At 71.0% G+C, this 56,742-nt stretch carries 49 protein-coding genes and 1 pseudogene (1 of these 50 only partly in view); 30 read left to right on the top strand and 20 right to left on the bottom strand.

Translation table 11 applies throughout. The features are described 5' to 3' along the window. Positions 1-47: the start of a mannose-6-phosphate isomerase, class I gene (gene manA / locus ACFQ9V_RS00250; protein WP_382457181.1), read on the bottom strand. 1,111 nt of this gene lie to the left of the window's left edge; the window shows 47 of its 1,158 coding nt (coding positions 1-47); the start codon lies at positions 45-47; the stop codon falls past the left edge of the window. A gap of 109 nt (positions 48-156) precedes the next feature. Between manA and ACFQ9V_RS00245 the strand changes: the two genes are divergently transcribed. The 5 genes from ACFQ9V_RS00245 (at position 157) to ACFQ9V_RS00225 (ending at position 7,641) form a co-directional block, all read left to right on the top strand. Beyond that, complete coding sequence (locus ACFQ9V_RS00245) at positions 157-1,335, top strand: acyl-CoA dehydrogenase family protein (RefSeq protein ID WP_382457180.1); 1,179 nt, start codon at positions 157-159, stop codon at positions 1,333-1,335. Between the two features lie 81 nt (positions 1,336-1,416). After that, entirely contained in the window at positions 1,417-2,379 is a 963-nt protein-coding gene (gene galE / locus ACFQ9V_RS00240) for a UDP-glucose 4-epimerase GalE (protein ID WP_382457179.1), read from the top strand. A gap of 183 nt (positions 2,380-2,562) precedes the next feature. Beyond that, the gene (locus tag ACFQ9V_RS00235; protein ID WP_382457178.1) at positions 2,563-2,883 is read left to right on the top strand and encodes a WhiB family transcriptional regulator; all 321 of its coding nucleotides are present in this window, start codon (positions 2,563-2,565) and stop codon (positions 2,881-2,883) included. Between the two features lie 71 nt (positions 2,884-2,954). Continuing rightward, a complete protein-coding gene (locus ACFQ9V_RS00230) occupies positions 2,955-6,218 on the top strand; it encodes a glycosyltransferase (protein WP_382457177.1) in 3,264 nt (1,087 codons plus the stop codon). Next, the gene (locus ACFQ9V_RS00225) at positions 6,211-7,641 is read left to right on the top strand and encodes a DUF5719 family protein (RefSeq protein ID WP_382457176.1); all 1,431 of its coding nucleotides are present in this window, start codon (positions 6,211-6,213) and stop codon (positions 7,639-7,641) included. Before ACFQ9V_RS00230 ends, ACFQ9V_RS00225 begins: the two co-directional genes overlap by 8 nt. 25 nt (positions 7,642-7,666) lie before the next feature. Here ACFQ9V_RS00225 and ACFQ9V_RS00220 read toward each other — a convergent pair whose 3' ends face one another. Next, the gene (locus tag ACFQ9V_RS00220) at positions 7,667-8,110 is read right to left on the bottom strand and encodes a metallopeptidase family protein (RefSeq protein WP_382457175.1); all 444 of its coding nucleotides are present in this window, start codon (positions 8,108-8,110) and stop codon (positions 7,667-7,669) included. A 42-nt stretch (positions 8,111-8,152) separates the two neighbouring features. Here ACFQ9V_RS00220 and ACFQ9V_RS00215 point away from each other — a divergent pair. The 4 genes and pseudogenes from ACFQ9V_RS00215 to ACFQ9V_RS00200 form a co-directional block, all read left to right on the top strand. Further along, positions 8,153-8,338 (top strand): annotated as a pseudogene (locus ACFQ9V_RS00215) (DUF3499 family protein); the annotation flags it as partial. Between the two features lie 83 nt (positions 8,339-8,421). Further along, entirely contained in the window at positions 8,422-9,864 is a 1,443-nt protein-coding gene (locus ACFQ9V_RS00210; RefSeq protein ID WP_382457174.1) for a phosphomannomutase/phosphoglucomutase, read from the top strand. A 43-nt stretch (positions 9,865-9,907) separates the two neighbouring features. After that, positions 9,908-11,389 carry an adenosylhomocysteinase gene (gene ahcY / locus ACFQ9V_RS00205; RefSeq protein WP_382457173.1) on the top strand — a complete coding sequence of 494 codons (1,482 nt, stop codon included), beginning with the start codon at positions 9,908-9,910 and terminating at the stop codon, positions 11,387-11,389. Next, positions 11,389-11,940 (top strand): GNAT family N-acetyltransferase, encoded by a 552-nt coding sequence (locus ACFQ9V_RS00200; RefSeq protein ID WP_382457172.1) that lies wholly within the window; start codon positions 11,389-11,391, stop codon positions 11,938-11,940. The genes ahcY and ACFQ9V_RS00200 overlap by 1 nt, the downstream gene beginning before the upstream one ends. 21 nt (positions 11,941-11,961) lie before the next feature. Here ACFQ9V_RS00200 and ACFQ9V_RS00195 read toward each other — a convergent pair whose 3' ends face one another. Further along, positions 11,962-12,864: a cyclase family protein gene (locus ACFQ9V_RS00195; protein WP_382457171.1), complete on the bottom strand. Its 903-nt coding sequence runs from the start codon at positions 12,862-12,864 to the stop codon at positions 11,962-11,964. A 49-nt stretch (positions 12,865-12,913) separates the two neighbouring features. Then, positions 12,914-13,792, bottom strand: coding sequence for an RDD family protein (locus ACFQ9V_RS00190; RefSeq protein ID WP_382457170.1), 879 nt, complete (start codon positions 13,790-13,792; stop codon positions 12,914-12,916). 17 nt (positions 13,793-13,809) lie between these two features. Between ACFQ9V_RS00190 and ACFQ9V_RS00185 the strand changes: the two genes are divergently transcribed. After that, positions 13,810-14,805 (top strand): stage II sporulation protein M, encoded by a 996-nt coding sequence (locus ACFQ9V_RS00185; RefSeq protein ID WP_382457169.1) that lies wholly within the window; start codon positions 13,810-13,812, stop codon positions 14,803-14,805. A gap of 84 nt (positions 14,806-14,889) precedes the next feature. Here ACFQ9V_RS00185 and ACFQ9V_RS00180 read toward each other — a convergent pair whose 3' ends face one another. Genes ACFQ9V_RS00180 through ACFQ9V_RS00160 form a run of 5 tightly spaced genes read right to left on the bottom strand, consistent with a single transcriptional unit; the run spans position 14,890 to position 20,647 of the window. Further along, a complete protein-coding gene (locus ACFQ9V_RS00180) occupies positions 14,890-16,221 on the bottom strand; it encodes a DUF58 domain-containing protein (protein ID WP_382457168.1) in 1,332 nt (443 codons plus the stop codon). A gap of 8 nt (positions 16,222-16,229) precedes the next feature. Then, the gene (locus ACFQ9V_RS00175) at positions 16,230-17,261 is read right to left on the bottom strand and encodes an AAA family ATPase (protein ID WP_382457167.1); all 1,032 of its coding nucleotides are present in this window, start codon (positions 17,259-17,261) and stop codon (positions 16,230-16,232) included. Beyond that, a complete protein-coding gene (locus ACFQ9V_RS00170; protein ID WP_382457166.1) occupies positions 17,258-18,553 on the bottom strand; it encodes a DUF4350 domain-containing protein in 1,296 nt (431 codons plus the stop codon). The genes ACFQ9V_RS00175 and ACFQ9V_RS00170 overlap by 4 nt, the downstream gene beginning before the upstream one ends. Positions 18,554-18,566: 13 nt before the next feature. Continuing rightward, positions 18,567-19,223 carry a DUF4129 domain-containing protein gene (locus tag ACFQ9V_RS00165; RefSeq protein WP_382457165.1) on the bottom strand — a complete coding sequence of 219 codons (657 nt, stop codon included), beginning with the start codon at positions 19,221-19,223 and terminating at the stop codon, positions 18,567-18,569. Between the two features lie 2 nt (positions 19,224-19,225). Beyond that, positions 19,226-20,647: a hypothetical protein gene (locus tag ACFQ9V_RS00160; RefSeq protein WP_382457164.1), complete on the bottom strand. Its 1,422-nt coding sequence runs from the start codon at positions 20,645-20,647 to the stop codon at positions 19,226-19,228. Positions 20,648-20,873: 226 nt separating this feature from the next. Here ACFQ9V_RS00160 and mtrA point away from each other — a divergent pair, with 226 nt between their 5' ends. The 6 genes from mtrA (at position 20,874) to secA (ending at position 29,672) form a co-directional block, all read left to right on the top strand. Beyond that, the gene (mtrA, locus tag ACFQ9V_RS00155; protein WP_179607562.1) at positions 20,874-21,557 is read left to right on the top strand and encodes an MtrAB system response regulator MtrA; all 684 of its coding nucleotides are present in this window, start codon (positions 20,874-20,876) and stop codon (positions 21,555-21,557) included. A 13-nt stretch (positions 21,558-21,570) separates the two neighbouring features. After that, positions 21,571-23,265, top strand: a complete 1,695-nt coding sequence (gene mtrB / locus ACFQ9V_RS00150; protein WP_382457163.1) for an MtrAB system histidine kinase MtrB — start codon at positions 21,571-21,573, stop codon at positions 23,263-23,265. Next, positions 23,262-24,956 carry an LpqB family beta-propeller domain-containing protein gene (locus ACFQ9V_RS00145; protein ID WP_382457162.1) on the top strand — a complete coding sequence of 565 codons (1,695 nt, stop codon included), beginning with the start codon at positions 23,262-23,264 and terminating at the stop codon, positions 24,954-24,956. Before mtrB ends, ACFQ9V_RS00145 begins: the two co-directional genes overlap by 4 nt. A gap of 105 nt (positions 24,957-25,061) precedes the next feature. After that, positions 25,062-25,769 (top strand): ComF family protein, encoded by a 708-nt coding sequence (locus ACFQ9V_RS00140; protein WP_382457161.1) that lies wholly within the window; start codon positions 25,062-25,064, stop codon positions 25,767-25,769. Between the two features lie 165 nt (positions 25,770-25,934). Then, positions 25,935-26,636 (top strand): ribosome hibernation-promoting factor, HPF/YfiA family, encoded by a 702-nt coding sequence (hpf, locus tag ACFQ9V_RS00135; RefSeq protein WP_370056591.1) that lies wholly within the window; start codon positions 25,935-25,937, stop codon positions 26,634-26,636. Positions 26,637-26,867: 231 nt separating this feature from the next. Then, the gene (gene secA, locus ACFQ9V_RS00130) at positions 26,868-29,672 is read left to right on the top strand and encodes a preprotein translocase subunit SecA (protein ID WP_382457160.1); all 2,805 of its coding nucleotides are present in this window, start codon (positions 26,868-26,870) and stop codon (positions 29,670-29,672) included. An 80-nt stretch (positions 29,673-29,752) separates the two neighbouring features. On the opposite strand, the gene ACFQ9V_RS00125 is transcribed toward secA, so the two are convergent. Beyond that, positions 29,753-30,313 (bottom strand): Rv3235 family protein, encoded by a 561-nt coding sequence (locus ACFQ9V_RS00125; protein ID WP_382457159.1) that lies wholly within the window; start codon positions 30,311-30,313, stop codon positions 29,753-29,755. Between the two features lie 154 nt (positions 30,314-30,467). On the opposite strand from ACFQ9V_RS00125, the gene ACFQ9V_RS00120 reads away from it, so the two are divergent. After that, the gene (locus ACFQ9V_RS00120; RefSeq protein WP_382457158.1) at positions 30,468-31,961 is read left to right on the top strand and encodes a sensor histidine kinase; all 1,494 of its coding nucleotides are present in this window, start codon (positions 30,468-30,470) and stop codon (positions 31,959-31,961) included. Between the two features lie 122 nt (positions 31,962-32,083). Here ACFQ9V_RS00120 and ACFQ9V_RS00115 read toward each other — a convergent pair whose 3' ends face one another. Beyond that, entirely contained in the window at positions 32,084-32,332 is a 249-nt protein-coding gene (locus tag ACFQ9V_RS00115; RefSeq protein WP_018190103.1) for a WhiB family transcriptional regulator, read from the bottom strand. Positions 32,333-32,558: 226 nt separating this feature from the next. On the opposite strand from ACFQ9V_RS00115, the gene ACFQ9V_RS00110 reads away from it, so the two are divergent. The 7 genes from ACFQ9V_RS00110 (at position 32,559) to ACFQ9V_RS00080 (ending at position 38,871) form a co-directional block, all read left to right on the top strand. Further along, complete coding sequence (locus tag ACFQ9V_RS00110) at positions 32,559-33,029, top strand: hypothetical protein (RefSeq protein ID WP_382457157.1); 471 nt, start codon at positions 32,559-32,561, stop codon at positions 33,027-33,029. A gap of 36 nt (positions 33,030-33,065) precedes the next feature. Continuing rightward, a complete protein-coding gene (locus ACFQ9V_RS00105; protein WP_382457156.1) occupies positions 33,066-33,821 on the top strand; it encodes a DUF1684 domain-containing protein in 756 nt (251 codons plus the stop codon). Positions 33,822-33,888: 67 nt separating this feature from the next. Continuing rightward, positions 33,889-35,388: an ABC transporter substrate-binding protein gene (locus ACFQ9V_RS00100; RefSeq protein WP_382457155.1), complete on the top strand. Its 1,500-nt coding sequence runs from the start codon at positions 33,889-33,891 to the stop codon at positions 35,386-35,388. 99 nt (positions 35,389-35,487) lie between these two features. After that, positions 35,488-36,450 (top strand): ABC transporter permease, encoded by a 963-nt coding sequence (locus ACFQ9V_RS00095; protein WP_382457154.1) that lies wholly within the window; start codon positions 35,488-35,490, stop codon positions 36,448-36,450. Further along, a complete protein-coding gene (locus ACFQ9V_RS00090) occupies positions 36,447-37,325 on the top strand; it encodes an ABC transporter permease (protein WP_382457153.1) in 879 nt (292 codons plus the stop codon). Before ACFQ9V_RS00095 ends, ACFQ9V_RS00090 begins: the two co-directional genes overlap by 4 nt. Beyond that, complete coding sequence (locus ACFQ9V_RS00085) at positions 37,322-38,110, top strand: ATP-binding cassette domain-containing protein (protein ID WP_382457152.1); 789 nt, start codon at positions 37,322-37,324, stop codon at positions 38,108-38,110. Before ACFQ9V_RS00090 ends, ACFQ9V_RS00085 begins: the two co-directional genes overlap by 4 nt. Beyond that, entirely contained in the window at positions 38,107-38,871 is a 765-nt protein-coding gene (locus ACFQ9V_RS00080) for an ABC transporter ATP-binding protein (protein WP_382457151.1), read from the top strand. Before ACFQ9V_RS00085 ends, ACFQ9V_RS00080 begins: the two co-directional genes overlap by 4 nt. A 63-nt stretch (positions 38,872-38,934) precedes the next feature. Here the strand turns inward: ACFQ9V_RS00080 and ACFQ9V_RS00075 are convergent, their stop codons facing one another. The 4 genes from ACFQ9V_RS00075 to aroA form a co-directional block, all read right to left on the bottom strand. Beyond that, a complete protein-coding gene (locus ACFQ9V_RS00075) occupies positions 38,935-39,564 on the bottom strand; it encodes an acetate uptake transporter (RefSeq protein WP_382457150.1) in 630 nt (209 codons plus the stop codon). Positions 39,565-39,668: 104 nt separating this feature from the next. After that, positions 39,669-40,142, bottom strand: a complete 474-nt coding sequence (bcp, locus tag ACFQ9V_RS00070; protein ID WP_382457149.1) for a thioredoxin-dependent thiol peroxidase — start codon at positions 40,140-40,142, stop codon at positions 39,669-39,671. 68 nt (positions 40,143-40,210) lie between these two features. Further along, the gene (gene rsgA / locus ACFQ9V_RS00065) at positions 40,211-41,281 is read right to left on the bottom strand and encodes a ribosome small subunit-dependent GTPase A (RefSeq protein ID WP_382457148.1); all 1,071 of its coding nucleotides are present in this window, start codon (positions 41,279-41,281) and stop codon (positions 40,211-40,213) included. Next, positions 41,282-42,646: a 3-phosphoshikimate 1-carboxyvinyltransferase gene (gene aroA, locus ACFQ9V_RS00060; RefSeq protein WP_382457147.1), complete on the bottom strand. Its 1,365-nt coding sequence runs from the start codon at positions 42,644-42,646 to the stop codon at positions 41,282-41,284. Between the two features lie 160 nt (positions 42,647-42,806). Between aroA and ACFQ9V_RS00055 the strand changes: the two genes are divergently transcribed. Both ACFQ9V_RS00055 and ACFQ9V_RS00050 read left to right on the top strand, forming a co-directional pair. Then, a complete protein-coding gene (locus tag ACFQ9V_RS00055) occupies positions 42,807-43,415 on the top strand; it encodes a sigma-70 family RNA polymerase sigma factor (protein ID WP_370056606.1) in 609 nt (202 codons plus the stop codon). After that, complete coding sequence (locus tag ACFQ9V_RS00050) at positions 43,412-43,657, top strand: zf-HC2 domain-containing protein (RefSeq protein ID WP_179607524.1); 246 nt, start codon at positions 43,412-43,414, stop codon at positions 43,655-43,657. Before ACFQ9V_RS00055 ends, ACFQ9V_RS00050 begins: the two co-directional genes overlap by 4 nt. A gap of 85 nt (positions 43,658-43,742) precedes the next feature. Here ACFQ9V_RS00050 and ACFQ9V_RS00045 read toward each other — a convergent pair whose 3' ends face one another. Genes ACFQ9V_RS00045 through ACFQ9V_RS00035 form a run of 3 tightly spaced genes read right to left on the bottom strand, consistent with a single transcriptional unit; the run spans position 43,743 to position 46,438 of the window. Further along, positions 43,743-44,522, bottom strand: a complete 780-nt coding sequence (locus tag ACFQ9V_RS00045) for a VOC family protein (RefSeq protein ID WP_382457146.1) — start codon at positions 44,520-44,522, stop codon at positions 43,743-43,745. Positions 44,523-44,565: 43 nt separating this feature from the next. Beyond that, positions 44,566-44,982 carry a hypothetical protein gene (locus tag ACFQ9V_RS00040; protein ID WP_382457145.1) on the bottom strand — a complete coding sequence of 139 codons (417 nt, stop codon included), beginning with the start codon at positions 44,980-44,982 and terminating at the stop codon, positions 44,566-44,568. A 58-nt stretch (positions 44,983-45,040) separates the two neighbouring features. Beyond that, positions 45,041-46,438: an MFS transporter gene (locus ACFQ9V_RS00035; RefSeq protein WP_382457144.1), complete on the bottom strand. Its 1,398-nt coding sequence runs from the start codon at positions 46,436-46,438 to the stop codon at positions 45,041-45,043. A gap of 170 nt (positions 46,439-46,608) precedes the next feature. Here ACFQ9V_RS00035 and ACFQ9V_RS00030 point away from each other — a divergent pair, with 170 nt between their 5' ends. Next, positions 46,609-48,966: a sulfatase-like hydrolase/transferase gene (locus ACFQ9V_RS00030; RefSeq protein WP_382457143.1), complete on the top strand. Its 2,358-nt coding sequence runs from the start codon at positions 46,609-46,611 to the stop codon at positions 48,964-48,966. Positions 48,967-49,003: 37 nt separating this feature from the next. Next, positions 49,004-50,110 carry an epoxide hydrolase family protein gene (locus ACFQ9V_RS00025; RefSeq protein ID WP_382457142.1) on the top strand — a complete coding sequence of 369 codons (1,107 nt, stop codon included), beginning with the start codon at positions 49,004-49,006 and terminating at the stop codon, positions 50,108-50,110. 8 nt (positions 50,111-50,118) lie between these two features. Here the strand turns inward: ACFQ9V_RS00025 and ACFQ9V_RS00020 are convergent, their stop codons facing one another. Continuing rightward, a complete protein-coding gene (locus ACFQ9V_RS00020) occupies positions 50,119-50,469 on the bottom strand; it encodes a metalloregulator ArsR/SmtB family transcription factor (protein ID WP_370056612.1) in 351 nt (116 codons plus the stop codon). A gap of 215 nt (positions 50,470-50,684) precedes the next feature. Between ACFQ9V_RS00020 and ACFQ9V_RS00015 the strand changes: the two genes are divergently transcribed. Continuing rightward, complete coding sequence (locus tag ACFQ9V_RS00015; protein ID WP_382457141.1) at positions 50,685-51,086, top strand: arsenate reductase ArsC; 402 nt, start codon at positions 50,685-50,687, stop codon at positions 51,084-51,086. Positions 51,087-51,150: 64 nt separating this feature from the next. Here the strand turns inward: ACFQ9V_RS00015 and ACFQ9V_RS00010 are convergent, their stop codons facing one another. Then, positions 51,151-55,035 carry a multifunctional oxoglutarate decarboxylase/oxoglutarate dehydrogenase thiamine pyrophosphate-binding subunit/dihydrolipoyllysine-residue succinyltransferase subunit gene (locus tag ACFQ9V_RS00010; protein ID WP_382457140.1) on the bottom strand — a complete coding sequence of 1,295 codons (3,885 nt, stop codon included), beginning with the start codon at positions 55,033-55,035 and terminating at the stop codon, positions 51,151-51,153. Between the two features lie 135 nt (positions 55,036-55,170). Between ACFQ9V_RS00010 and ACFQ9V_RS00005 the strand changes: the two genes are divergently transcribed. Next, complete coding sequence (locus ACFQ9V_RS00005; RefSeq protein ID WP_382457139.1) at positions 55,171-56,610, top strand: GuaB1 family IMP dehydrogenase-related protein; 1,440 nt, start codon at positions 55,171-55,173, stop codon at positions 56,608-56,610. The last annotated feature ends 132 nt before the right edge of the window (positions 56,611-56,742 follow it).

The following is a 56,742-nucleotide window of genomic DNA, read 5'->3' as shown; positions in this document are numbered from 1 at the left end:
GAACCCCACGCGTAATCGCGCGGGGTGTTGCCGATGCGCACAAACATCCGTGGTGTTCCCTTCGATCCGGTTAGACCAAAGTACCAATCGCTTTGCCGGGTCCAGGGCCGGTCCCTAGGCTGGCGGTCTCTGCCGACCGCATGCACTGGAGCACACATGGCCTTCGAATCCCTCGCCAGCGACTTCTACGGCTTCGAGAACCTCCTGACCGAGCGCGAGCGCGACTTCATTGCGAACCTGCGCGCGGCGCTCGAGACCGAACTGAAGCCGATCGTCAACGAGTACTGGGAGCGTGCGGAGTTCCCGCGCCAGATCGTGGACGTGCTGCACGCCGCAGGCGCGATCGGCCTCGGCTTCGAGGAGACCGCGCCGTTCGAGAACTCGGCGGTCTTCCGCGGCTGGGTCGCCCTGGAGCTGGCCCGCGTCGACGCCTCCGTCAGCACCTACGTCGGCGTGCAGAACGGCCTGGCGCTCGGCGCGATCGGCGTCTGCGGCTCCACGGAGCAGCGTGCGGAGTGGCTGCCCAAGCTCGCCAGCGGCGAGGTGCTCGGCGCGTTCGGCCTCACCGAGCCGGACTCCGGCTCCGACTCCGCCCAGGGCCTGCGCACGGTCGCGACCCGCGACGGCGACGACTGGATCCTCAACGGCTCCAAGCGCTGGATCGGCAACGCCACCTTCAGCGACATCACCGTCATCTGGGCCAAGAGCGCGGAGGACGGCCAGGTGAAGGGCTTCATCGTCCCGACCGGCACCCCCGGCTACACCGCGACCAAGATCGAGGGCAAGACGTCGCTGCGCATCGTCCAGAACGCGGACATCACGCTCGAGAACGTGCGCGTGCCCGAGTCACTGCGCCTCCAGAACGCGAACAGCTTCCGCGACACCGCCGCCGTGCTGCGGCTGACCCGCGCCGAGGTCGCCTGGGCCGCCGTCGGCGTCGCGGTCGGCGCGTACGAGGCGGCGCTGCGCTACGCGAAGGAGCGCGTGCAGTTCGGCAAGCCGATCGCCAAGCACCAGCTCATCCAGGACCTCCTGGTCAAGTCCATCGGCGACATCACCGCCTCCATCGCCCTCTGCACCCGGGTCTCGCAGATGCAGGACGACGACGAGCAGCGCGACGAGCACTCGGCCCTGGCCAAGGCGTTCGCGACGGCGCGGATGCGCGAGACCGTCGCACGCTGCCGCGAGCTGATGGGCGGCAACGGCATCGTCCTCGACTACGACGTGGCCCGCTTCTTCGCCGACGCGGAGGCCCTCTACTCCTACGAGGGCACCCGCGAGATGAACACCCTGATCGTCGGCCGCGCGATCACCGGCGAGGCCGCCTTCGTCTGACCGGCATCCGGAGGGCCGTCATCGCTCCGAACGCTAGGGTTGCTGTGAATCCCTCGTTCCGTTCGAAGCAGGAGGACGCCCGTGGCGTGGTTGGTGACTGGAGGGGCCGGCTACATCGGCTCCCACGTGGTGCAGGCGTTCCGGGCGGAGGGCATCGACGTCGTCGTGGTCGACGACCTGTCCAGCGGGCATGAGGAGTTCGTCCCGGCCGACGTGCCCTTCTACCGCGGCACCATCCTCGACGGGGAACTGCTGGAGCGAATCTTCCACGAGCACCCGGTCAGCGGCGTCGTGCACGTCGCCGGCTTCAAGTACGCGGGCGTGTCCGTCCAGCGGCCGCTGCACACCTACGAGCAGAACGTCACCGCCACCGCCGTGCTGCTCGCCGCCATGCAGGAGGCGGGGGTCGACGCGATCGTCTTCTCCTCGTCCGCCGCGGTGTACGGCACCCCGGACGTCGACCTGGTCACCGAGTCCACCCCGAAGAGCCCGGAGTCGCCGTACGGCGAGTCCAAGCTGATCGGGGAGTGGCTGCTGCGCGACCAGGGCGTCGCCGCGAGCCTCCGCCACACCTCGCTGCGCTACTTCAACGTCGTCGGCTCCGGCGACCCCGCACTGCGCGACACCAGCCCGCACAACCTCTTCCCGCTGGTCTTCGACGCCCTCGTCGCCGGCCGGACCCCGCGGGTCAACGGCGACGACTACCCGACGCCGGACGGCACCTGCGTGCGCGACTACATCCACGTGGCCGACCTCGCCGTCTCGCACGTCGCCGCGGCCAAGCGCCTGGACGCGGGGGAGCCGATCCAGGCGGTCTACAACCTGGGCAGCGGCGACGGCGTCAGCGTCGGCGAGATCATGTCGACGGTGGCCCACGTGACCGGTATCGCCTTCACCCCAGAAGTGGGGCCTCGACGTCCGGGGGACCCGGCGAGGATCGTTGCCTCAGGAGAGCTCGCCGCGCGCGACCTCGACTGGAAGATGCGCCACTCCCTCGAGGAAATGGTAGGCAGCGCCTGGGAAGCACGGCAGGCGGCGTCCTGACCTGTCGCTCGATGGGGGTAGACAGGTCGGGCGTGTCGCGATTGTTGTCGAGCCTCGGCGCGTCGTGAAGTCTCGACCAGGCGTTAAGGCTTTACGATTCGCGACTTGACGGAAGCGAATGACAACGGTGTAATTATTGCGACACGACAAACGTGTACGTCAGTTAGAGGGTGGGGAACCGATATGGCAATTCCTGAATATCGTTCTGGGGTACCCGACGACTGGTTCGTGGATCCGGTGCGACTCGGGGTTCCGGGAGTCCGGGCGGGTGTCACAGACGACAACCCGCTCGCCTGGCAGTCCGACGCCCTGTGCGCGCAGACGGATCCGGAGGCGTTCTTCCCCGAGAAGGGCGGCTCCACTCGCGACGCCAAGCGGATCTGCACCTCGTGCGAAGTCCGGTCCCAGTGCCTCGAATACGCGCTCGCCAACGACGAGCGGTTCGGGATCTGGGGCGGGCTCTCGGAGCGCGAGCGTCGCAAGCTCCGCAAGCGCGCGGGCTGAGCCGGGTCGAATACGCGCCGCGCCCGATGCACTACCGGGATCGGCGCAGCCCCAACTTAGGCTGACTCCCGATGTATCCGAGAGTCACCGCCATCGTCGTCGCCCCGAGCGGCGGCAGCAGCCTGCAGCGCACTCTCGACGCCCTCGCGGCACAGACCCGACAGCCGGACGCCGTGATCGCCGTCGACTGCGCGAGCACGGATGACGCCGCCCGCCTCCTCGCCGACGCCAAGCCCACCCAGCTCCTCCGCAGCCCGGAGAAGCTGTCCTTCGGCACGGCGATCGCCACCGCCGTGCGCGTGCTCCCGCCGACCACCTCGTCCGACGAGCTGCTCTGGCTGCTCGCCCACGACACCGCGCCGGAGCCGGACGCCCTGGCTGCGCTGATCGGCGCGCTCGAGGTCTCGCCGTCCGTCGCCGTCGTCGGACCCAAGCTGGTCGACGCCGACGACGCCGCGTTCATCCGCGAGTTCGGCGAGTCGATGACGCCCTTCGGCGCCTCCAGTCCGCTGGTCGAGAACGAGCTCGACCAGGCCCAGCACGACGGCCTGAGCGACGTGCTCGCCGTGTCGTCCGCCGGGATGCTCGTCCGCCAGCCGGTCTGGGACGCCCTCGACGGCTTCGACCCGGCCCTGCCCGCGATCGACACCGGACTCGACTTCTGCACCAGGGCGCGCCTGGCCGGCTACCGCGTGACGCTCGTCGCCCAGGCCAGGGTCGCCGTCGGCGGCGACGGCCTGGCCGGCCCCAACCTGTCGCGCAAGTGGTCGGTGCGCCGCAAGCTCGCAGGGGAGCGCCGCAGGGCGCAGCTCCACCGCCGGATGGTCTACGCGCCGGGCTGGGCGCTCGTGCCGCACTGGCTGACGCTCGTGCCGCTGGCGATCCTGCGCTCCATCCTGCGCCTGCTCCGCAAGGAGCCAGGCTCGGTCGGCGGCGAGCTGGGCGCGGCCTTCCGGGTCGCGTTCTCCGGGATGGCGATCGGCAACGCCCGCCGCCGGCTCTCCCGCGCCCGCACGGTCGGCTGGGCGGCCATCGCTCCGCTGCGGCTGCCGTTCGCCGAGGTGCGCCGCAGCCGCGCGCTCAAGCGCGAGGCGGCGATGGTCCGCCAGCAGGGCGAGCGCCAAGAGCTCGACTTCTGGGGCACGGGAGGCGGCTGGGCTGTGCTCGCCATGCTGGCCGTCGGCGTCGTCCTCTTCTACCCGCTGGCCGGCTCCGGCGCGATCACCGGCGGCGGGATGCTGCCCCTGAACACCTCGGTCGGCGACCTCTGGGCGAACCTCGGCTACGGCTGGCGCGACCTCAACCTCGGCTTCACCGGCGCCGCCGACCCGTTCTCCGCCGTGCTGGCCGTGCTCGGCACCCTCACCTTCTGGCAGCCGAGCGTGTCGCTCGTGGCGCTCTGGCTGCTGGCCCTGCCGCTCGCGGCCCTCGGCGCCTGGTACGCCGCCGCGCGGCTGACCGTCCGGCCGACCCTCCGGGCCTTCGCCGCCGTCGTCTACGCCCTGGCGCCGACGCTGCTCGTCGCGCTGCAGGGCGGCCGCCCCGGCGCCGTGCTCGCGCACATCCTGCTGCCGTGGCTGTTCTTCGCGGGCCTCGCCGCCCGACGCTCGTGGACGGCCAGCGCCACGACCGCCCTGATCGCGGCTGCGACCGTCGCCTGCGCCCCTGTGCTGATCCCGGCGCTCGTGATCGCCTGGATCGCCGCCATCGTGTTCGCCGGCCGCCGCGCCGCGCGCATCGTCTTCATCCCGCTGCCGGCCCTCGTGCTGTTCGCGCCGCTGGTCTGGCAGCAGGCCTCCCGCGGGGCCTGGCTGTCGATCTTCGCCGACCCCGGCGTCCCGCTCGACGCCAGGCAGACGCCCGCGTGGCAGCTCGCGCTCGGCTTCCCGGACGGCGCGCTCGGCGGCTGGCACGCCCTCGCGCACGCGTTCGGGCTCGGCGCCCTGCCCGGCACGATCATCGTGCCCATCCTGCTCGCGCCGCTCGGCATCCTCGCGATCCTCGCGCTCTTCCTGCGCGGAACGGTCCGGGCGGTCGTTGCGCTGCTGGTCGCGCTCGCCGGTTTCCTCACCGCCGTGACGGCCCTGCACGTCGAGCTCGCGGTCTCCGGGTCGGCGGTCGTGCCGATCTGGCCGGGGAGCGCCGTGAGCCTCTACTGGCTCGGCTTGATCGGTGCCGCCGTGCTCGCGCTCTCGGCCCTCCGGCGCGGCGCGCTCGCACCGGCCTGGGTCGCGATGGTGACCATCGCGATCGCGGCCGTGCCCTCGGCGCTCGCCACACACGACGGCCAGGCCCTGGTGACGGCGAGCGACGGGCGGACGATGCCGGCGGTGGTGACGGCGAAGGCCTCGACCCAGCCGCGCACCGGCACGCTGCGGATCACTCCCCAGCCGGACGGCGGAATCCGGGCGGAGGTCGTCCGCGGAGCCGGGCAGACCCTCGACGGCCAGACCACGCTGGGCTCGACCGCGCGGTCGCTGACCTCAGGACAGCAGGAGCTCGCGACGCTCGCCGGGAACCTCGCATCGCGCAGCGGCTTCGACGCCTCGGGCGAGCTGAAGCGGCTCGGCATCGACTTCGTGCTGCTCACCCCGTCGGCGACGGCGCTGGACGAGCACGTCGGGACCACGCCGGACACCACGGCGGCCGACGCCACCCGGCTGCGCGCGAGCGTCGCGATGGACTCGAACTCGCTGCTCGCTCCCGTGGGGCAGACCGCGACCGGCTCGCTGTGGGCCTTCGACCGCGGCACGACCGTCGAGCCGCCTGCGGCGCTGATCCCGCCGGACGCGGGCGGGATGTGGCGCGTGATCGTGCTCCTCGTCCAGGGGCTGATCGTCGGCTTCACGCTGCTGCTGGCCATCCCGACCACGCGGTCCGCCGACCGCGTCTCCGAGCTGAACTCCCGTCGTCCTGCGCGCAAGCACGGCGGGGAGCCTCCCGCCATCGAACCGGACGACGAGCCTGACCCGCCGTCGGACGGCGACCTCCCCGTCTCGGGCGAGAGCCTGGACGAATGGGACGCAGAGCCGGAGGACGAGGCCGTCGTCGAGTCCGCGGACGAGGACGAGGCGCGCGAGGCGCATCCCGAGCCGGAGGAGACCACGGCCCCGAAGCCCGAGCCGAGCCACGTCACGGCGCCGGAGCCCGCGCTACGGGAACCCGCGCTGCCCGAACCCGCGCTGCCTGAGCCCGCCATCGGCCCCAACGCCACCGCCCACGACTTCGCCCTCCAGGCCGCCGTCTCGTTCGACGCCCCGACCACGTTGGAGGATGGCCTCGACGAGACCATCATCCGGCCCCGTCCCGCCATCGAGAGGAGCGACCGTGGCTGACCGCCGTGCCCTCGCCCAGGGCGGCGTCCGCGCGATCGGAGGCCTCGTCGGCATCGGGATCGCCGCCGCTGTCATCGCCGGCGCGACCCTGCTCCCGCTGTCCGGTTTCGCGATCGACGCCCCGTCGAAGACCGTCCACCCGGTCCCTGCCGACCAGCAGCGCGTGTGCCCCGGCCCCGCGCTCGCCCTCGCCGCCGACGCCGGCCAGGCCTCCCAGCCGAGCGCCATCGGCAGGTTCTCGAGCGTCTACGGCACGGACGGTCCCGACACCCAGACCAGGAACCTCAAGCCGGACGCCTCCACCGACTCGGCCGACCAGGCCCCGCTGGCGCTGACGGCGGCGACCCCGCAGGGCGCGACCCGTCCTCCGCTGTTCGCGGGCGCCCAGATCCAGAACGTCACCAGCCAGGACCTCGCCGGGCTCGCCGCGGCCTCCTGCGCCGAGGCGAGCGCCGACAGCTGGCTCGTGGCCGGCGCGACCACCCTCGGCCAGACCAGCCTCGTGTTGCTGTCCAACCCGACCTCCGTCGACGCGACCGTCAACCTCGACCTCTACACCGAGACCGGCCGGGTCGCGGCGCCGGGCGCGACCGGCATCGTCGTCCCCGCCGGAGCACAGAAGGTCGTTCCGCTCGCGGGCCTCGCGCCCTCCGCCACCGCCCCCGTGGTCCATGTGACCACCACCGGCGGCGCCGTCGTGGCCACCATGCAGCAGAGCTTCGAGCAGGGCATCGACCCGCGCGGCCTGGAGCTCGCCGGCCCCACGGGCGCGCCCTCCCGGGTGCAGACGATTTCCGGGGTGACCATCGCCTCGCTCGCCGCCGTCACCGCCGCGCAGTCCGCGGAGGCCGTCAGCGTCGAGTTCCCGACCGTGCGCGTCTTCGTGGCGGGGACCCAGGACGCGCAGATCACGATCGGCGCCGTGGGGGAGGCCGGCACGGCCGCGGGCAACTCGTACGCGCAGACCGTGAAAGCGGGCAACGTCGCCGAGATCCCGCTCGACCACCTCAAGGACGGGAGTTTCGACGTCACGGTCCGCTCCAGCGTCCCCGTCGTCGCCGCCGTGCGCACGTCGGTCATCGGGAGCAAGACGCGCGACTTCGCGTGGTTCGTGTCCGCTCCGCCGATCACGGACTCCCAGCTCGTCGCCGTGCCGCCGGGACCGGGCGCGCGCCTGCACTTCGCCAACGCCGCGGACAAGGACGCCAAGGTGAAGATCCAGCCGGCCTCCGGCGCCGCGATCTCGCTCACGGTGCCCGCGGAGGGCGGAGCCGGTACGGCGGTCGCCACCGGGCGGTACACGATCACGGGAGGCGACGGCCTCGTGGTCGGCGTCAGCGTCATCGGCGACGGGCAGATCAGCGCGTTCGCCGTCTCGCCCGCGGGTCCGCTCGCGGCCCCGATCGAGGTCTACCCGCACTGACGCCGGGCCGCGCCCGCGGTCCGGCTCAGAAGTGCCGGAAGCGGTCGGGCGCGAGGTCCCAGGGGTCCTTGCCGAGCAACTCGGCGACGGCGCGGAAGACGCAGCCCTCGATGTACATCCGGCGGTGCAGGTCGTCGTCGCGGTGCAGCTTGGTCAGCCGCTGGATGGGCACCCGGTAGAGCACGACTCGCCTGCGAGCGTGGTCGACGTACCAGCGGTCGACGCCGTCGCTCCCGGTGTTGCCCATCGGCGTGGCCGCGACCTCGAAGTGCACGTCCGCCAGCTCCTCCGGCCAGACGCCCTTGAGGTAGTCGGCGGTGGAGGCCACGGTCATGTCGAAGAAGTCGATGCGGTTCTGCAGCATCGGCAGATGCGGCCCGGTGACCGGTCCGCGCGCGCCGCGGCCGTGACGGCTGCGCCACCGGCTGGTCGCCGGGGGGTTGCTGCTGGTGCGGCGGTTGCGGGGCATGTCGCAATCCTACGTCGGTGGGGCTCGGGTAGTCTGAGGCCGATGTTGAGCCGCCCGTGTTCCCGTGTCGCGTGTCCGCGCGACGCCGTGTCGACGCTCACGTACGTCTACGCGGACTCGATGGCGGTGCTGGGCCCGCTCAGCCTCAGCCACGAGCCCCACTCGTACGACCTGTGCGCCATCCACGCGGAACGGCTGTCGGCCCCGCAGGGCTGGCAGATCGTCCGCCACGAGGTCTTCGGCGACATCAGGTAGGGGGCAGGCAGATCGTCCGCCACGAGGTCTTCGGCGAGATCAAGTAGGGTGACCGGGTGCACACATCTGACTCGATCGACGACTACCGCGACGCCCTCTCCGCAGTGATCAAGACCTACGATGTGCGCGGGCTGGTCGGCAGCGGCCTGACCCCCGAGATCGTGACCGCGATCGCCGCCGCGTTCGTCGACGAGATCGGCGCAGCAGGGTCGGAGGTCGTGGTCGGCCACGACATGCGCGACTCCTCCCCGGAGTTCGCCGCCGCGTTCGCTCGCGGCGCGCAGGCCCGCGGCGCGGACGTCGTCTCGATCGGGCTGTGCTCCACCGACGAGTCCTACTACGCCTCCGGCGCGCTGCAGGCGCCCGCCGCGATGTTCACCGCGAGCCACAACCCCGCCACCTACAACGGCATCAAGCTCTCCCGCGCCGGCGCGCAGGGCCTCAGCTGGGACACCGGCCTCGCCGCCGTCCGCGACCGTGCGGCCGTCTACCTGGCCGAGGGGCTGGAGCCCGTCGCCGAGCCGGGTTCGTACCGCGAGCAGGACGTCCTGGCCGACTACGCCGCGTACCTGCGCGGCCTGGTCGACCTCAGCGACATCCGACCGATCACGGTCGTGGTGGACGCGGGCAACGGCATGGGCGGGCTGACCGTCCCCGCGGTGCTCGGCGAGGCCGCCGGGCTGCCCGCGCTGCCCATCGAGATCGTCCCGCTCTACTTCGAGCTTGACGGCAGCTTCCCGAACCACGAGGCGAACCCGCTGGAGCCGGCGAACCTTGTCGACCTCCAGGCGGCGGTCGTGGAGCACGGCGCCGACCTCGGCCTCGCCTTCGACGGCGACGCCGACCGTTGCTTCGTGGTGGACGAGACCGGAGGCGCGGTGTCGCCGTCCGCGGTGGCCGCGATCGTCGCCCTCCGCGAGATCGACCGCGCCCGCGCGGAGGACCCGGACGCCCCGATCACGGTCATCCACAACCTGATCACGTCCAACATCGTCCCGGAGACGATCGAGGCCGCAGGCGCGCTGCCCTACCGCACGCGCGTCGGCCACTCGCTGATCAAGGCGGCCATGCGCGAGACCGGCGCGGTCTTCGGCGGCGAGCACTCGGCGCACTACTACTTCCGCGACTTCTGGAGCGCCGACAACGGCATGCTGGCCGCGATGCACATGCTGGCCGAGTTCGGAGCGCAGGAGCGCCCGCTGTCCGAGCTGGCGGCGGCGTACACGCCGTACTCGCAGTCCGGCGAGATCAACTCGACGGTGGAGGACGTCCCCGCCGCCTATGCGCGCGTCGTGGAGGCGTTCACCGGCCGCGCCGAGTTCGACGAGCTGGACGGCCTCACCATCACCGGCTACACCGATGAGACCGAGCCGTTCTGGTGGTTCTCGGTGCGCCCGTCCAACACCGAGCCGCTGCTGCGCCTCAACGTGGAGGCGGCGGACGCCCCCACGATGACCCGCATCCGCGACGAGGTGCTGGCGCTCATCCGCGCCGAATAGCCATCCGGCTGGCGCGATGAAGAGCGCATGGGACAATATCCCCATGCCTTCCGCCGTCACTGACACGTCCCTGCCGTTCCGCGTCGCCGACCTCTCGCTCGCCGAGGCGGGCCGGCACCAGATCCGGCTCGCCGAGAACGAGATGCCCGGCCTGATGGCCCTCCGCGAGGAGTTCGGCGCCTCCCAGCCGCTCGCCGGCGCCCGCATCGCCGGCTCGCTGCACATGACCGTGCAGACCGCGGTGCTGATCGAGACCCTGGTCGCTCTCGGCGCGCAGGTGCGCTGGGCGAGCTGCAACATCTTCTCCACGCAGGACGAGGCCGCCGCGGCCATCGCGGTCGGCCCGCACGGCACCGCGCAGGCGCCCGCCGGCGTCCCCGTGTTCGCGTGGAAGGGCGAGACCCTCGACGAGTACTGGTGGTGCACCCAGCAGATCTTCGACTGGAGCGCGGAGGCCGCGGTCGCCGGCGCTGACTGGACCGGCCCCAACCTCATCCTGGACGACGGCGGCGACGCCACCCTGCTGGTCCACAAGGGCCGCGAGTTCGAGCTCGCCGGGGCCGTTCCCGCCGACGCCGAGGGCGACAGCCACGAGTACCGCGTCATCCTCGCCGCGCTGCGTGCCTCTCTGGCGACGTCGCCCGACCGCTGGACGCGTGTCGCCGACGGCATCCTCGGCGTCACCGAGGAGACCACGACCGGCGTCCACCGCCTCTACGAGCTGGCCAAGCACGGCGAGCTGCTGTTCCCTGCGATCAACGTCAACGACTCGGTCACCAAGAGCAAGTTCGACAACAAGTACGGCATCCGCCACTCGCTGCCGGACGGCCTCAACCGCGCGACCGACGTGCTCATGGGCGGCAAGGTCGCGTTCGTCGCCGGCTACGGCGACGTGGGCAAGGGCGCGGCTGAGGCCCTGCGCGGCCAGGGCGCCCGCGTCATCGTCAGCGAGGTCGACCCGATCAACGCCCTCCAGGCCGCGATGGACGGCTTCCAGGTGACCACGCTCGACTCCGTCATCGACCAGGTGGACATCGTCATCACCGGCACGGGCAACGTCAACGTCGTGACCCTCGACCACATCCTCGCGATGAAGCACCTCGCCGTCGTCGCGAACGTCGGCCACTTCGACAACGAGATCGACATGGCTTCCCTGGAGTCGCTGCGCGGCGCCGAGAAGGTCGAGATCAAGCCGCAGGTGCACGAGTGGCGGCTGCCGAACGGCCGCAGCGTCCTGGTGCTGTCCGAGGGCCGCCTGATGAACCTCGGCAACGCCACCGGCCACCCGAGCTTCGTGATGAGCAACTCGTTCGCCAACCAGGTGCTCGCCCAGCTCGAGCTCTACGTCTCGACCGAGAACTACCCGATCGGCGTCTACGTGCTGCCGAAGCACCTGGACGAGAAGGTCGCGCGCCTCCACCTGGCCGCCCTCGGCGTCAACCTGACCACCCTCACGGACGAGCAGGCCGCCTACATCGGCGTGCCGGTCGACGGCCCGTACAAAGTCGACCACTACCGCTACTGATGGCGCTCGACTTCGCAGACCGGGAGCTCCCCGGCGGCCTCGTCCTGCGCCTGCGCCGGGAGGAGGACGCCCCGGCGCTCGCCGCCGCCTACCTCCGCAACCGCGGCCACCTGGCCCCCTGGGACCCGACGCGCTCGGAGGAGTTCTTCACGGAGGCCGGGCAGCGCACCCGCACGCTGGAGCTCCTGGCGCTCCGCTCGCTGGAGACCGCTGTGCCGCTCGTGATCGTGGACGGCGACGAGATCGCCGGAGGGATGGACCTCAGCAACATCGTCCGCGGCGCCTTCCAGAGCGCGATGGTCGGCTACTGGCTCGACCGCGGCCACACCGGCCGCGGCCTGGCGTCGGTGGCGCTGACCGCCCTCCTCGACGCCGCGCGCGACGACTACGCCCTGCACCGCGTGCAGGCGGCGACCCTGCTGGCCAACCACGCGTCCCAGTCGGTCCTCACTCGCGCGGGCTTCGAGCGGATCGGTGTCGCGCCGAACTACCTGAAGATCGCCGGGCGCTGGCAGGACCACGTGCTGTTCCAGAAGATCCTGCACGACTGAGCGGGCCTCCGGGACGGCTCGTCACACCTCCGCGAACGCCCGCACCGGGAACGTCCCGAACCCCTCCACCGCCGGCGGCGCCGCCGTGAAGCGTGCGCCGCGGGCCGGGAGGTCGCCCAGCCGGGTCAGGTGCTCCACCACGTGGATGCCGTGGGCCAGCAGGATGCTGTGCGCCGGGCGCGCGCCGCCGCTCTCGGTGTCGTCGATGTTGAGGGAGTCGATGCCGACGAGCGTCACGCCCGTGTCGGCCAGGTGCTGTGCGCCGGCCTCGGTGAGGTACGGCGCGCCGGACGCGTAGGCCGGCGTCCCGAAGCGGGTGTCCCAGCCGGTGTGCAGCAGCACGGCCGTGCCCGCCAGGTCGCGGTCGTAGAACGCCGAGGCGGGGATGCCGCGCTCCGCGGCGTCCGCCAGGTGGAAGACCTCGGCGGGCAGCCCGACCAGGGTCGCGAGGTCGAGCGAGGCGAGGTCGCCGCCGTCCGCGTAGCGGTGGTTCGGACTGTCGAGGTATGTGCCCGTGTTGCCGATCATCGTGATGACATCCATCGCGAACTCGGTCCCGGGGGCGTAGCGCGCGCGGGAGTCCTCCCGGGTGAGGTGCGGTGTGATGACCGGCTCGGGCAGGCCGGGGTAGGTGACCAGCCCGGCGCGGATGCGGTGGCTGAGGTCGACGACGCGGCGCGCTGGGGCGTCCGTCCACGGCGTTTCCATCCCGCGGCTGCCGCGGTGCGGCTCGGCCACGATCCGCAGCTCCCGCAGCTCGACGGCGCCCACGAGCGCGAGGCCGAGGTGGCGGACGAAGAGCTCGGCGACCTCCGCCTCGTCGACCGACGGCGACGGCACGTCCAGGCGGAACCCCTCCGCGGTCAGGCCGCCGCCGTTGACGAACGACACGCTCGCGTCGAAGTGGGCACGGTACTCGGTCATCGGCGCTCCTGGCGTGGGGGGATCGGCCGGATCAGCGGCCGGGGACGGGTCAGCGATCGGGGAAGGAGTGCGGCAGCGCGTCGAGCACCGGCTCCAGCCGCTGCAGCCGCTCGGCCTCCAGCGCCAGCCCGGCGGCGTCCCGCTGCCTGCGGAGCACGGCGACCGCGACGAGGAACGCCTCGGCGTCGACCTGCGGCAGCGGCGACACGTACGGCGCCGCCTCGCGGGCGAGCTCGGTGCTCAGCCCGTACCTGGCCGCGGCGGTGAGCTGCGGTGCCTGCCGCACGAACTGCGCGATCCGGCGCGACAGCCGGTCGGGCAGCCTCCCGACGTCCGCGGTCTGCGCCCAGCCGGCGAGCTGCGGCGGCAGGTACAGCGTGAGCGGCTGCGGGTGCGGGACGCGCTCGAGCTGGCTGTAGGTGCCGGCCAGCAGGTCGCCGAGACGCTTGGAGCGGGAGTTGAGCAGGCCGGTCAGGGCGGCGATGCCGCCGAAAGTCAAGTAGATCTCGAGCACGCCGGCGAGGGCGCGGATGAACGCGTGGCGGAAGCCGATCGCGCCACCGTCGTCGCGCACGATGCGGGCGCCGACCGCCAGTCTGCCGAGCGAGCGGCCGCGGGTCAGCAGCTCCATCCCGGTCGGGAGGATCACCATGCCGAACACCAGGATGAGGATGATCAGCGCGCGCACCAGCGCCTGATCGAGGCCGCCGCCGGTGCCCACCAGGAGCAGGATCAGCCCGAGCATGACGAGCATCGAGAACAGCCAGTCGATGATCGTCCCGGCCGCGCGGAGGATGTAGCTGGCGGGCTTGACGTCGAGGGTGACGGCCTCGCCCGTGACCAGCTCGCGCTCGGGCGCTGGGCCCCCCGTCGAGAGGCTCGCCGTCGAAAGGCCCCCACTCGGGAGGAGGGGCGCGGATGCCGTCATGGCTATCATTCAAGCAGATGGATCTCGACGCATACACTGCCGCGCACAGCGCCGACTGGGAGAGGCTCTCCCGGCTGGCCCGCCGCCGACGCCTGGACGGCCGCGACGCCGACGAGCTGATCGACCTGTACCAGTCCGGGGCGGCCGATCTGTCGGCCATCCAGACCAGCGCGGGCTCGACCGCGGTGGGGGACCGGCTCTCGGTGACGCTCGCCTCGGCGCGACTGCGCTTCACGGGCGCCGGCTCGAACCTGTTCTCGCAGCTCCCGCGGTTCTTCGCCCTCCAGCTCCCCGCTGCGCTCTACCGGATCCGCTGGATCGTGCTCGCCGTCGCGGTCGCGACCGTCATCGTCTCCACCCTGTACGCGCTGTGGATCAGCGGCAACCCGGAGGTGCTGCGCAACCTCGGCGACGACGCGGCTCTGAAGCAGTACGTGAACCACTCGTTCGTCGACTACTACTCGAACAACCCCGCGGCGTCGTTCGCGGGCCAGGTGTGGACCAACAACGCCTGGATCGCCGCGCAGTGCATCGCGTTCGGGATCACCGGGCTGTGGGTGCCGTACGTGCTCATCCAGAACGCGGTTGGGATCGGCACGGCCGCTGGCGTCATGTTCGCCTACGGTCGCGGCGACGTGCTGTTCTCGTACATCCTGCCGCACGGCCTCCTGGAGCTCACCAGCGTGTTCGTCGCCGCCGCGGCGGGACTGCGGATCTTCTGGGCGTGGATCGCGCCGGGCGTCCGCACGCGAGGGCAGGCGCTCGCCGAGGACGGCCGCGCGCTGTTCACGGTCGCGATCGGCTGCGTGATCAGCCTGTTCGTCTCCGGCCTGATCGAGGGCTTCGTGACGCCGTCCGCGCTCCCGGTATGGCTGAAGATCGCCATCGGCGCCCTCGCGCTCGGCCTGTACCTCTTCTACATGCTGTTCGTCGGCGGCCGCGCCGTGCGCGCAGGCGAGACCGGCGACCTCACCGAGTTCGAGGCGGGCGACCGCCGCGTCGTCGCCGGCTGACGCGCGCCGCCCGGCGCCGCGATTCGTGCCGAATGTCGCGTTTCGCGGCGCCAAAGCGCACATTCGGCACGAATGTGCCCGGCGTCAGAGGCGGCCGGCGGCCTTCAGTGCGAGGTAGCGGTCGGCGAGGGCCGGCGGGAGGTCGGAGGGGGAGCCCGTGACCACCTCGCCGCCCAGGCGGCGCACCGCGGCCGAGACGCGCGCCACGTCCAGCAGCGCCCGCTCGGCGGAGGCCGCGCGGTAGACGTCCTCGCGGCGGTCGCGCTGCGTCGTCGCGGCCTCCGTGTCCGGGTCGGTCACGCTCGCCACCAGCACGAGATGCTTGCGGGTGAGCTGCGGCAGCACGGAGAGGAGGCCGCGCGAGCCTCCCGGCGCGTCGAGCGAGGTCAGCAGGACGACGAGCGAGCGCTGGCTGGTGAGCGTTCCGACCTGGGCGGGCACTGCCGACCAGTCCATCTCGATGAGCGCGGGCTCGATGCCCGCCATCGTGTCCACCATCCGGGAGAGCAGCTCGGAGCCGGCCGCTCCCTGCACACGCCCGCGGACGACGCGGTCGTACGCCACCAGGTCGACACGGTCGCCGGCCCGGGAGGCGAGCGCCGCCAGCAGCAGCGACGCCTCGAACGCGGTGTCGATGCGCGGCTCGTCGCCGATGCGCGCCGCCGAGGTGCGGGCGGTGTCGATCACCAGGACCACGCGCCGGTCGCGCTCCGGACGCCAGGTGCGGACCATCACCCGCGCGCCGCGGCCTCCGGTCGGGTCGTGCCGCCGGGCGGTCGCCCGCCAGTCGATCGAGCGCACGTCGTCGCCGCGCACGTACTCGCGCAGCGAGTCGAACTCGGTGCCCTGGCCGCGCAGCATCACGCTCGTGGTGCCGTCCAGCTCGCGGAGCCGCGCCAGCCGCGACGGCAGGTGCTTGCGGGCGTTGAACGGCGGCAGCACGCGGATCCGTCCGGGAGCGGAGAGCGTGGCCTGCCGTGCCCAGAGGCCCAGCGGCCCCCACGCTCGCACCGTGACCTGCTCCACCCGGCGCTCGCCGCGTCGCCACGGCGTCAGCGACACCACGACGCGGCGGCGCTCGCCCGGCGGGACGTTGATGGCGGTGCGCGTCGGCTCCGCCCCGGCCGACGGCTCCCACGCGTCGCGCAGCACGCCGCGCAGCGTCCGCGGGCCGGTGTTCGTCACGAAGAGCTCGCTCGCGGCCTCCGCGCCCAGGCGGACACGCGCCGGCAGCTCCCTGCTCAGCCGCAGCCGGCGCGGGGAGGCCGCCAGCGCGAGGTCGATCGCGCCCAGCACCAGGCACAGCAGTACCCAGCCGCCGAGCGCGGCGTAGGCGGGTCCTGTCGTGCCGCCGAGCAGCACGACAGGGATCGCGCCCAGCGCGAGCAGGGCGACGAAACGTCCGGACACGGTCATCGGCGGGCCTAGATCGGGACCTGGACCTGCTGCACGATCGAGCGCAGCACGGCGTCGGCGCCCACGCCCTCCAGCTCCGCCTCCGGACGGAGCTGGATGCGGTGCCGCCAGACCGGCACGAGCATCGCCTGGACGTGGTCCGGCGTGATCGAGTCGTAACCCGACAGCCACGCCCAGGACTTGGCGGCGGCGAGCAGGGCGGTCGTGCCGCGCGGGCTGACGCCGAGGCGCACCGAGGGGCTGCGGCGGGTGGCGCGGGCCAGGTCGACGATGTAGGCGAGCACGTCCGGGTTCGCGCCGACGGCGGCGGCCGCCGCCCGTGCCGACTCGAGCTGCCGGGCGTCGAGCACCGGTGTCACGCCCGCCCCGGCGAGGTCGCGCGGGTTGAAGCCGGCCGCGTGCCTGCGCAGCACCTCCACCTCGGCCTCGCGCTCCGGCACGTCGAGGGTGAGCTTGAGCAGGAACCGGTCGAGCTGGGCCTCCGGCAGGGTGTAGGTGCCCTCGTACTCGATCGGGTTCTGGGTGGCCGCGACGATGAACGGGTCGGGGAGGCGGCGGCTCACGCCGTCGACGCTGACCTGACGCTCCTCCATCGCCTCCAGCAGGGCCGACTGGGTCTTCGGCGGCGTGCGGTTGATCTCGTCCGCCAGCAGGATGTTCGTGAACACCGGGCCCTCGCGGAACACGAACCCGCCCGTCTGCGCGTCGTAGACGAGCGAGCCGGTGACGTCGCCCGGCATCAGGTCGGGCGTGAACTGGATGCGCGTGGTCGTCAGGCTCAGCGCCTCGCTGAGCGCGCGCACGAGCAGCGTCTTCGCGACGCCGGGCACACCCTCCAGGAGCACGTGGCCGCGGGCGAGCAGCGCGATGATCAGGCCGGTGACCGCGCCCTCCTGGCCGACGACGGCCTTGCCCACCTCGGCGCGCACGCGCGCCAGGGCGTGCCGCAGGTCGGAGGATGCGGGCGACGGCGACGCCGGCGGCCCGGCGCCGTCCGGTGCTGCCGAGGCCGAGTGGGAGCCGGTCGTGAGGTCGGTCATGGTTCCATTCTTCCGGTCGTTCGCCGAGTGTGCGGAGCGTGTGGAGAGTGCGGCGAGGCGGCGTCGGCCGTCGCGCGTTCGAGCTCGGCCAGCCGGTCGGAGAGCTCGACGAGCTCCCGGTCGCTGCCCGGACGCTGTTCCAGGAGCAGGTAGTGGATGCCGGCGTGGTCACGGCCGGTGATCGCGGCGACGGCGTCGGCGACCTCCTCCGTGGTTGCCACGCGCGGGAGGCCGACCTGGGCGGCCAGGCGGCCGATCGCCCCGATGCGCAGGGCGTCGGCGGCGCGGAGCCGTGCGGACGACCGCTGGTAGAGCCGCGCGCGGCCCTCCCGGGTCTCGCCGGCGCGCACGACGACGGGGAGGTGCTCGACCACCAGCGGCCCGAAGCGGCGGCCACGCCAGACGGCGGCGGCGACGAACACCAGCGTCAGCAGCAGGAGGACCGGCGTCACCCAGCCCGGTGTCAGCGTCGCGAGGTCGGCAGGTCCGGTGACCGGCCGGTCGAGCAGGCCGGGCAGGTACCAGACCAGCGTGCGGTGCTCGCCGAGGAGGCCGAGGCCGAGAGCGGCGTTGCCGAGCCGGTCGACGCCGTCGTTCATGAGGGTGGCGGCGGACCCGAGCAGGTAGACGGTGCGGCCGTCGTAGGTCGTGTGCACGAGGGACGCGCGGCCTCCCGACGCCACGAAGCAGGCGGTCGCGTCGCCGGTCGCGCGGAAGCTGCCGGGCGACGCGACGCCCTTGGTGTTGTCGGTGGGCCGGGGGTCGATCCGGACTGCGCGCTGGGCGACGGGCAGGTCGCAGCCGGCGGCGGCCGTGGAGCCGGGGTCGCCCGCCGCGTGCACGCCGGGGGCAAGGGCCTGCAGCGCGGCGAAGTCGGGCTCGACCAGCACGATGGTGCTCGCGATCGAGCTGAGCTGGTCGTAGCCCTGCCGGTCGAGGTTGCCCGCCGGGTCGTAGACGAGCACGGTGGTGTCGTCTTCCGCTGCGCGGCGCACCTCGTCGAGCGTGCCGGCGGTGCGCACAGTCACGCCCTGCTGGCCGAGCACCTGCGCGAGGGCCTTGCCGCCGGCTGGACCCGGGTTGGTGGCGCTCAGCGGGTCGCCGCCGATGCTGCGGTCGCCGTTCAGCAGCACTCCGGACAGCCCGACGATCACGGCGATGACGGCGAGGACGATCCACGGCACGGCGCGGCGCGCGGTGCGACGGACGGTGGGGGAGACCGCGGGCGCGTCAGCCGGGCCTTCCTCCGGCGCGGACGCGAGCTCGGCCTCTGGTGCGAGTGCTCCGGTCATGCCAGGGTTCCGGTCATGCCAGGGTTCCGGTCATGCGCTCGGGGGCCTCCTGGGCCGGCCGCACCCGCTGGAGCCGCCCGTCGAGGTCGAGGAGGTGCCGGTAGCCGGCCTCGGAGCCCGGCCGGTCGAGGTAGCGCACCTCGTCGAAGGTCCGGGCCGCCTGGCGCAGCTCGGCCGCCTCCGCGGGCGCGGCGCGGGAGGCCTGAGACGCGAACTCGGTCGCGGTGGTGCCTGGGCGGACCTCCACCAGGGTGCGCTCGTCGAGTGCGGCCGCGATGGCGCGGAACTGCTCCTCGATCGCGAGCGGCCAGTTCTCTTCGCGCGCGGCGTCGGCCGCCGACCGCCGCAGCTCGTCGGCCGAGCGGGCGTCGCCTGCGCCGAACAGCGCGCGCGGCGCGGGGGCCGCCCGCCGGTTGACCCTGGGCCGGCCGAACACGAGGAACGCGACCACGATGACGGCCGCGACGATCAGCACGACGACGACGAGGAGCACAGGACTGGCAGACCCGGTCGGACCGTTCAACAGCGACGCGAGCCAGTCCTGCACCGCCTTGGAGGCGATGTCGAACCAGGTCGGCTTCGCAGTCTGGTACTCCGGCTTGGCGAGCTCGTTGCGGATCCAGTCCTGCGCCTGCGGCGAGCTCGGATCGACCGGGATGTCGAGGTGCACGCTCAGGCGCCCGGCCGGCCCGCGTTCGGGGCGGTCGCGCTCGGCGCGGGCTGCGTGAACGGGTCGGGCAGCTCCTGACCGGTCTGCCTGGCCTCCACGAACCGCACGAGCTCCAGGTCGAGGCCCTCCTTGCGCATCCGCAGGTCGATGTAGATCAGGCCGAGGGCGGCGGACTGGACGACGCTGCCGATCGCGCCCACGATCGCGCCCACGATCGCCGACAGCGCGTTCACGCCGAGCTGGCTGATGATGGCCTGACTGTACGAGTTCGGGTCGGCGGTGCTGAGCGAGGTCGGCGCGAAGATGCCGCCCAGCATCCCGCCGATGATCGCGAACGGGAACGCGATGACCTGGGTCACGGCGTAGATGATCATCGCCAGCAGCACGATCACCCCGAACGTGCGCCAGAAGTAGCCGGTCGTGAGCCGCCAGGAGCGGGCGATGGCGGAGCGGAACGGGAGGCGCTCGATGACGAGCGCGCTCGGCACGATCGAGAGCTTGGTGTAGAGCCAGATGAAGACGGCCAGCAGGCCCAGGCTGCCGCCGATCCCCACCAGGACCGCTCCGATCACACCGGCCGTGCCGCCGAGCATCGCGAGGGCGATGATGATGGAGACCACGAGTGCGAGGGCGACCAGCCAGAACAGCGACCACAGGAAGGTCCAGCCGACCAGCGCGCCGAACCGGGAGCGGATGAGCTGCCAGAGCGCGCGCAGGTTCAGCTTCTCACCCAGCGTCTCGCGCGACACCTCGGCGACGATGATGCCCTGGAGCAGTGCGCCGAAGATCCCCGAGATGACGATGACGAGGACCCCGAGCACGATGCTGCCGCCGACTGCGCCGGCGGTGATGGTGCTGCGATCGGCGGCGTCCGCCGTCGCGACCCGGGAGAAGAGGAGGTAGAGGCCGCCGTAGAGGATCGCGGTGACGAGGATCGCGGGGACGCCCTGGAGCAGGAGGGCCGCGCCGACGGTGATCTTCGGGTTGCGGCGCAGCGCCTGGAACGGCGCGCCGAGCAGGTTCCCGAACGACAGCGGACGCAGCGGGATGAGCCCCGGCTTCGGCGGCGGAGCCCAGCCGGGCTGAGCGCCGGTGGCGTCGTACGGCTGCTGCCAGCCCTGCTGCTGCCAGGCCTGCTGCTGGTAGTCGTACTGCGGGTTTCCCGGCTGTTGCGGGTATCCCGGCTGCTGCGGGTAGCCCGGCTGCTGCGGGTACTCCTGCTGCGGCGGGTAGCCAGGCTGCGGCGGCTGCTGCGGGTAGCCCGGCTGCTGCGGATACCCCGGTGCGTACTCCCCGTACCGCGGCTGCTCCGGCGCAGGCCCGCCCGCCTGCTGCCCCGCAGGCGCGGAGCCGTCGGCGCCCGTGGCCTGGCCCTCCGGTTCCCCGGACTCCCCAGGTGCCCGCCAGCTCTGGTCGTCGCTCACGCCGTGCCTCTCATCCCCCGTTTGGTTGCTCCCATGCTGGCACATCCGCCGTCCCAGCGATGCCCCGTCCATAGGGCACGTGGACAAGCCGGTTCTCCACAGTCTCGACGTGCCCACAGCCCGCATCGGGCCGGCATACAAGGCTCGCGCAGCCTCCTCGACTACGCTTGACCCGTTACTGCTGCGGCCCACGCCGCCCGAGAGGGGTTCAGGGGAATCTTCGGACATGACTAGTCGCATCCTGGTGGTCGACGACGACACCGCCCTCGCCGAGATGATCGGCATCGTGCTCCGCACCGAGGGATTCGACCCCGTGTTCTGCGAGGACGGCGCGCAGGCGCTCGACATCTTCCGCGCGGCCAAGCCCGACCTCGTCCTCCTCGACCTGATGCTGCCCGGCCTCGACGGCATCGAGGTGTGCGGCCGCATCCGCGCGGAGTCCGGCACGCCGGTCATCATGCTGACCGCCAAGTCCGACACCGCGGACGTCGTCAAGGGCTTGGAGTCCGGCGCCGACGACTACATGGTCAAGCCGTTCAACCCCAAAGAGCTGGTCGCCCGCATCCGCACGCGGCTGCGCCCGGCCCCGACCAGCCCGCCCGCCGAGCAGCTCCGCGTCGGCGACCTCGTCGTCGACGTCGCCGGCCACGAGGTCCGGCGCGGCGACTCCCGCATCGCGCTCACCCCGCTCGAGTTCGACCTCCTGCTCGCCCTGGCCTCCAAGCCGCAGCAGGTGTTCACCCGCGAGATGCTGCTCGAACAGGTCTGGGGCTACCACTACAAGGCCGACACCCGGCTGGTGAACGTGCACGTCCAGCGCCTGCGCGCCAAGGTGGAGCAGGACCCGGACAACCCCAAGATCGTCATGACCGTGCGCGGGGTCGGCTACCGCGCCGGCGCGGCGACCTGACCGGGAGGCCGCGATGCGCTTCCGGTGGCCCGACAGGGAGTGGTGGCGGCAGGTGCCGTCCGAACTGTCGCGCCTCTGGAGACGCTCGCTGCAGCTCCGCACGGTCGCGATCACGCTGCTCCTGACCGGCGTCGCGATCCTCGTCACGGGCGTCTACATGGCGCTCAGCATCAGCAACGACCTCTACCAGTCGCGGCTGGACCAGGCGCTCCGCGACTCCAGCCGGGCCACCACGGCCGCGCAGTCGACGCTCAACGCTTCCGACATCTCGTCCAGCGACAGCGGCAAGAACCTGCTCAACTCCACGCTGCAGTCCGTGCAGGCCTCGACCTCCAGCCGGCTGATCGCGGCGTATCGCGTCCCCGGCCAGGACACCAGCGTGCTCGCCCCGCCCGACCGCGGCAGCCCCGCGCTCAACCCGGTGATCTCCCAGGAGCTTCGCACCGCCGTCGAGAACGGCGGGACCAAGCAGTTCTACCAGTCGGTCGCGCTGCCGGCGACGTCCGACTCCACGGATCCCGGGATCGTCGTCGGCACCCAGCTCACCCTGCCGTCGTACGGCCGCTACGAGCTCTACATCGGCTACAACCTGAGCGACTCGGAGAACACCCTGCTGTTCGTCCAGAACACGCTGCTGCTCGCCGGCCTGGCCCTCATCGTCCTCATCGGCGCGATCACCTGGCTGATCGTGCGCTTCGTCGTCGAGCCCATCCGGGTCGCCGCGCGGACCAGCGAACGGCTCGCCGCCGGCGACCTCGCGGTGCGCATCCCGGAGAAAGGCGAGGACGTCTTCGCCTCGCTGGCCCGCTCGTTCAACGGGATGGCGGACAGCATGCAGAGCCAGATCAACCAGCTCGCGACGCTCTCCCAGCTCCAGCAGCGGTTCGTGTCGGACGTGTCGCACGAGCTCCGCACGCCGCTGACCACCATCCGGCTGGCGGGTGACGTGATCTACGACCAGCGCGGCTCGTTCCCGCCCGCGACCTCCCGCACGGCCGAGCTGCTGCACACCCAGATCGAGCGGTTCGACCGGCTGCTCTCCGACCTCCTGGAGATCAGCAGGTACGACGCCGGCTCCGTCGTGCTCGACCCGGAGCCCACCAACCTGGTGCGGCTGGCGGAGGAGGTCGTCGACGAGCTGCGCACGCTCGCCGAGCAGAACGGCTCGGAACTCCGCCTGGAGGCCCCGGGCGGCTACTTCGACGTGGGCATGGACCCGCGCCGCATCCGCCGCGTCGTGCGCAACCTCATCGGCAACGCGATCGAGCACGGCGAGGGCGCTCCGGTGGTGGTCAGCGTCGACAGCAACGAGACGGCGGTCGCGCTTTCGGTCCGCGACTACGGCATCGGCATGAGCCAGCAGGACGTCAACCACGTCTTCGACCGGTTCTGGCGCGCCGACCCGTCCCGCAAACGCACGCTCGGCGGAACCGGGCTCGGCCTCGCCATCTCGCTCGAGGACGCCACCCTGCACTCGGGCTGGCTGCAGGTCTGGTCGATGCCCGCTCAGGGGTCGTGCTTCCGGCTCACCCTTCCGCGGTTCACTGGCAAGGGCATCATCGCCTCCCCGATCCCGCTGCCTCCCGTCGACGCCGGGACGAAGCCCGCGCGCACCGAGCCGCAGGCGGCCGACGACACCGGAGCGCTCGACCGCGGGGCAGGCAACCTCGATCCGGCGCCGCGGCCGGGAAGCGAGGCGCGCGCATGATCCGGAGGACGTCCCGCGGACTCGGCGCCGCCGTCGCCCTGGTGCTCGCACTGGTGCTCGCGGCGTGCGCGAGCATCCCCGACACCGGTCCTGTGCGCCAGGGCGGTCCCGTCGCGCAGGTCAACGACCAGCTCGACCTCGACTTCAACCCGTCGCCGCCCGAGAACGGCGCGACGCCGCAGCGGATCGTGCAGGGCTTCATCGACGCGGCCTCCAGCCCGAAGAACAACTTCGCGATCGCCCGGGAGTACCTCACCCGGTCGACGGCGGCCTCCTGGAACCCGGACGAGTCGGTCACCGTGGACGACGGCCGCAGCCGCACCTTCGACCACAGCGGCAACCAGTGGTCGGTCGACGTCAGCCCGGTCGCCAACGTGGACAGCGCGGGCACCTACCACCCGGTTGCGAGCAAGGCGCCGGTCGGGCTCAGCTACGAGGTGGCCAAGGAGCATGGCCAGTGGCGCATCTCGGTGGCGCCGGCCGGGGTCGTCATCGACGATCCGACCTTCCGTGCCGTGTACAGCCAGCAGACGCTCTACTTCTACAACGCGGACTCCTCCTATCTTGTGCCGGACGCCCGCTGGTTCCCCGCCCGCGTCGCGACGGCGGCCACGCGCGTGGCGAGCGCTGTCCTCGCCGGGCCGGCCAAGTGGCTGAACGGCGCCGTGACCAGCGCCTTCCCGCAGGGCACTCAGCTCGCGGTCCCCGCCGTCACGACGTCGAACGGCGTCGCGCACGTGGACCTCAGCTCGGAGGCCGGCCAGGCGAACCAGCTCCAACTGCAGAGGATGCAGCTCCAGCTCGAACAGAGCCTCGGGTCGCTGGCGTCGTCCGTCCAGCTCTCGATCGAGGGGAACCAGCAGCAGGTGCCGCCGCTGCCGGACGGGTCGGTGCCGCAGCAGGACCCGCCGGTGGACTCGCACGCCGTGGTCTACCGCGGGGAGTCGTTCGGCCTCCTCAACGGCTCGACCATCACCCCGCTGAGCGGACTCAGCGACAAGGTCGTGGCCCTGGCGCCCAGCGCCGCGACGGTGAACGCCGCGCGCGACGAGGTCGCTGTGCTGTCGCGCGGGGCCGCTGTGCTCGTGCGCAAGTCCGGCGATCCGGTGCACGTGGATATCCGGCCAGGACTCATCGCGCCCGCGCTGGACAACCAGGGCTGGCTGTGGAGCGTGCCCGCCGCGTCCCCCGACGCTCTCCAGGTCGCTGGCGCCACCGGGCAGCCGCACGCCGTGAAGGTGGACTGGCCCGGCGCCGTCGGCATCGTCGCGCTCGCCGTCTCCCGGGACGGGACGCGGGTGGTGGCGATCCTGCGCACGGCGACGGGCTACTCGGTGGTCGCCGCGGGTGTCGTCCGCGGGTCGGACGGCCTGCCGACGTCCATCACGGCGCCGATCGAGCTCACGGTCGGCGACGGCATCCCGACCTCGATCGCCTGGACAGGCGAGCTCACGGTCGTGGTGCTCAGCGCGACGAACGGCGACGCGACCGGGATCGCCGAGCAGACCATCGGCGGGACGACGTCGACCACGACGGGTCCGGCGACCGGGCGGACGATCGTCGGGGCGGGCGGCCTGTCGCGCTACCTGGTGCTCGCGGGGGACGGGACGCTGCAGGCTCCCACCGGGAGCGGATGGCAGACGCAGGCGGACAAGGTCGGCGCGGTCGCGGTGCAGCTCGGGCAGCCCTGACCGGTCCGCGACGGGCTGTCCTCCACAGCTGACGGCGGTCGGCCACTTGTCCACGGATCTCGTGGTCGCTGCCCGGCGACGTGCCGCCGCGGCGAGGCTGGATGCATGACGATCACCAACGCCTCTCTCCGCCCCGACCTCCGCCGCGACCTCCGCCCCGACCTCCGCTCGACAGTCCGCGACGCCGTCCTCGACGCGGCCGCCGTGCTGCTGCCGGTGAACTGCGCGGGATGCGCTGCACCCGACCGCTCGCTCTGCGCCGACTGCGCACGCGCCCTCACCCCCGAGGTGCGGAGCCGCACCGTACGCGGCGTCGCCGTGTGGTCGGCGCTGGACTACGACGAGGTGCCGCGGACCGTGCTCCTCGCCTACAAGGACGGCGGGCGGGTGGACGCGGCGCGCGCTCTGGCCGGTGCGCTGGCTCCGGCGCTCGCCGCAGCGGCCGGGCCGCGCGGCCGCGGCGCCGTCCCCGTCCTGATCCCGTCGACGCGCGCGGCGTGGCGGCGGCGCGGCTATCACCCGACGGGGATGGTGCTCGCGCGCACCAGGGCGCTCGCGCCTCCGCTGTGGCACGCGCTCCGGCTCACCCGGCAGACCGCCGATCAGGCGGCGCTCGGCAACGCCCAGCGCACGGACAACCGTGCGGGCAGCATGGCCGCGTCCCGGCGCCTGCGCGGCCGGAGGTGCGTGATCGTCGACGACATCGTGACCAGCGGGGCTACGATCGCGGAGGCCGCGCGGGCGATCCGTGCCGCAGGCGGCACAGTGGGCGGCGCCGCGACCATCGCCCATACGCCGCGCCGGCGACGATGACCAGTCCTGCGCGGCATCGCCCAGCGGGCGTTCAGCAGAATCGTGGAATTCACCCGCTGATCACGGTTCCGTTACGTGCGGGGGAGCACTACGGTGGTCGAAAAGGCGCGAGCGATCCGCCCTTCGTGATCCGGGCGGACATCACGCCGGATCAGGGAGGTCTTCATGGACATCAACATCGTCGGACGCAACCTGGGAATCACTGATCGCTTCCGTGAGTACGCGACGGAGAAGGCCGATAAAGTCGCGCATCTCGCCGAGCGGGCCATCTCCTTCGAGATCAAGGTCAGCAGGCACAACGAGAAGCTGGGTTCCCAGAACGGCGACGACCGGGTCGAGCTGACCCTGGTCGGACCTCGAGCCGTGGTCCGGTCCGAAGCGACCGGAACGGACAAGTACGCCGCGTTCGACATCGCGCTCGGGAAGCTTCTCGAACGTGTCAGGAGGGCCAAGGACAGGCGCAAGGTGCATCGCGGGCAGCATCGGCCGACCTCGCTGCGCGAGGCGAGCACCGACGGCTTCAGCGCGGTCGGGCTCGCGGCGGCCCCCGTGTCGGTGCTCGACCAGGTGCGCACCGGTAATGTCCCCGTGGTCTCCGACGAGACGGCGGAGGTGGGGGAGACCGAGGAGGAGTACAGCCCGGTCGTGATCCGCCAGAAGGTCTTCGCGAGCATCCCGATGACCGTCGACGACGCCCTCTATTACATGGAGCTCGTCGGCCACGACTTCTACCTGTTCGTGGATCAGGAGACCAAGCGGCCGAGCGTCGTCTACCGCCGCAAGGGCTGGGACTACGGCGTGATTGCCCTCGACGACGATGCCGAGGAGCTGCAGGAGGTCGCGACCGCCAGCCGCAAGCTCGGCTGACCCGAGTCGCAAGCGCGCCGATGGTGTGCGCCCAGGCGGCGCACGCCATCGGCCTCTCGCTTCCCGGCACGTCCCGTTCACCGGTCTCGCAGTGCCCTCCCAGGGACCTTGGGACGTGCTCCGGGGAGGACCAAGTACGATGTTCTCTATCGTCGGCGGAGTATGCCGTGCGGCGTGCGCCCGCCGTGGCGCGGGCATCACCGGCCCGATCGATCAAAATGGAGTGCATCAGTGGCCTCAGTTCTTGAAAAGGTTCTCCGCGTAGGCGAGGGACGCACCCTCCGGCGCCTGGAGGCGTATGCGAAGGCGGTCAACGCTCTCGAGGACGACTTCAGCGAGCTGACCGACGACGAGCTCATGCACGAGACCGTCGAGCTGCGCGAGCGCTACAGCAACGGCGAGTCGCTGGACGACCTCCTCCCCGAGGCGTTCGCAGCCGTGCGCGAGGCGTCCAAGCGGACGCTCGGCATGCGCCACTTCGACGTGCAGATCATGGGCGGCGCCGCGCTCCACCTAGGCAACATCGCCGAGATGAAGACCGGTGAGGGCAAGACGCTGGTGGCGACCACCGCGGCCTACCTCAACGCGATCACGAGCCGGGGCGTGCACGTCATCACGGTCAACGACTACCTGGCGAGCTACCAGTCCGAGCTGATGGGCCGCGTCTTCCGCGCCCTCGGCATGACGACCGGGGTGATCCTCTCCGGCCAGACGCCCGAAGAGCGCCGCGAGATGTACGCCGCGGACATCACCTACGGCACGAACAACGAGTTCGGCTTCGACTACCTGCGCGACAACATGGCGTGGCAGGCGAGCGACATGGTCCAGCGCGGCCACTTCTTCGCGATCGTGGACGAGGTCGACTCGATCCTGATCGACGAGGCGCGCACCCCGCTCATCATCTCGGGCCCGTCCTCCGGCGAGGCCAACCGCTGGTTCAACGAGTTCGCGAGCCTCGCCACCCGCCTGACCGCCGACGTCGACTACGAGGTGGACGAGAAGAAGCGCACGGTCGGCGTGCTGGAGCCGGGCATCGAGAAGGTCGAGGACTACCTCGGCATCGACAACCTGTACGAGTCGGCGAACACCCCGCTCATCTCCTTCCTCAACAACGCGATCAAGGCCAACGCCCTGTTCAAGCGCGACAAGGACTATGTCGTGATGAACGGCGAGGTGCTCATCGTCGACGAGCACACCGGCCGCATCCTGGTCGGCCGCCGCTACAACGAGGGCATCCACCAGGCCATCGAGGCCAAGGAGGGCGTGGAGGTCAAGGCCGAGAACCAGACCCTCGCCACGGTCACGCTGCAGAACTACTTCCGCCTCTACAAGAAGCTGTCCGGCATGACCGGTACGGCCGAGACCGAGGCCGCCGAGTTCATGAGCACCTACAAGCTCGGCGTCGTCCCGATCCCGACGAACAAGCCGATGCAGCGCAAGGACCAGCCCGACCTCGTCTACAAGAACGAGAAGGCGAAGTTCGACCAGGTCGTCGAGGACATCGCCAAGCGGTACGAGAAGGGCCAGCCGGTCCTCGTCGGCACGACGAGCGTCGAGAAGAGCGAGTACCTCTCCCGCCTGCTCGCCAAGAAGGGCGTGCGTCACGAGGTCCTGAACGCCAAGAACCACGCGCGCGAGGCCGCGATCGTCGCCCAGGCCGGACGCCTCGGCTCCGTCACCGTCGCCACGAACATGGCCGGCCGCGGTACCGACATCATGCTCGGCGGCAACGCCGAGTTCATCGCCGTCGCCGAGATGAACTCCCGCGGGCTCTCGCCGGTCGAGACGCCGGACGAATACGAGGAGGCCTGGGAGGGCGTCTTCGGCGACGTGAAGGCGAAGGTCTCCGAGGAGGCCGAGAAGGTCATCGACGCCGGCGGCCTGTATGTGCTCGGCACCGAGCGCCACGAGTCGCGCCGCATCGACAACCAGCTCCGCGGTCGCTCCGGCCGCCAGGGCGACCCGGGCGAGAGCCGCTTCTACCTGTCGCTGACCGACGACCTGATGCGCCTGTTCAACGCGGGCGCCGCCGAGAGCCTGATGGGCCGCACCAGCGTCCCGGACGACATGGCCATCGAATCGAAGGTCGTCAGCCGCGCCATCCGCAGCGCGCAGTCGCAGGTGGAGGCGCGCAACGCCGAGATCCGCAAGAACGTCCTCAAGTACGACGATGTCCTCAACCGTCAGCGCGAGGCGATCTACAGCGACCGCCGCCACATCCTGGAGGGCGACGACCTGCACGAGCGCGTGCAGAAGTTCCTCACCGACGTGGTGGACGACATCCTCGACCAGCACACCGGCGAGGGCAGCGGCGACGACTGGGACTTCGACGCGCTGTGGGCCGAGCTCAAGACGCTCTACCCGGTCGGGGTCTCGATCGACGAGGTCATCGCCGAGGCGGGCAACAAGGGCCGCATCAACCGCGACTTCATGCGCCGCGAGATCATGTCCGACTCCAAGATCGCGTACCAGAAGCGCGAGGAGTCGATCGGCTCCCCGGCGATGCGCGAGCTGGAGCGCCGCGTGGTGCTCTCGGTCATCGACCGCCGCTGGCGCGACCACCTCTACGAGATGGACTACCTCAAGGACGGCATCGGCCTGCGGGCGATGGCGCAGCGCGACCCGCTGGTCGAGTACCAGCGCGAGGGCTACGCCATGTTCCAGCAGATGATGGGCGCGATCCGCGAGGAGACGGTCGGCTTCCTGTTCAACCTCGAGGTGGAGGTCAACCAGGCCCCCGACGAGATCGCGCCTGCTGTGGCCGCGAAGGGCCTGAACCGCGCAGAGTCGGAAGCCCCCCTCAGCTACTCGGCTCCTGGCGAGCAGGGCGACGTCGAGGTGCGCAACCAGCGCGGCCAGCTCGAGAAGGCGGCGACGGACCGTGCTCAGCGCCAGCAGCGCCAGGCGGCTCCCGCCCAGGCGGCGCCGCCGGCCCAGGCCGCGTCGCAGCGCGGCGCGTTCGGCCAGCGCGTGGAGGACGGGGACGAGGCTCCCGTCAACCGCGCGGAGCGCCGGGCCCAGGCCAAGAAGCGCTGACCTTCACGCGCTGAGCAGGCTCCCGGACGGCGGAGCGGTCGATGACCGCTCCGCCGTTCGTCGTCCGCGGCGCCGGCCGGTTACAGCACCGTGATCGCGGTGGCGCGCCAGCGCATCCGGTGCCGCTCCAGCCGCAGCGCCACCGCCCTGGACCGCGACGGCTGGTGGATCATCACGACCGCCTCCACGACCGAGTCGCCGAGCCGGTTGAGCAGCGGCTCGCCGACGCGCACGCGGGGCCGCTTGACCTCGTCGCCCGTGACCGCCCTGGAGCGGGCGGCGATGACGGTGCGGCGCAGGAGCTGGATGAAGACGGAGTCGCTGACCCAGCGGCCGAGCTGATCGAGCGGACGCGCGCCTGCCAGGATCTCGATGACGCAGAGTGCGAGCTTCGCGCAGAGGAGGCGGGCATCCTCGCCGATGCCCGAGTCCGTCCGCAGGCCGTCGCCGGAGGCCTGGAGCTCGGCGTCGAGCGTCCGCGGCTCGAAGGGCGCCACGTCCGGTGGTGGACCCGGCACGGGCGGCGCCACGACCCGCGACGGCGGCACGAGCCGGAGCGGTGGCCGGGCCGCGTTCGGCCGCTCGACCGCGGGCCTTTCGAGGACGGGCCTTTCGAGGACGGGGGAGAGAAGTGCGTTCATGCTGGTGGTGCTCGATTCTTTCTCGTCGACGGTGTTCGTCGGGGCGTGGTGAACACTCAATCAGCGCGCCTCGCGGGTGGTCCAGGGCCTGAACGCGGGTGTGGACAACCGGGGCCGCGCGGGCTGTCTCGCGCAGGCTGTCTATAGTGGGGGAGTGTCGACGCTCAGTGATCTCGTCAATGCCCAAGGTCGTTCCTCCGAGGCGGACGTGGAGTGGCTCCACAGCCTGGTCGGCGACTGGCAGCTCCTCGCCGACCTGGCCTTCGCCGACATCGTGCTGTGGGTGCCGACGTCGGACGACGACTTCGTCGCCGTGGCGCACGCACGGCCGTCGAGCGCCGCGACGCTGTTCTACCGCGACTTCGTCGGCCAGCGGATCAAGCCCGAGTGGCGTCAGCAGGTCACCGACGCGTACCGGACCAAGCAGATCATCGACACCTCCGCCCCGGACTGGTACGAGGAGACCCCGACGCGCGTACGCGCGGTCCCGGTGATCCGCCGGCTCAGCGTCCACTCGCCGCAGACGGCGGACGAGCCCGTCGCCGTCATCACCCGGCACACCAACCTCAGCGAGGCGCGCACCCCCAGCCGCCAGGAGCTGACCTTCAACGACTGCGCGAACGACCTGTTCGCCATGATCGCGACGGGCGACTTCCCCGACCTGGGCGCTCCCGCCGCTCCGCGCCGTGGCGCCCCGCGCGCGGCCGACGGACTGATCCGGCTCGACGAGACCGGCATCACGACCTTCGCCAGCCCGAACGCGCTGAGCGCCTTCAACCGGATGGGCTTCACGGGTGAGCTGGAAGGCGAGTCGCTGGCGACGGTCACGACGAAGCTGCTCGCCGGCAGCCTCACGTCGGACGAGTCGCTCCCGCTGGTCGTCACCGGCCGGGCGCCGTGGCGCACCGACATCGAGGCGCGCGGCGTGACCGTGTCGCTGCGCACCATCCCGATCCGCAACCGCGGGGAGCGCGTCGGCGCGATCGTGCTGTGCCGCGACGTGTCCGAGCAGCGGCACCAGGAGCGCGAGCTCATCACCAAGGACGCGACGATCCGTGAGATCCACCACCGGGTGAAGAACAACCTCCAGACGGTCGCCTCGCTGCTGCGCATCCAGGCGCGGCGCACCCACTCGGAGGAGGCCAGGGAGGCGCTCAGCCAGGCCATGCGCCGCGTCGCCGCGATCGCGGTCGTGCACGACACGCTCTCGACGGGCCTCGCCCAGATCGTGGACTTCGACGACGTGTTCGACCGGGTGCTGCTGCTGGTGGCGGAGGTCGCCGCCAGCCACACGACGACGGTGCACCCGAAGAAGTCGGGCACGTTCGGATCGCTGCCGAGCGAGTACGCGACTCCGCTGGCGCTGGCGCTGACGGAGCTGGTCACCAACGCCGTCGAGCACGGCCTCGCGGGCCGTGAGGGCCAGGTGGAGATCGTGGCCGACCGCACAGAGGAGTCGCTGAGCGTGAAGGTCGTCGACAACGGCTCCGGGCTCCCGGAGGGCAAGGTCGGCTCAGGGCTGGGCACGCAGATCGTTCGCACGCTCATCCAGGGCGAGCTCGGCGGCGCCATCGACTGGCACACCATGATGGGCCAGGGCACCGAGGTCACCATCGAGGTCCCCCTCCGCTACCTCACCACCGTCTGACCACCCAGCCCTGCGCCGAGGGGCGCTTCCGGACGGTGACGTCTGCTAGGTGTTCGGAAGCGCCGCCTCGGCGGCGGAGGTGCTGTGATTCGGGATGTATCGCTGTGTTCGTGGGCCCGGTGTCAGGACGCGCGACGGGCGCGGGCGGCGCGGCGCTTGAGGGCGCGGCGCTCGTCTTCGGAGAGTCCGCCCCAGACTCCGGAGTCCTGGCCGGTCTCGAGGGCGTACTGCAGGCAGATCTCGGTAACGGTGCAGCGCGCGCAGACCGCCTTCGCCTTGTCGATCTGGTCGACCGCGGGTCCCGTGTTGCCGACGGGGAAGAACAGCTCGGGGTCTGCGGTCAGGCAGGCGGCTTTGTCGCGCCAATCCATGAAGATATGCTCCTTGTTAGCTGGATGTTTCCTGGCCCGAGGGGGCCTAGAATGCAGGTAAGCAGCCGCGTTACAGGGTTCTTCAGATCCATGGGGAATGAGACCTGCCCACCACCCTGTGAGCACTAACTCGGCCTTGAATATGCTCCCATAGCAGTTGATTCGGATCAATAGTTCTGCATGGGATAACGCTGTGAACACGAGCACGAAACGTCAGGATGCTATAGTGACCGACCCCTCCGCGCCCGGCCTTCCGGCGTCCGATCCGTCGCGCTCCCGGCCTCCGCTGCTGATCGCGCTGGCGGTGATCCTGACGCTCGAAGCCCTGCTGGTCACGGGCCTCGCGGTGTGGCTGCTGTTCGAGCTTCTCACGACGACCCCCCAGTCGTACACCACCGCGGTCGCGATCACCATCCTCGTCGTGCTCGGGGCCGCCTGGCTGATCCTCACGCTCGTCGGCATCCTCCGGCTGCACGCGTGGGCGCGGGCCTCCACGGTCACCATCCAGATCCTGATGATCGCGGTGGCGGTCGGCAGCTTCGAGGGACTCGTCGCGCGGCCCGACCTCGGCTGGGCGCTGCTCGTCCCCGCCGTCATCGCCGGCGTGCTGGCGCTCGCGCCCTCCGTCGTCCGGGCCACCGCGCGCCCGGCCGAGGCCGACGAGGACCCCGATCGCAATACGGGGACACACGAATAGCGTGACGGCGGGAACAAGGCGCAGACTCGCACTGTTATGGCTGACATCGTGACTGAACTCTCCGCTCCGGCCCTCGCGTCCCCGTCCATCATCCAGACCGCCGAGGCCGGCTACGCCGACTGGCGCGCCTGGCGCCTCTCCTCCGTCGCAGCCCCGACCGGCAACCTGGCGCTCATCGAGACCCGCTGGCTCGCGGACGGCGAGCAGACCACCGCAGAGCAGGCGCTTGCCGGGCACCCCGCGACCGTGACCGCCACCGAGCTGAGCCGCCGCAACCTCGACACCGGCGCACCGGAGCGCGGCATCCGGCTCTGGGACGCGGCCTCACCCGCGATCCGCGCGTTCGAGACGATCGACGCGTTCCCGTTCGACCCGTCCTGGATCGTGGAGGCCACCTTCACGCCGGTGAGCGGCGAGCGGACCATCCCGTTCGAGCACATCCGCGACAACGGAGGCACCCGCGACCTGGTCGTGCCGGGCGACATCACCTTCGAGCGCGACGGCGTCGACTACACGCTGAGCGCGTTCGACGACGACGGCACGCTGCTCCTGGTCTTCGGCGACCCGACGAACGGCGACGACGGCGCGGACGGCAGCTACGCCTCCGGGCGCTTCCTCTTCGTCACGCGCGACGGCGACCGCGCCGTCCTCGACTTCAACCGCGCCTTCGTGCCGCCGTGCGGCTTCTCGGATCAGTACAACTGTCCGCTGCCGCCGCGGAACAACCGCTTCCCCGTCCCGGTCACCGCGGGCGAGAAGCGCGTCGTGCTCCGCGACGGCGCCGCGCACTGAGCCTCGGCTCCCCTCAGCTTCACCCCTTCGCACACACCCCCACTCCACACAGCACAGGAGAACTCCGTTGAGAAAGACCCCCCTGCTCGCCACGATCGCGATCGGCATCGCCGCGTCCCTGGCACTCGCCGGCTGCTCCGGCGCGTCCTCGTCGCCCTCCGGCGGCACTGACGCGTCCATCGCCGTCGGCTCGCTCTACGAGCCCGTCAACCTGGACAACACCGCCGGCGGCGGCCAGGGCGTGACCGAGGCGCTGAACGGCAACGTCTATGAAGGCCTGTTCAAGCTCACGGACGACGGCAAGGTCCAGCCGCTGCTCGCCACGAAGTACACGGCGAGCTCCGACGGCCTCACCTACACGTTCACCCTCCGCGAGGGGGTGAAGTTCCACTCCGGCAAGCCGCTCACCAGCGAGTCCGTCAAGACGAGCATCGAGCGCGTGCTCGCCACCGACTCCCAGTCGGCCCGCAAGTCTCAGCTCGCCGTCATCTCCGGCATCCAGACCCCGGACGACAAGACCGTGGTCATCTCGCTGAAGTCGCGCTCCATCTCGCTGCCGTACAACCTCAGCTACGTCTGGATCTACGGCCCCGGCACGACGAACTACAAGACGGCGGAGGACGGCACCGGCCCGTACACCCTCGGCACCTGGAAGCGCGGCAGCTCGCTGAGCCTCGAGCGCTGGAACGGCTACTGGGGCGGCAAGGCGAAGAACAAGGAGGTCGTCTACGACTACTTCACCGACGCCAGCGCCCTCTCCAACGCCCTGCTGACCAACCAGGTCGACGTCGTCACCAGCATCCAGAGCCCTGACTCGCTGACCCAGTTCGAGGGCAACAAGAACTACACGATCAGCAACGGCAAGTCGACGACGAAGGAGCTCCTCGCCTTCAACGACAAGGTGGCGCCCTTCAACAACGCGGAGGTCCGCAAGGCGGTCTACTCGGCGATCGACACCAAGAAGCTGCTCACCTCGATCTGGGGCAAGTACGGCACGCTCATCGGCTCGATGGTCCCGCCGAGCGACCCCTGGTACGAGGACCTGACCAAGGTCAACCCGTACGACACCACCCTCGCGAAGAAGGAGCTGGCCGCGGCCGGGCTCCCGAACGGCTTCTCGTTCACCCTCGACACGCCCACCTACGACCCGCACCCCGCGGTCGCGGAGTTCCTCAAGAGCGAGCTCGCGAAGGTCGGCATCACGGTGAACATCAACTCCATCTCGGCCGACCAGTGGTACACCAAGGTGTTCAAGAACCATGACTTCACCGCGACCCTGCAGGAGCACGTGAACGACCGCGACGTGGTCTGGTACGGCAACCCCGACTTCTACTGGGGCTACGACAACCCGCAGGTCACGACGTGGGTGAACGAGGCCGAGCAGTCCAGCACCACGGCCGAGCAGACCGCGAAGCTGAAGCTGGTCAACGAGCAGATCGCCAAGGACGCCGCCAGCGCGTGGCTGTACCTCTACCCGCAGATCGTGGTGGCGTCGAGCTCGGTGAGCGGCTACCCGGTGAACGGGCTGAACTCGCAGTTCTACGCGTACGACATCGTCAAGAAGTAGGCAGGCGGAGTCCTCCACAGGCACTCTTCCTCGTCGAGTTATCCACTGATGCTCGGGAGGCCCGCACCGGGTCTCCCGAGCATCTACGCTGAATTGATCATGACCTCCTACCTCCTCCGCCGCACCGCGTTCCTCGTGGTGTCCCTGCTGCTGGCGATGGTCGTGCTGTTCTTCCTGCTGCGCGTGCTGCCGGGCGACCCGGCCAACGCCCTGCTGTCGGCCAGCGCGACGCCCGACCAGATCAAGGCGGCGCAGGAGCAGGTGGGCAGCAACCTCCCGCTGCCCGAGCAGTTCGCGAACTGGTTCGGCTCGCTGCTCACGCTGAACCTGGGGCAGTCGTTCATCACGTCGCTCCCGGTGGGGCCGGAGATCGCCTCGCGGCTGGCGGTGACCATCCCGCTCACCCTCCTGTCGTTCGCGCTCGCTCTCGTGCTGGCGCTGCCGATCGGCTTCGTCGCAGCCTGGAAGGCCGACCGATGGTACGGGCTGGTGCTGTCCGCCTTCTCACAGCTCGGCATCGCCGTCCCGGTGTTCTGGGTGGGCATCCTGCTCGTGGACGCCTTCGCGGTGAACCTGCGCTGGTTCCCGTCCGGCGGGTTCCCGCGCGACGACTGGGCCGACCCCGCGGCGGCGCTGCAGTCGCTCGCGCTCCCGGTCATCACCATCGCCATCGTGATGAGCGCCTCCATCTCGCGGTACGTGCGCAGCGCGACGCTCGACGTCATCGGCAGCGACTACCTGCGCAACGCCCGCGCGCTCGGCTCCGGCTTCGGGCGGGCGATGTGGCGGCACGGCCTGCGCAACGGTGCGGTGCCGGTCATCTCCATCCTCGGCATCGAGCTGGCGACGACCTTCCTCGGCGCCGTCGTGGTCGAGAGCGTCTACACACTGCCCGGCCTGGGCAGCATGCTGCTCACGGCGATCCAGCAGCACGACTATCCCGACATCCAGGGCATCCTGTTCGTCTCGACGCTGCTGGTGCTGATCGTCGGCTTCCTCGCCGACATCGTGCAGCGGCTGATCGACCCGCGCCTGCGGCAGAGCATCTCGGGCAACCGATGAGCGCGGTGGTGCAGCAGGCGGCGCAGACGGCGCCGGACCCGCAGGAGCGGGCGCGCCGTCGCGCTCGGCGGTCGGTGACACTCGGGATCGGTCTCGCCCTGGTGGGCATCGTGGTGCTGGTCGCCGCGCTCTCGTTCGTGTGGCTGCCGTTCGCCCAGGGCGATACGTCGGGAGGCCGGCTGGCGCCGCCGGACGGCACGCACTGGCTGGGCACCGACCGCTTCGGACGCGATCTGACGACGCAGCTCATGATCGGCGCGCGCATCGCGCTCGCCGTCGGCGTCGGCGCGGTCGTGATCGGTGCCGTCATCGGCATCACGATCGGGATGCTGGCGGCCTTCGCGACGCGCTGGCTGGACGACACGATCTCGGCGGTGCTCGACATCGTCATCGCCTTCCCCGTCCTGCTGCTCGCCATGCTCATCGTGGCGGCGCAGGGCGCGTCGCTCGGCACTGCGATCCTCGCCATCGGGCTGGCGATGTCGGCGGTGGTCGCCCGGCTCACACGGGTGCTTTCGAAACGGGTGCTCGCCCAGCAGTACGTGACGGCGGCTCGCACGTCCGGCACGTCGTGGGGCGGGGTGGTCGCCCGGCACGTCCTCCCCAACATCTGGCCGACGCTCGGCGTCAACCTGGCCCTCCAGTTCGGCGTCGCCGTGCTCGCGGAGGCCAGCCTCTCGTACCTGGGCCTCGGCGCGCCGCCGCCCAACGCGTCGTGGGGCCGGCTGCTGCAGGAGGCGCAGGGGACGGTCGCGGTCGCGCCCGTCGGCGCCATCGCGCCCGGCGTCGCACTCGTCGTCCTGGTGGTCGGCGTCAACCTGATCGCCGACGGCCTGCGGGACGTCGCCGACCCGACGCGGAGGAGGTCGCGATGATCCTCGACGTGCAGAACCTCGGCGTGACGGCCCGCGACGGTTCGCCGCTGGTGTCGGACGTCTCCTTTCGGCTCGAGCCGGGGGAGCGGCTGAGCCTGATCGGGGAGTCCGGGTCGGGCAAGTCGCTGACCTCCTTCGCGATTACCGGTCTCCTGCCGGACGGCCTGACGGCGACCGGAAGCGTCGAGCTCGCCGACGTCCAGGTGATCGGCGCGAAGGAGCGCGCGCTGGTCCCGCTGCGCGGACGCACGGCATCGACGGTCTTCCAGGAGCCGCTGACCGCGCTCGACCCGCTGATGCGCCTCGGCGCCCAGGTGGCGGAGCCGCTGCGCCGGCACCTCGGGCTGCGTGGCGCCGCGCTGCGCGACGCGGTCCACACGGCACTGGAGGAGGTGCGCCTCCCCGACCCGGAGCGGATCGCACGCGCGTACCCGCACGAGATCTCCGGGGGCCAGCGTCAACGCGTGGCCATCGCCGCGGCACTCGCCTGCCGGCCCCAGCTGCTCATCGCCGACGAGCCGACGACCGCGCTCGACGTGACCGTGCAGGCGGACATCCTCGCCCTCATCGACTCCCTCGTGGCCGACCGCGGGATGGCGCTGCTGTTCGTCAGCCACGACCTCGCGGTCGTCTCGCGCATGACGGAGCGGGCGCTCGTGCTGCGCGCGGGCCGCGTCGTCGAGGAGAGCACAATCGAGCGCATCCTCAGCGTCCCAGCCGATCCGTACACGGCCGAGCTCGTCCGCAGCGCGCGCGAGCTGGACGCCGCCCTGGAGGTGCGATGACCGCCGTCCTCGAGCTCCGCGACGCGGGCTTCCGCTACCGCCGGTCGAGCACCCCGGCGCTGGAAGACGTGTCCTTCACCGTCGAGCCCGGCCGCAGCGTCGGCCTGGTGGGGGAGTCCGGCGCGGGCAAGACCACCCTGCTCTCGCTGCTCCTCGGGCTCGCCAGCCCGACCTCCGGGAGCATGCTGTTCGACGGGAGGCCGCTCGACCGCGGCGACCGGGCGCTGATGCGGGAGTTCCGCCGCAGCGTGCAGACGGTGTTCCAGGACCCGTACTCGTCCCTCGACCCGCGCCAGAGCGTCGGCCGGATCGTCGCCGAGCCGCTCGCGTCGCTCCGGATCGCCTCCGGCGCGGACGCCCGCTCGCGCGTCGCGGACGCCCTTCGCGCGGTCGCCCTGCCGGAGGACGCGGCGGGCCGCTACCCGCACGAGTTCTCCGGCGGCCAGCGCCAGCGCATCGCGATCGCCCGCGCGATCGTCTCGCGCCCCCGCGTCCTCCTCGCCGACGAGCCGGTCAGCGCGCTCGACGTGACCACGCGCATCCAGATCATCGAGCTGCTGGGCGAGCTCGCGGCGCAGGAGGGCATGACGGTGGTGATGGTGTCGCACGACCTCAGCGTGGTCGCGACGCTCTGCGAGCAGACGGTCGTGCTGCGCTCCGGCCGGGTGGTGGAGCAGGGGGCGACGAGGGACGTGCTCGGCGCGCCCCGGGATGCCTACACGCAGCGCCTCATCGCGTCGGTGCCACGGCTGCCCGCCTGAGTCCCGCTTGCCTGCGGAGTCCCGCCGCCCGCGTAAGCCCCGGTCGGCCGCGCCTCCCAGCGCCTACACGCGCGGCCAGACCGGCAGCACGTCGCGCTTCCAGGTCGCGTTCGTGACGCCGGCCCACGAGGTGTAAAGGGCGACCGCAGCCGTCGCCAGTCCGAGCCAGCCGCCGGTCTGCGTCGCTGCCGGCGCTCCCGCCAGGTCCCCGATCGACAACGCGACGAACGTCAGCGTCAGCAGGACGAACACCGTCAGCGTCGCCCCGTTGGTCTTCGCCGCGGCGACCGTCATCAGCGCCGTGAAGATCGTCCAGGCGAGCAGGAAGAAGCCGGCGCCGACGGAGCCGGCGTCCTCCGCCAGCCCGGGGGCGGTGCGCAGCCACCAGAACGACAGCCAGAAGGCGCCGTAGGACGTGAAGGCGGTGGCTCCGAACGTGTTGCCTCGCGCGAACTCCCACAGTCCAGCCGCGAACTGCGTCAGCCCGCCGTAGAACAGTGCCATGGCGACGGCAGTGGCCCCCGCCTCGCCGACCAGGCCCGCGTTGGCGAGGCTCAGCAGCATCGTCGTCAGCGCGAACGCGGCGAGGCCGAGCGGGCCGGGATCGGCGACCCCGGCGCGGGCCGTGGTCACAGCTGGGGCCGTGGCCGGGGTCGTGGGGTGGGCGATGGTCCGCTCGGCGGTTGCGCTCATGCGGTGCACTCCTTCGTACAAGGTCAGCCGGAACGGCCGTCCCTCGACATTAGAATGCCAGATCGCAGATTGCAAACGCCTATTGTCAGTCAGTTCGGCTGAGGTCAGTCCAGGCCGAGCTTCTTCCGCAGCGACGCGACGTGGCCGGTCGCCTTCACGTTGTAGAGCGGCAGCCGCACGGTGCCGTCCGGGTTCAGCACGAAGGTGGAGCGGATGACGCCGGTGACCGTCTTGCCGTAGAGCTTCTTCTCGCCGTACGCGCCGTACGCGTTGTGCACCGCGAGGTCCTCGTCCGACAGCAGCGGGAAGTTGAGGCGCTCCTGCTCCTGGAACTCCTTGTTCTTGGCCGGGACGTCCTTCGAGATGCCGATGACGCGGTAGCCGCTGGAGGCGAGCGAGTTGAGGTTGTCGCGGAAGTCGCAGGCCTCGGTGGTGCAGCCCGGTGTCATCGCGGCCGGGTAGAAGTAGACGATCACGTTGTCGCCCGAGTAGTCGGCGAGCGACACGGCGTTGCCGTCCTGGTCCTTGAGGGTGAAGGTGGGCGCGGGCTGTCCCGCTTCGAGTCGAACGTCAGTCATGCTCCCCATTCTGCCGCGAACTGCCGAGGGGCACGTAAACGCCCTCAAAACGCGGTTTTAGGGGCGGTTTACGCGCCCCTCGGGGACTGCTGGGCGGGGGCGAAGGTGGCGAGGAGGCGCTGCAGCGAGTCGAGGCGCGCGCGGCCGGTCTCGCCGAGGCGGCCCTCCTCGACGGCCTCGATGATCGCGCAGTCCGGCGCGTCCGGGAGGTGCGTGCAGCCGCGCGGGCAGTCCTCGGCGATCGCGGCCAGGTCGGTGAACGACTTCAGGATGCTCGCGGTGTCCACGTGGCCGAGCCCGAACGAGCGCACACCGGGGGTGTCGATGACCCAGCCGCGGCCCTCGGCGCTCTCCACCCGCAGCGACACCGTGGAGGACGACGTGTGCCGCCCGCGCCCCGTCACCACGTTGACGTGTCCGGTCGCGCGCTTGGCGCCCGGCACGATCGCGTTCACCAGGGTGGACTTGCCGACGCCGGAGTGGCCGACCACCACAGTGTCGTGGCCGACCAGCGCGGCTTTGATCTCGTCCACCGGGATGTGGTCCTCCCGGCTGGTGAACACCGGGAGGTCAAGCCCGGCGAAATTCTCCAGGAACGGCGCGGGGTCGGCGAGGTCGATCTTGGTGACGCACAGCATCGGCTCGATGCCCGCGTCGTAGGCGGCGACCAGGTAGCGGTCGACCAGCCGGGTGCGCGGCTCGGGGTTGGCCGCTGCCACCACGATGAGCATCTGGTCGGCGTTGGCGACGACCACGCGCTCCACCTCGTCGGTGTCGTCGGCGCTGCGCCGCAGCAGGGTCGATCGGGGCTCGATGCGCACGATGCGCGAGAGCGTGCCCTCCTCACCGGTCGTGTCGCCGACCACGGCCACCCGGTCGCCGGTCACGATCGGCTTGCGCCTCAGCTCGCTCGCGCGCGCCGCGACCACCTGATGCTCCTCGGGGGTGTCCTCGTCGAGCAGCACCGTGTACCGGCCGCGGTCGACGCCCAGGACGCGCGCGATCTCCGCGTCGGCATGCTCCGGCCGGGTCTTGGTGCGCGGACGGTTCCCCTTGGGGTTCGGCCGGGAGCGGATGGCCGACTCGTCGTAGAGGTCGTACTCGTCGTCCTCGTCGCCGTCATCCGACCACCACGACATCTACGCCGCCGCGCCTTCGGCCAGCATCCGGGTCCAGAGCTGCGGGAACTGCGGCAGGGTCTTGGCGGTCGTCGCGATGTTCTCGATCTCCACGCCGGGCACGACCAGGCCGACGATCGCGCCCGCGGTCGCCATCCTGTGATCCTCGTAACTGCGCCAGACGCCGCCGGTCAACGGACGCGGCTCGATGCGGAGGCCGTCCTCCAGCTCGGTCACGGCGCCGCCGAGGCCGTTGAGCTCGGCCGCGAGGGCGGCGAGCCGGTCGGTCTCGTGGTGGCGGATGTGGCCGATGCCGGTGATCTGGCTCGGGCCGTCGGCGAACGCCGCGATGGCCGCGATCGCCGGGACCAGCTCGCCGCCGGTGGAGAGGTCGATCGAGATCGGCTGGATGCGCTCCGGGCCGGTCACGGTGAGGCGGTCGCCGTCCTTCGCCACGGTCGCGCCGAACAGCGGCAGCAGGTCGGCGAGGTCGGCGCCCACCTGCGTGGTCGACTCCGGCCAGCCGGTGATCGTGACCGAGCCTCCGGTGACGACCGCGGCGGCCAGGAACGGGGCCGCGTTGGACAGGTCGGGCTCGATGTCGACGTCACGCGCGCCGATGGCGCCGGGCCGGACGATCCAGCGCCCGACCTCCGGCGACTCGACCGTCACGTCGCGCGCGGCGAGGGCGGCGATGGTCATCTCGATGTGCGGGAGGCTCGGGAGGCGCTCGCCGGAGTGCGTCAGGTCGAGGCCCTCCTCGAAGCGGCTCGCCGACAGCAGGAGCGCGCTGACGAACTGGCTGGAGCTGGACGCGTCGATCCCGATGGCGCCGCCCTGGACCGTGCCGGTCCCGTGGACGGTGAACGGGAGGGCGCCGCGGCCGTCGTCGTTCACGTCGACGCCGAGCGCGCGCAGCGCAGCGATGATCGCGCCCATCGGCCGGCCGCGCGCCGAGTCGTCGGCGTCGAACATGGTCGGCCCGAGTGCGAGGCCGGCGAGCGGCGGCACGAAGCGCATGACCGTGCCCGCCTGGCCGCACTCGATCGTGGTGCTGCCGAGCAGCTCCTCCGCCGGCGTGATCAGGAGATCGCTGCCGAACTCGCTCTCGCCCGGCTTCTCGACGATCGAGACGCCGAGCGCGCGCAGCGCCTCCACCATGTTGGCGGTGTCGCGGGAGTGCAGCGGCGCGTGAAGCAGCGACGGGCCGTCGGCGAGGGCGGAGAGCACCAGCTCGCGGGCGGTCAGCGACTTGGAGCCGGGCAGCGAGACGGAGGCCGTGACCGGGCCGCCGGCGACGGGCGCCGGCCACAGCGGGTTCGGCTCCTCGGCGCGGTTGTCGCCGTACGGGTCGAACTCGGGGGCGGAATATTTCGAGATGAGCATTGTTGTCAAGGGTATCCGTGATCGAGCCCGAAGGAAGGACTGGCCCGTGCCCGCAGCAACCGCTGTCCTCGACGCCCCCCGCACCCGTGCGCTGGCGCCGTCGAGGGTCCGACCCTCCCGTCGGGTCGCTCAGCGGTCGCCGCAACTAGACTGGCCCCTGATGAGCACCGAAACCGAGGACAAGGGCGCGCTGTTCGAAGAGCAGGCGCTTCCCTTCATGGACCAGCTCTACGCGGCAGCCCTGCGCATGACGCGCAACCCGGCTGACGCGCAAGACCTCGTCCAGGAGACGTACGTCAAGGCGTATGCCGCCTTCGCGCAGTTCCAGCAGGGCACGAACCTGAAGGCGTGGCTGTACCGCATCCTCACCAACACGTTCATCAACACCTATCGCAAGAAGCAGCGCGAGCCGTATCAGGGGACGATCGACGAACTCGAGGACTGGCAGCTCGGAGGCGCGGAGTCGACCACCGCGTCCTCCAGCCGCTCGGCCGAGGCCGAGGCGATCGACCACCTGCCCGACAGTGCCGTCAAGGACGCGCTGCAGGCCATCCCGGAGGACTTCCGGCTGGCCGTCTATCTCGCCGATGTCGAGGGATTCTCCTACCAGGAGATCGCCGACATCATGAAGACCCCGATCGGCACCGTCATGAGCCGCCTCCACCGCGGCCGCCGGATGCTCCGGGAGCTTCTGACCGACTACGCGCACGAACGCGGGCTCTCAGCGGTCCAGGGCCCGGCCGTGCAGACCACCAGGAGAACGAAATGACCGACTGCGGCTGTGAGAAGGCGAAAGCCGAACTCGAGGAGTACCTGCGCAACGAGCTCTGCAACGAGGATGCTGCAGACGTGCGCGAGCACCTCGCGAACTGCGACGGCTGCTCGAGCGAGGCGCACCTGAACGTCGTGCTCACCGAAGTCGTGCAGCGCGCCTGCAAGGAGACGGCTCCCGAGACGCTGCGCACCGAGGTGCTGCTGCGCATCCGGTCGTTCCAGGCGTCGGTGCACTGACACCGCGCACTGACACCTGCCCGATTCATCACGAATGTCGACTCTGACGCGCTGAAACGCGCGATTCGTGCCGAATGTCGGCGCCTCAGGCGATGGAGCCGGGGACCTCGTGGAGGAAGAACAACCCGCCGAGGGGGTCGGTGACCTGCGCGAAGCGGCCGAACTCGCTGTCCCACGGGTCGCGGATGGCCGTGCCGCCCAGCTCGACCACGCGAGCGACGGCCGCTGCGGCGTCCTGGACGCCGAAGTACACCACCCAGTGCGACGGCACCTCCGGCGGCAGCATCCCGTCCGCGTCGAAGACGCCGCCGCTCGGTGAGTCGGGGTCGCCGAACGTCTCGTAGCGGAAGTCCGCGGTGTCGCCGAGCACGGTCGTCCTCCAGCCGAACACCCGCTTGTAGAACTCGACCTGCTCGGCGTAGCTGCGGGCGTACAGCTCGTGCCAGGAGAGCCCGCCGACCTCGGCCACGAGCTCGAAGCCGCGGTGCTGCTCCGGCTCCCAGAGCCCGACGACCGCGCCGCCCGGGTCGGCCACGACGGCGAGCCTGCCCTGGTCGCCGACGGCCATCGTGGGGGAGAGCACCTGCGCGCCCGCGTTCTCCGAGGCCCGCTCCCCGGCCGAGGCGTCCTCGACGAGCAGGTAGGTGAGCCAGGCGTTTGGCCGCTGGCCCTCCATCACCTCACCCATCCCGGCGACGAGGTGCCCGTCGCGCCGGAAGGTCACGTAGCCGCCGTACTCGCCGCCGCCGGTCTCGGTGGTCCAGCCGAACAGCGACGTGTAGAACTCCTGGGCGCGGGGGAGGTCGGTGGCGGCGAAGTCCACCCAGCAGGGCTCACCGAGACGGTGCGTGGTCAGGACGGTCATGCGGTCAACGTACGCCCGGCGGAGGGCGCCCCGCTAGCGCCGGTCACCGGTACTGCGCGCGGTCGTACGCCCGCAGCTCGCGCCCGTGCACGGTGAGCGCGTAGATGACGATGAGGTCGAGGGCGAACACGATGATCGACCACCACGGCTGCGCCGGCAGCGACAGCAATTGGCTCACGGCGTTGACGGCGACCACGATCACCGCGAAGACCCGCGCCCAGGTGCGGCCGTTGGCGAGCGCGATGCCGGCGGCCACGAGCACCAGGCCGATCAGGAGGTGCCACCACCCCCACAGCGACACGTAATACACGGTGGTGCCCTCGCTCGTCGTGAAGTACTGGCTCGACGGCAGGAGGATCGCGAGGATCCCGAACAGGATCTCGATCGCGCCGCCGATCAGGATCATGATGGCTGCGAACCAGCCCCACCCGATCCACGCGGTCTGTCGTTCGTCGCTCATGGCAGCCTCCCCGGTCGGCCACACGGTACAACGGCGCTCGGCGCCGCGACAATGCCCGTCAGGCGGGCGCGGGCTCGGCCGTCGTGCGCGGCAGCAGCACCGCCGCGATCAACCCCGTCGCCCCCAGCACAGCGACCACGGCCATCGCGATCCCGTACGCCTCGCCCCCGGCCTGGAGGTTCGCCACCAGGATGGTGCCGGCGATGGCGGTGCCGAAGGTCGAGCCGAGGTTGGAGACGCTGCGCGAGAGCCCGGAGATCTCGCCCTGGACTCGCTCGGGGAACGCCGACTGCACCACGTTCACCGACGGCGTCAGCATGAGGCCGAGCCCGGCGCCGATCAGGAACAGGCCGGGCACGAACGGCCAGCCTCCCGTAGCCCCCGCAGCGAGCCAGATCAGCAGCACCACACCGGGCACGCACAGCACGAAGCCGGTGATGATCAGCCCGCGCTGCGAGAACCGGCGCGCCAGCCTCCCGGCGAGCAGGGAGGTCAGCAGTAGCCCGACCGTCGCAGCGGTGAAGATCACGCCGGTCTCGATGGCGTTGTAGCCGCGGATCACCTGGAGGTACGCCGACACGGTGAACGAGGTTCCCATCAGGATGACCCACTGCAGGTTCTGGGTGATCAGCGCGAGGTTCGACACCCGCACCCGGAACAGGCTCGTGGACAGCAGGGGCGCCTTCCCGATCCGCTCGCGCCGGCGCACCCAGAGGAAGAACCCCACCAGGATCGCGACCCCCGCGAGCACGAGCACGATCATCAGCGGCACGCTCGTGTCGGCGGCGAGGATCCCCATCACCAGCACGAACAGGCCCAGCGCCGACAGGATCGCGCCCACGAGGTCGAACGGCCGCGACGGGTCGGCGGGCAGCGGGTCGGTCAGCGACCGGCTGAGCAGCAGGATGACCACGATCACGAGGGCCTGGAACAGGAACGCCGCGCGCCAGCTGATGCCGGTCGTGATCAGGCCGCCGATGAGTGGGCCGGCCGCGGCGCCGACGCCGCCCATCCCGCTGATGATCCCGAACGCGACCGCACGGGTCGGGATGTCCGGCAGGCAGATCGTGGTGAGGATGTAGACCGGCGGGATGAGCATGGCGGTGCCGACGCCCTCCAGGATCGAGTTGCCGAGGATGACCGCCCACAGCCCCGGTGCGACCGCAGTGATGAGCGCACCGACCCCGTAGACGATCAGGCCGATGATGAAGCTCCGCTTGCGGCCGATGTTGTCGGTCAGCTTGCCCATCGGGATCATCAGGGCCGCCATCGTGAGCAGGAACAGCGTGATGCTGATCTGGATGCCCTGGACCGTCGTGCCGAGATCGCGCGACATGTCGTTGATCATCACGTTCATGTTCGAGCCGGCGAAGCTGCAGATGAACTGCGCCAGCGCCAGCGGAGCGATGATGCGGCGGATGGTGGCTTGCGAAGCTGCTGCGGTCGTTCCGGTCATGTCGGCTCCCGGTGTCTGCCCTGCTCCCACTGTGTGCTCTGGCCGGATGCTACTGCGCGCGGATCGGTGGGTGCAATCGGGGTTGCCGCCGCTGGAAGGGCGGCGTTAGGGTGCGGCCGTCCGGGGTCGGCGTGGTACTGGCGGACCCGCTCAGATCGAAGGGGGACACCATGCCCGCACCGTTCCGAGGCCGGATCGACCTGGACATCCGGGACGCGGAGCCCGACTGGGCGCCATTCGAGCCGCCCAAGGCCCCGGAGGGCGCGCCCAACGTCGTCCTCATCGTGCTGGACGACGTCGGGTTCTCGGCGATGAGCTGCTACGGCGGCCCGATCGACACCCCGAACATCGACCGGCTGGCCGACTCGGGCGTGCGGTTCACGCAGTGGCACACGACCGCGCTCTGCTCGCCGACGCGCTCGGCCCTGCTGACCGGGCGCAACCACACCCGCAACTCGATGGCGTGCATCACGGAGGCGGCGACCGGGTTCCCGAACGCGAGCGGCACCATCCCGCAGGAGAACGGGATGCTCTCGCAGATCCTGGGGGAGCAGGGCTGGAACACCTACATCGTCGGCAAGTGGCACCTCTGCCCGTCCGACGAGATGAACCTGGCCTCCACCCGCCGCAACTGGCCGACGGGCCGCGGGTTCGAGCGCTTCTACGGCTTCCTCGGCGCCGAGACGAACCAGTGGTACCCGGACCTGGTCTACGACAACCATCCGGTCGACCAGCCGGCGTCGCCGGAGGACGGCTACCACTTGACCGTCGACCTCACCGACAAGGCCATCGAGTTCATCGGCGACGCGAAGGCGCTGGCGCCCGACAAGCCGTTCTTCCTGTACTACGCGCCCGGTGCCGCGCACGCACCGCACCACGCGCCGAAGGAGTGGATCGAGAAGTTCGCCGGGCGCTTCGACGGCGGCTATGAGGCGATCCGGGAGGAGATCCTGCAGCGGCAGATCGCGCTCGGGCTGGTTCCGGAGGGCACGGAGCTGCCGCCGATCAACCCGATCGGGACGCCGGAGACCCGCAGCGGCCCGGAGGGCCAGCCGTTCCCGCCGCTCGACGTGACCAAGCCGTGGGACACCCTCGGCGACGACGAGAAGCACCTCTACGCGCGCATGGCGGAGGTCTACGCCGGCTTCCTCGCCCACGCCGACGACCAGATCGGCCGGCTGCTCGACTACCTGGAGGAGTCGGGCGTCCTCGACGACACGCTGATCGTGCTGGTCTCCGACAACGGCGCCAGCGGCGAGGGCGGCCCGGAGGGGTCGGTGAACGAGAACAAGTTCTTCAACGGCATCCCGGACAGCCTGGAGGAGAACCTCGCCATGCTGGACGAGCTCGGCGGCCCGAAGACCTACAACCACTACCCGAACGGCTGGGCGATGGCCTTCAACACCCCGTTCAAGATGTGGAAGCGCTACGACTACAACGGCGGGACGGCGGACCCGTGCATCGTGTCCTGGCCGAAGAAGCTCGGTCACGGCGGCGAGCTGCGCCACCAGTACCACCACGCGGTCGACATCGTGCCGACCATCCTCGACCTGCTGGAGGTGGAGGTCCCCGACCAGATCGGCGGGCACGTGCAATCCCGGATGGACGGGGTGAGCATGCGCTCGGCGGTCGCGGGCGCCGACTCCCCGACCACGAGGCCGACGCAGTTCTACGCGATGCTGGGTTCGCGGTCCATCTGGCACAACGGCTGGAAGGCGGTGTCGAACCACCCCGTGCTCAGCGGCTGGAGCCGGTTCAACGACGACACCTGGGAGCTGTACCACACCGACGTCGACCGCTCGGAGGTCCACGATCTTGCGGCCGAGCATCCGGACCGGGTGCGTGAGCTGGTCAACCTGTGGTTCGCCGAGGCGGGCGCCAACCAGGCGTTCCCGCTGGACGACCGCTCGGCCATCGAGATCCTGCTCACGCCGAGGCCGACGCTGACGAGCCCGCGGAACCGCTACGTCTACCGCGTGGGCGGGGCCGAGATCCCGGAGTCGCAGGCCGTCAACATCCGCAACCGCTCGTATGCGATCGGGGCGCTCGTGGACCTGCCGTCGCCGGGAGCTCAGGGCGTGCTCTTCGCGCACGGCGCCCGGTTCGGCGGCCACGCCCTCTATGTGAAGGATGGCCGGCTGCACTACGTCTACAACTTCGTCGGCAGCCTGGAGCAGCGCATCGACGCGACCGTGGACCTCCCCAGCGGCGAGGGCCTCATCCTCTCGGCCGCCTTCGAGAAGGACGGCGAGGAGGCGCCGGGCCTGGCGACCGGCATCCTGAGCCTGTACCACGGCCCGGACAAGGTCGGCGAAGGCCGCATCAAGACGCAGCCCGGCTACTTCTCGCTCACCGGGGAGGGCCTCTGCGTCGGGTGCGACGGCGGCGAGCCGGTGACCGACGACTATCCGGGGGAGCGTCCGTTCCGGTTCACGGGCGGCACGCTGCACCGCGTGGTCGTGGACGTCAGCGGCGACCCGTACCTCGACCTGGAGCGCCAGGCCGCGGCGATGCTGGCGCGGGAGTAGCTGGCCGGCTGTCGGGCCCTCCCGGTACGGTGGCCGCATGGCCATCGACGACTTCCGTATCCAGGTGCCCGACGACGTGCTCGCCGATCTGAGGGACCGCCTCGCCCGCACCCGCTACCCGCGCTCGCCGCGGTCCGGCTGGGAGGGCGGCCTCGGCGGGGAGGAGCTGCGCGCACTGGTCGACGGCTGGCTGGCGTTCGACTGGCGGGCCGAGCAGGAGCGGCTGAACACGGTGGAGCAGCACGTCGCCGTGGTGGCCGGTCACCGCCTGCACTTCGCGCGCGTGCGCGGCGCCGGCGCCGGCCCGCACACCCCGCTCCTGCTCCTGCACGGCTGGCCGAGCGCGTTCGTCGAATACCTCCCGCTCGCGCGCCTGCTCTCGGATTCGTTCGATGTCATCGTCCCGTCGCTTCCCGGGTTCGTGTTCTCCGAGGCGCTGGAGCCGCCGCTGACCCGGCGCGCGATCGCGGACGCGCTGCACGGACTGATGACGGAGGCGCTCGGCTTCGAGCGCTACGCGACGTTCGGCGGCGACATCGGCGGCGGAGCCTCCACCTGGCTCGGCGTCGACCACCCGGACCGTGTGGTCGGCATCCAACTGCTGAGCGGCCCGTTCCCGCAGGGCGACCCGGCGGACGACGACGAGGCCCGCTACCTCGCCGCGCTGGACGAGTACGACCGGCTGGACGGCGGCTACAGCGAGATCATGCTCACGCGCCCCGACACCATCGCGGCGGCGCTGAACGACTCCCCGGCCGGGTTGCTGGCCTGGATCGCCGACAAGTGGCACGACTGGATCGACGACCGGGAGGACGGCGCCTGGCAGCGCGTGGTCGACTCCGGCATCCTCTACACGATCGCGACGCTGTACTGGACGACCGGGAGCATCGGGACATCCTTCCAGCAGTACTACGACTACGAGCAGAACCCGCCCCGGCCGCCGATCGCTGCGCCCGTGGGGGTCTACCTCGGGCGGGAACCCGGGTTCGCCGGCTTCCCGCGCTCATTGGCCGAGCGCGCGGCCCCGCGGCTGGTCGAGTTCGTGCTGGCGCCGGTGGGAGGGCATTTCGCGGGGTTCGAGGAACCCGAAGCCGCCGCGGACGCGATCCGCGGTTTCCACGCGCGGCTGCGCGGCGAGGGCTGATCCGCCGGTCAGACCGACGTCAGGAACGACGACACGATGTCGAGCGAGCCGGGCACGATCCGGTAGTACGCCCAGGTGCCGCGCTTGCTTCGGCTGAGGAATCCGGCTTCCACCAGGATCTTGAGGTGGTGCGACACGGTCGGCTGGGAGAGGTCCAGCGGCTCGGTGAGGTCGCACACGCATGCCTCGCCGTCCTCGTGAGCGGCGACCATCGAGAGCAGGCGCAGCCGTGCCGGATCGGCCAGCGCTTTCATGGCCCGGGCGACCGAGACGGCGTTCTCCTCGCTGATCACCTCTTTCGTGATCGGCGCGCAGCACGCCTGGAGGTCGCGCAGGGGGAGGAGCTCGGTGATCGCCATGGTTCGATCCTCCTCGATATATTGACAAACGTCAATGTAGTTGTTCATCCTTGGTTCATCGACAACCGTCGATGAAGAAGGGAGAATGAACATGGGTTGCTGCGACACGACCGAATGCCAGCCGCTGCCGGACGGCTCCTGCCCGCCCGACTGCTGCTGAGTCCACCGGGCCGTCGCCCACGCGGCGGCCCACCCCCTCGAACCTGGAGAACCGGATGACCGACACCACCCCCACCGTCCTCTTCGTCTGCGTCCACAACGCCGGCCGCTCCCAGATGGCCGCCGGCTACCTGAGCGCCCTGGCGGGAGACCGGGTGCAGGTACTGTCCGCCGGCTCGGAGCCCGCGGACCGCCTCAACCCGATCGCCGTGCAGGCCATGGCTGAGGAGGGCATCGACATCGCCGCGAACACGCCCGCGATCCTCACCACCGAGGCAGTCAAGGAGTCCGACGTCGTCATCACGATGGGCTGCGGCGACACCTGCCCGATCTTCCCGGGCAAGCGGTATGAGGACTGGGATCTGACCGACCCGGCAGGGCGGCCGATCGAGGAGGTGCGGCCGATCCGGGATGAGATCAAGCAGCGCGTGGAGGCCCTGCTCTCCGAACTCGGCTGACAAGCCGGGCGGAACGACAGGAGCCCCGGTCCGATCGGACCGGGGCTCCTCGACGTCCAGGCGCTTAGAGCGTCAGCGCGCGCTGGATGAGCAGCGACTGCTCCTGCGCGTGGCGCTTCGCGGAGCCCGCGGCGGGCGACGCCGACGCGGGGCGCGAGATGACGCCGATCGGGCGCGGGCCGAGCTTGGAGGTCTCCAGGATGATGAACGGCCAGGCGCCCTGGTTCTCCGGCTCGTCCTGCGTCCAGACCAGCTCGGCGTTCGGGTAGGAGTCGGCCACGGCCTTCAGCTCCTCGCCGGGGAGCGGGTAGAACTGCTCCACGCGCACCAGCGCGATCTCCGGGTTCGGGTTCTTCTCCAGCTCGTTCGCGAGGTCGTGGTAGAGCTTGCCCGCCATGAACAGCACGCGCTTCACGGCTGCCTTGTCGGTGATCCGCGCATCGTCGATGACCGGTTCGAACTTGCCGGTCGTGAAGTCGGCGACGTCGCTGGAGGCGCCGCGCAGGCGCAGCATCGCCTTCGGCGTGAACACCACCAGCGGACGGCGCGGCCGGGCGTAGGCCTGGCGGCGCAGCAGGTGGAAGTACGACGCCGGGGTCGACGGGCGCGCGACGGTCATGTTGTTCTCGGCGCAGAGCTGCAGGTAGCGCTCGATGCGGGCGCTGGAGTGGTCAGGCCCCTGGCCCTCGTAGCCGTGCGGGAGCAGGAGCACGAGCGACGAGCGCTGGCCCCACTTCTGCTCGGCCGAGGAGATGAACTCGTCGATGATGATCTGGGCGCCGTTGGCGAAGTCGCCGAACTGGGCCTCCCACAGCACGAGCGCGTCGGCCCGCTCGACCGAGTAGCCGTACTCGAAGCCCATCGCCGCGTACTCGCTCAGCAGCGAGTCGTAGATCCAGAACTTCGCCTGGTTGTCGCTGAGGTTCGCCAGCGGCAGCCACTCCTGGCCGTTCAACCGGTCGTGGAGCACAGCGTGGCGCTGCACGAAGGTGCCGCGGCGCGAGTCCTGGCCGACGAGGCGCACCGGGGTGCCCTCCAGCAGCACGCTACCGAGTGCCAGCAGCTCGCCGAAGCCCCAGTCGACGCCGCCGTTGCGGCTCATGTCGCTGCGCTTGTTGAGGAGCTGCTGCAGCTTCGGATGCACGGTGAAGCCCGCGGGCGGGTTGTTGAACGCGTCGCCGATGAGCGAGATGACCTGGGCGCTGACGGCCGTGGTGTCCGGCTCGCCGACATTGTCGTTCTCGTCCTGCTGCGCGATCGGGTGCTCGAGGTCGGCCGTGGCCTCGCCCTGCGTGATGATCGGCACCGAGTTGGTCTGAGCGGCGTGCGTCTCCATGAAGGCGCGCTCGAGGCGGTCCTGGAAGTCGGCGTGCGCCGCCTGGTACTCCTCCTCGGTGATGTCGCCGCGGCCGACGAGGGCCTCGGTGTAGAGGCGGCGGACCGAGCGCTTGGCCTCGATGAGGTTGTACATCAACGGCTGCGTCATCGAGGGGTCGTCGCCCTCGTTGTGGCCGCGGCGGCGGTAGACGATGAGGTCGACGACCACGTCGCGCTTGAACTCCTGGCGGTACTCGAACGCGAGCTGCGCCACGCGGACCACAGCCTCCGGGTCGTCGCCGTTCACGTGGAAGATCGGCGCCTGGATGGTCTTCGACACGTCCGTCGAGTAGACCGACGTGCGGCCCTCGCCGGGAGGCGTGGTGAAGCCGACCTGGTTGTTGATGTTGACGTGGATGGTGCCGCCGGTGCGGTACGCCCGCAGCTGCGACATCTGCATCTGCTCGACCACGATGCCCTGGCCGGCCATCGCCGCGTCGCCGTGGACGAGGATCGGCAGGGTGAGGAAGGTGCCGGCCGGGCGGCGGTCCTGCTTGGCGCGGACGATGCCCTCCAGGACGCCGTCGGCTGCCTCCAGGTGCGACGGGTTCGCGGCGAGGTACACCGGGATCTCGGCGTCGGCGCCCTTGAAGGTGCCCTCGGTGCCGAGGTGGTACTTGACGTCGCCGGAGCCCTGCACGGTGCGCGGGTCCTGGGTGCCCTCGAACTCGCGGAAGATCTGACCATAGGTCTTGCCCGCGATGTTGGTGAGCACGTTCAACCGGCCGCGGTGGGCCATGCCGATGGCGGCCTCGTCGAGCCCGGCCTCCGCAGCGCCCTGCAGGATGGTGTCGAGCAGCGCGATGGTCGACTCGCCGCCCTCCAGGCTGAAGCGCTTCTGGCCGACGTACTTGGTCTGCAGGAAGGTCTCGAACGCCTCCGCCTCGTTGAGCTTGCCCATGATGCGCAACTGCTCGTCGTGCGTCGGCTTCTCGTACGGGCGCTCCAGCTTGTCCTGGAACCACTTGCGCTGGGCCGGGTCCTGGATGTGCATGTACTCGACGCCGACGGTGCGGCAGTACGAGTCGCGCAGCACGCCGAGGATGTCGCGGAGCTTCATCTTGCGCTTGTCGCCGCCGAACGCGCCGGTGACGAACTCGCGGTCGAGGTCCCAGAACGTGAGGCCGTGGTTCTCGATCTCGAGGTCGGGGTGGCTGCGCTGGACGTACTCCAGCGGGTCGATGTCGGCCATGAGGTGGCCGCGCACCCGGTAGGAGTTGATCAGCTCCTGGACACGGGCGGTCTTGTCGACGGCGCTCGCCAGGTCGACCGAGATGTCCGGGTTCCAGTGGATCGGGATGTACGGGATGCGCAGCTCGGCGAAGATGTCCTCGTAGAAGCTGCGCTTGCCGATCAGCAGCTCGTGCACGATCTTCAGGAACTCGCCGGAGCCGGCGCCCTGGATGACCCGGTGGTCGTAGGTGCTGGTCAGCGTGATGGTCTTGCCGATGGCGAGGCCGGCCAGCGTCTTCTCGCTGGAGCCCTGGAACTCGGCCGGGTACTCGAGCGCGCCGGCGCCGATGATGGCGCCCTGGCCCTTCATCAGGCGCGGGACGGAGTGCACCGTGCCGATGCCGCCCGGGTTGGTCAGCGAGATCGTGGTGCCGGCGAAGTCGCCGGCGGTGAGCTTGTTGTTGCGGGCCTTGGAGACGAGGTCCTCGTAGGCGGAGAGGTACTCGCCGAAGGCCATCGTGTCGGCGCGCTTGATGCTCGGCACGAGCAGGGCGCGGGTGCCGTCCGGCTTCGGGAGGTCGATCGCGATGCCGAGGTTGATGTGCGCGGGGGCGACGACGGAGGGCTTGCCGTCGACCTCCTCGTAGAACACGTTCTGGCTCGGGAAGTCCTTGAGCGCCTGGATGAGCGCCCAGCCGATCAGGTGGGTGAACGACACCTTGCCGCCGCGGGCGCGCTTGAGGTGGTTGTTGATGACGATGCGGTTGTCGATCATCAGCTTGGCGGGGATGGTCCGCACGCTGGTCGCGGTCGGGACGCTGAGCGACGCGTCCATGTTGGTCGCCAGCGACTTCGCCATGCCGCGCAGCGGGGTGACCTTGTCCTCCTCGGCCGCCTCCACGGTGGCGTTGGGGGAGGTGACCGGGGCGTCGGCCGGGACCGGCTGCGGCTTCGGCGCGATCGACGTGGTGCGCGCCACCGGCTGGGCGCCGATGATCGGGATGGGGGTCGTGACCGGGCGGGGCTCGGACGACTGGGCCGGGCCGGACGATTGCGAGGGCCCGGACGGCTGCTCGGGGGCGCCGGGCGCCGGAGCCGGAGTCGCGGGCTGCGCGGGAGGCGTCGGGACCGTCGGCTCGGCGGGGGCCGGGAAGGTCGGCTCGCTGGGGGTGGGGACGCCCGGCTCGGCCGGGGTCGGGGCGGGCGTCTCGCTCGGAGTCGAGGCCTCGCTGTCCTTGATGGTCGGCTTGTAGTTCTCCAGGATCGGCCACCAGGACTTGTCGACCGAGTTCCTGTCCCGGAGGAACTGTTCGTACAGCTCCTCGACGAGCCACTCATTGGCTCCGAACTCACCCGACGATCCGTCGTCGGTTCCAACACCGGTCAATTGGCTCGACACAGCCGATCGCCCACTCTCTCCATTGATTTCGTTACGATCGGGCGGTCTAGGACCACCCGTTCCATCCGAGGTTCAAGCCTAATCCCATCCGCGACCGGGTGCGGGCGTCCGACCCGGGAGGATACCGTTATTCTCATGCAGTTCTATGCGACGACACCGCGGCACGACCTCACCTACTCGGACGTCTTCCTGGTCCCCTCGCGATCGAACCTGACGAGTCGTCTCGACGTGTCGCTCGCGCCGCAGGACGGGACAGGGGCGACCATCCCGATCGTGTCCGCGAACATGAACTCGGTGACCGGCAAGCGCCTGGCCGCCACGCTCGCCCGCCGCGGCGGTCTCGGCGTGCTCCCGCAGGACATGCACCTGCAGGACCTGGACGAGGCGATCCGCTGGGTCAAGGCGCAGCCGGTCGCCTTCGACACCCCGTACGAGGCGCGCCCGGAGGAGACCGTGGCCGACGTGCTGCGGCGCGTCCCCGCCGTCGAGGGGCACGGCGTGGTCGTGAGCGACGACACCGGGAAGTACCTCGGTTGCCTCGCGGCCGTCCAGCTCGGGTCGGCGCTGCCGGACGCGCGGATCGGCGACCTCCTGCACGGCGCGCTCACGTCCCTGGACGCGGAGGACCTGCCGGACGGCCGGGCCGCGTTCGAGGTCATGGACGCCGCCGGGCTGGCCTTCGCGCCCGTGCTCTCGCACGGCAGGGTAGTCGGCACGCTGAGCCGCACCAGCGCGCTGCGCTCCACCATCTACACGCCGGCGCTCGACGCCCACGGCCGCCTGCGCGTGGCGGCGGCGGTCGGCATCAACGGCGACGTCGCGTCGAAGGCCAAGGCCCTCGCCGCGGCGGGCGTCGACGTGCTGGTGATCGACACCGCGCACGGCGACCAGGACGGCATGCGCCGCGCCATCCACACCGTCAGGAAGCTCGGCCTCGGACTGCCGATCGTCGCGGGCAACGTCGTGACGGAGCAGGCCGTGCGCGACCTGGTCGCGGCGGGCGCCGACATCCTCAAGGTCGGCGTCGGTCCCGGCGCCATGTGCACCACGCGCATGATGACCGCCGTCGGGCGCCCGCAGTTCTCCGCCGTGCTGGAGACCAGCGCGACCGCGCGCGAGCTCGGAGCGCACGTCTGGGCGGACGGCGGGGTGCGCTACCCGCGCGACGTCGCGCTGGCGCTCGCCGCGGGCGGTGCGTCCGTGATGATCGGCTCGTGGTTCGCAGGCACGATCGAGGCGCCGGGTGCGATCGTGAGCGACGAGCGCGGCGCGCTGTACAAGGAGAGCTGGGGGATGGCCTCCACCAAGGCGGTCACCGGCCGGTTCGAGCGGCTCGACGCGTTCGAACGGGCCCGCAAGACGCTGTTCGCCGAGGGCATCTCCAGCTCGCGCATCTACCTGGACCCGCTGCGGCCGTCGGTGGAGGACCTCCTCGACATGATCACGACCGGCCTGCGCAGCTCCTTCACCTACGCCGGCGCCCGCACCCTGGCCGAGTTCCACGACCGAGCCCTCGTCGGCATCCAGTCCGCCGCCGGCTACGAAGAAGGCAAGGCCCTCCCCGTCTCCTGGTAAGCAACCGCCGAGTACGCGAATAGTCTGCGTACTCGGCTGGCGTGGTCTACCGGTGGATGCAACGGGCTGATCCGGAAGGATTCTGCTCATGGTCGGGACGCGGTTGTCTGTGGTGGAGCGTGGCAAGATCGA

The organism is Leifsonia sp. NPDC056665 (assembly GCF_042791795.1).
Lineage (GTDB): Bacteria > Actinomycetota > Actinomycetes > Actinomycetales > Microbacteriaceae > Leifsonia.
The sequence above is the reverse complement of the archived record's forward strand: the minus strand, read 5'-3'. Positions and strand labels throughout refer to the sequence as shown.

Excerpts from the sequence above, each read along its gene's own strand:
- ACFQ9V_RS00245 (WP_382457180.1), top strand. The coding sequence starts at position 157 with ATGGCCTTCGAATCCCTCGCCAGCGACTTCTACGGCTTCGAGAACCTC.
- ACFQ9V_RS00235 (WP_382457178.1), top strand. The coding sequence starts at position 2,563 with ATGGCAATTCCTGAATATCGTTCTGGGGTACCCGACGACTGGTTCGTG.
- ACFQ9V_RS00230 (WP_382457177.1), top strand. The coding sequence starts at position 2,955 with ATGTATCCGAGAGTCACCGCCATCGTCGTCGCCCCGAGCGGCGGCAGC.
- ACFQ9V_RS00220 (WP_382457175.1), bottom strand. The coding sequence starts at position 8,110 with ATGCCCCGCAACCGCCGCACCAGCAGCAACCCCCCGGCGACCAGCCGG.
- ahcY (WP_382457173.1), top strand. The coding sequence starts at position 9,908 with ATGCCTTCCGCCGTCACTGACACGTCCCTGCCGTTCCGCGTCGCCGAC.
- ACFQ9V_RS00200 (WP_382457172.1), top strand. The coding sequence starts at position 11,389 with ATGGCGCTCGACTTCGCAGACCGGGAGCTCCCCGGCGGCCTCGTCCTG.
- ACFQ9V_RS00195 (WP_382457171.1), bottom strand. The coding sequence starts at position 12,864 with ATGACCGAGTACCGTGCCCACTTCGACGCGAGCGTGTCGTTCGTCAAC.
- ACFQ9V_RS00190 (WP_382457170.1), bottom strand. The coding sequence starts at position 13,792 with ATGACGGCATCCGCGCCCCTCCTCCCGAGTGGGGGCCTTTCGACGGCG.
- ACFQ9V_RS00185 (WP_382457169.1), top strand. The coding sequence starts at position 13,810 with ATGGATCTCGACGCATACACTGCCGCGCACAGCGCCGACTGGGAGAGG.
- ACFQ9V_RS00180 (WP_382457168.1), bottom strand. The coding sequence starts at position 16,221 with ATGACCGTGTCCGGACGTTTCGTCGCCCTGCTCGCGCTGGGCGCGATC.
- ACFQ9V_RS00175 (WP_382457167.1), bottom strand. The coding sequence starts at position 17,261 with ATGACCGACCTCACGACCGGCTCCCACTCGGCCTCGGCAGCACCGGAC.
- ACFQ9V_RS00170 (WP_382457166.1), bottom strand. The coding sequence starts at position 18,553 with ATGACCGGAGCACTCGCACCAGAGGCCGAGCTCGCGTCCGCGCCGGAG.
- mtrA (WP_179607562.1), top strand. The coding sequence starts at position 20,874 with ATGACTAGTCGCATCCTGGTGGTCGACGACGACACCGCCCTCGCCGAG.
- mtrB (WP_382457163.1), top strand. The coding sequence starts at position 21,571 with ATGCGCTTCCGGTGGCCCGACAGGGAGTGGTGGCGGCAGGTGCCGTCC.
- ACFQ9V_RS00145 (WP_382457162.1), top strand. The coding sequence starts at position 23,262 with ATGATCCGGAGGACGTCCCGCGGACTCGGCGCCGCCGTCGCCCTGGTG.
- ACFQ9V_RS00140 (WP_382457161.1), top strand. The coding sequence starts at position 25,062 with ATGACGATCACCAACGCCTCTCTCCGCCCCGACCTCCGCCGCGACCTC.
- hpf (WP_370056591.1), top strand. The coding sequence starts at position 25,935 with ATGGACATCAACATCGTCGGACGCAACCTGGGAATCACTGATCGCTTC.
- ACFQ9V_RS00125 (WP_382457159.1), bottom strand. The coding sequence starts at position 30,313 with ATGAACGCACTTCTCTCCCCCGTCCTCGAAAGGCCCGTCCTCGAAAGG.
- ACFQ9V_RS00115 (WP_018190103.1), bottom strand. The coding sequence starts at position 32,332 with ATGGATTGGCGCGACAAAGCCGCCTGCCTGACCGCAGACCCCGAGCTG.
- ACFQ9V_RS00105 (WP_382457156.1), top strand. The coding sequence starts at position 33,066 with ATGGCTGACATCGTGACTGAACTCTCCGCTCCGGCCCTCGCGTCCCCG.
- ACFQ9V_RS00095 (WP_382457154.1), top strand. The coding sequence starts at position 35,488 with ATGACCTCCTACCTCCTCCGCCGCACCGCGTTCCTCGTGGTGTCCCTG.
- ACFQ9V_RS00090 (WP_382457153.1), top strand. The coding sequence starts at position 36,447 with ATGAGCGCGGTGGTGCAGCAGGCGGCGCAGACGGCGCCGGACCCGCAG.
- ACFQ9V_RS00085 (WP_382457152.1), top strand. The coding sequence starts at position 37,322 with ATGATCCTCGACGTGCAGAACCTCGGCGTGACGGCCCGCGACGGTTCG.
- ACFQ9V_RS00080 (WP_382457151.1), top strand. The coding sequence starts at position 38,107 with ATGACCGCCGTCCTCGAGCTCCGCGACGCGGGCTTCCGCTACCGCCGG.
- ACFQ9V_RS00075 (WP_382457150.1), bottom strand. The coding sequence starts at position 39,564 with ATGAGCGCAACCGCCGAGCGGACCATCGCCCACCCCACGACCCCGGCC.
- bcp (WP_382457149.1), bottom strand. The coding sequence starts at position 40,142 with ATGACTGACGTTCGACTCGAAGCGGGACAGCCCGCGCCCACCTTCACC.
- rsgA (WP_382457148.1), bottom strand. The coding sequence starts at position 41,281 with ATGTCGTGGTGGTCGGATGACGGCGACGAGGACGACGAGTACGACCTC.
- aroA (WP_382457147.1), bottom strand. The coding sequence starts at position 42,646 with ATGCTCATCTCGAAATATTCCGCCCCCGAGTTCGACCCGTACGGCGAC.
- ACFQ9V_RS00055 (WP_370056606.1), top strand. The coding sequence starts at position 42,807 with ATGAGCACCGAAACCGAGGACAAGGGCGCGCTGTTCGAAGAGCAGGCG.
- ACFQ9V_RS00050 (WP_179607524.1), top strand. The coding sequence starts at position 43,412 with ATGACCGACTGCGGCTGTGAGAAGGCGAAAGCCGAACTCGAGGAGTAC.
- ACFQ9V_RS00045 (WP_382457146.1), bottom strand. The coding sequence starts at position 44,522 with ATGACCGTCCTGACCACGCACCGTCTCGGTGAGCCCTGCTGGGTGGAC.
- ACFQ9V_RS00040 (WP_382457145.1), bottom strand. The coding sequence starts at position 44,982 with ATGAGCGACGAACGACAGACCGCGTGGATCGGGTGGGGCTGGTTCGCA.
- ACFQ9V_RS00035 (WP_382457144.1), bottom strand. The coding sequence starts at position 46,438 with ATGACCGGAACGACCGCAGCAGCTTCGCAAGCCACCATCCGCCGCATC.
- ACFQ9V_RS00030 (WP_382457143.1), top strand. The coding sequence starts at position 46,609 with ATGCCCGCACCGTTCCGAGGCCGGATCGACCTGGACATCCGGGACGCG.
- ACFQ9V_RS00025 (WP_382457142.1), top strand. The coding sequence starts at position 49,004 with ATGGCCATCGACGACTTCCGTATCCAGGTGCCCGACGACGTGCTCGCC.
- ACFQ9V_RS00020 (WP_370056612.1), bottom strand. The coding sequence starts at position 50,469 with ATGGCGATCACCGAGCTCCTCCCCCTGCGCGACCTCCAGGCGTGCTGC.
- ACFQ9V_RS00015 (WP_382457141.1), top strand. The coding sequence starts at position 50,685 with ATGACCGACACCACCCCCACCGTCCTCTTCGTCTGCGTCCACAACGCC.
- ACFQ9V_RS00005 (WP_382457139.1), top strand. The coding sequence starts at position 55,171 with ATGCAGTTCTATGCGACGACACCGCGGCACGACCTCACCTACTCGGAC.